Source organism: Fundidesulfovibrio butyratiphilus, assembly GCF_054657235.1.
This window is the reverse complement of record NZ_BAAHXA010000001.1, coordinates 1,342,213-1,396,817: the sequence shown is the minus strand read 5'-3', so window position 1 is coordinate 1,396,817 and position 54,605 is coordinate 1,342,213. Positions and strand designations below refer to the sequence as shown.

The following is a 54,605-nucleotide window of genomic DNA, read 5'->3' as shown; positions in this document are numbered from 1 at the left end:
GGGACCTCGGGCCGCCGGAGGCTCTTCGCGCGTTCACTCGCCTATTCGGCGGCGTATATGACGCGGTGGGGGACGGCCTGGCTGATCTGGTCGAGGAACTCGGCCGCTTCGCGGGCCATGTCCGGGCTGTAGGCCAGACGGACCACCGCGGCGTGGCGGTCCACAACGGTAAGCAGGCCCAGGTGCCCGGCCCCTTCAAGAAAAAACTTCAACAGCGCCAAATGCTTGGGAGCCACGCGCAGGTAGAGCCTGGCGCAGGTCCCGGGAGGCGTGTAGGGCGCGCGCAACCGGCGCGGCTTGGGTTCAGGCATCGCCCTGGCCGAGCACGCGGCAGCCGTCCTCGGTGATGACCACCGTGTGTTCCCAGCGCACGCCGCCCCATTCGGGGTAGTACAGGCCGGGCTCCACGGTCACGACCATGCCCGCTTCCAGCACGGCTTCGGAAAGGGGCGACAGGCTGGGCGCCTCGTGGGTTTCCAGGCCCACGCCGTGGCCCAGGGCGTGGGTGAAAGCCTGGGACACTCCGAAGCCGTCGTAGCATTTTTTGGCCGCGGCGTAGGCTTCGGGGGCCGGCAATCCGGGACGCAGGACGGCCATGGCCTGGCGCTGGGCGGCCTGGGTCTGTTCCAGGGCGGCCCGGAACCGGTCCGTGGGACGCGCGCCCACCCAGAAGGTCCGCGTTTGGTCGGAACAGTAGCCGTTGAGACGCGCGCCCATGTCCACCAGCACGCAACATTCCTCGGTGATGGGCGTATCGCCGGGCACGGCGTGGGGCAGGGCGGCGTTTTGGTTCACGGCCACGATGGAGGAGAAGCAGAGTTCGCTGGCTCCCTGTTCACGAAAGAGCCGTTCGAGATTCCAGGCGGCCTGGGCTTCGGTGAGTCCCGGTTGCAGCACGTCCGGCGCGGCTTCCATGACCTTCTGGTTGAGGGCGAAGGACTTGTCCAGGCGTTCGATTTCGGCCGGCTCCTTGATGCGGCGCAGTCCTTCCACCAGGTCGCTGGTGGGAGTCAGCGTGAGCCCCTGGGCCAGAAGCGCGTGGGCTTCGTAGCAGATTCCCCGGGCCTCGAAGGCCATGGGGCCGGGGTGGATGTCGCCCAGAAACCGGCGGATCTGGGCGAAACGCGGGCCGGAATAGATAAAGATGTCCTTTTCGGGCCAGATCCGTCTGGCCGCGTCGAAGAAACGCGGATCGGTCAGCAGGATGTCGCGTCCCCGTCTGGTGACGAGGAGCATGCCCGAGGACTCGTTGCACTGTCCGTCGTGCAGTTCGAATCCCGAAAGATAATAACGGTTCGCGGCCTGGGTGACCAACAGGGCCGAGTGTCCGGCCTGGGTCATGCGGGCGCGCAGGGCTTCGCGGCGGGCGGCGTAGACGTCCGCGCTGAAAGGGGCGTCGCTCACGGATATACCTTCAGAGGGTGTACGTCGTTTCCTTTTTCCCGGTGAGCATGCGCTGGGCCCACTCCACGCCCTGCATGACGCAGTGGTCCATGTTCGAGACTTCGTACTTCCAGCCGCCGAACCGGCCCCGGCCGTATATGCCGTGGCTTTCCAGCCAGGGCTGCACCACGCCAAGCGCCCGGTCGCGTTCCAGGCTCGGCACGGGATAGGCGTGGTCGATGCGCATCTCCCAGGTGGAGACCACCTTGCGGCGGTCTTCCTCGTTCATGAGCGAACCTTGTACTAGACCGTCCACCACCGTGTCCAGGTGCGCCGGGCCGGGATCGGGCTTGTGTTCGGAAAAGCTCACTTCGGTCATGATGGCCCGCTTGCGCGCTCGGCCGTTTTCCGGGTCCGGGGTGTTGTTGGGCGAGTAGTTGTGGAAATTGGTCACCCGGTAGAACGGGCAGTTGTTTTCGGGAAAGTACATCCAGCACTTGGAATCGCCAGGGTTTTCTTCCAGCCCCACGCCGCCGATCCAGGCCCCGTTGTGGCGCAGCAGATCGGCCGCCCGGCGAATCGTGTCCGGCGGGTTCACGGCCAGGTCGCGCACGAAAAGGTCCAGGGGGCCGGTGTAGAGCAGGGTTTCGTAGGCAAAGCGCTCTCCCGTGGAACAGGTCACGGTCCGGGCCTGCAGGTCCACGGCCACCACCTTGCGTCCGTAGAGCACCCGTTCGCCCAGGCGCGCGGCCATGCGGCGGTAGATTTCGCCCGTGCCGCCGTGGAGCGGAAAGCGAAAGGTGTTGTTGGGACCCCAGGACACGTCGTCGAGTTCGAGCAGGATGTTCTTGAGCACCCGCGCCAGGTCCACCACGCTCACGCGTTCTCCGATCCACTTGTAGTCCATGTGTTCGGCGGGCGTGGCCCAGACCTTGAAATTGTAGGGCAGCATGAACAGCCGGGCGATGCCTTCGCCGAACACCGCGTCGATCCACTGGCGGAAGTTGGCCGGAACGAATCCCTCGGGCCGGGCCAGGTTGCCCGGAAGCAGCCCGCGCACGCACTCCCAGACCAGAGGACGGGGCAAATGGCGCACGTTGTTCTGAAAGGGATAGGGCACCCAGGTTTTGGCCAGGCGCACCCAGGCTTCGCGTTCGTGGGTCAGGCGCTGGTCGCCCAGGAGATCGTCGAGCAGGTTGTCGAAATAGGCGTAGTGGGAAAACACCACGTGCCCGCCCACGTCCCAGGTGAAGCCGGAGGAGTCGCGAAAGCTGGCGGCCAGGCCGCCGGCGTAGTTGTTGGCTTCCAGTGTCAGAAAGTCGTTTTCGCCCAGCTCCGCCAGGCGGCGGGCCGCGCCCAGGCCTGTGGGACCCGCCCCGATGATGAGAAACTTGTGCGGCACGTTCTTCCTCCCTGAAGATTCGCCCACAACGATGCAAGGGGCGGACCAATCGGCCCGGCGCATGGCGGGCGCGAAGGGAGGAGAAGGGACGCGATGCCTTTTCGTCTCGCGCCGCGTCAGAATTTCGGCGTTTGGCGCAGAAATTCCGCAAGCAGCGCCCGGGAAACCGGAGCCAGGTTCGCCCCCAAGGAGTCGGCGAAGGCCGGAGCTTCGGCCAGAGGTACCAGGGCCAGGGCTTCGTATTCGCCGTCTCCGCGTTCACGGTGCAACCGGAGGAGTTCGTCCGGGGAGACGGGCAGGGCCAGGGCCACGCCCAGGTCCAGGACGCCGGTTTCCGGGGTCTCAACCAGGGCGAAGGAACGGGCGCGCAGTCCCCGCTGCTCCAGACCGAGTTCCTCCCGGGCCTCCTGGAAGGCGTGGGCCAGGGAGTCCAGACCGCCGTCGGGCAGACGAAAGTCGCCATGTACCGTGCCGGACGGACAGAGTTCCCACAAGCCGCCGTCGATGGCCAGGTGGTCGCCGCGTCGGCCGAAAACCACCTGTCCGGCGCACACGCTCAGCCCGCTCACGTCCAAGGGATGCAGGTTCAGGACCTGGCGCAGGGTCGGGTCGAGGCGTTGGGCCAGGCGCCAGGAGTACGGGGCCAGAAAACCGTCCGCCCGCTCGGCTTCCAGACGAACCGCGTTGAAATACAGGCCGTCGAACAGGGTCGGACGCCGGAATTGCTCCGTGCGCCACAGCGCCTGGATGCGTTCGCGGACCGCGGGCGGGAGTTCGGGCCGGCTCAGGTCGCTACGCAGGGCGAACCCGGGGCGCACCGGCCGAACGAGCGCGTTCAACGCCTGTCCCCGGCGATGGCGACCAGCACCGCGCCCAGGATCAGGCCCGCGCCGGCGTAGCCCAGGGGCGTGAAGTGCTCGCCGAACAGGGCGAAAGCCAGCGCGGCGGCCACCAGGGGTTCCAGGGTGGCCACCACGGCGGCTCGGCTGGCTTCGATGCGGCGCAAGCCGGCGTAGTAGACCATGTAGGCCCCGTAGGTGGAGAGCGCGGAAAGAGCCGCGCAGGCCGCCCAGGCCTGCCAGGGTCTGGGCCCGGGGGTGAAAAAGGGCAGCATGCAGGCCGCGCCCACGGGCAAGGCGTAAAAAAAAGCCGTGGGCGTGGCGTGATGCGCCAGGAAGGTCTTGCCGAAAATATAGTACAACGCGTACGCCACGCTCGAAGCCAGGCCCCAGGCCACGGCCGCGAAGGTGAGCGGAGCGTCGGAGCCGCCGGAAAGGCTCACGCAGGCCACGCCGGCCATGGTGGCGATGACCGCCCCGGCCTTGATCGGGGTGAAGGACTCGCCCAGGAATTTCCAGGCCAAAAGGGCCACCCAGGCCGGCGCGGTGTAGAGCAGCACCGAGGCCAGGGCCGCGCCGCCGGCCCGCACGGCCAGAACGTAGCTCACGAACAGGCCGCCGATGCCCACCACGCCGAAAAGCCCCAGGACGGGCAGGTCGCGCGCGGCGACGCGCAACTCTCCGGCGAGCGCGGCGTGGGTGGCGTAGAGGGTCCAGGCCATGGACGTTCGCCAGAAGGCGACTTCCAGGGGAGTCATGCCGGCCTGGAAGGCGATCTTGGCCAGCGGTCCGATCATGCCCCAAAGCACGGCGGCCAGGGCGACAAGGGCGTATCCGTAAAACATGGCCGGCCACAATAGCCGGGGTCAGGTCCGAACGGAAGCGAAAACCCGCGCGCGGGGCCGGAAGGTTTGCCGACGGGCCGTTCTGGCGTCGCGTTCTTGAAAATCATGCGCAAAGAGTACGCGCCAAATACCGGGGCGTGTATTCGCGCACGCCATCCTAGAACTCGTGCCGCAAAATGACGCCGGCCCCGGTGCCTCCCGAATTGGACTGGCCATGCGGCTCCACCGGCGAAACCACTCCGGTGACCTTGGTGGACCCCTTGGAAAGGATGTTGGCCCGTACGCCTATGCTCTGGCGCTTGTCGCTTCTGGGTTCGTCCTGGGTGGGGGCCCTGGGGGCGGGCACAGTGTCGGCTGGCGGACGCGTATCCGGCATCACGGGCAGGTTCAACGCGGGGGCCGGCGCAGCGGACGGGACCTGCCCCACCAGGCCCGGCATGGGCGGATCGGGGCTTTCGGTCATGGTTTCCCAGGCGCTCTTGGGGGCCACTTCGGAGGTGATGGAGGCGCTCGGCGGGGCCTTGGGCCTATTCCTATGATGTCTTCCCGGAGTGGGCAGGGCCAGGGTCTGGCCCGGGCGCAGGGGCGCGTCCGGGGTCAGGCCGTTGTGCCTGGCCAGCCGGATCGCATCCAGGTTGCGGGCCTGGGCGATGGAATGCCAAGTGTCTCCGGCGCGCACCACGTACACGCCCCGTGTTTCCGCGGCTGGCGCGTTGCGGGGCTGGGCCGGACAGGGGGACGCCACCACGAGGGCCAGGGCCAGGCAGGTCCCGGCGAACAGGAACGTTGTGCGAACGAGTCGAGGGAAGAAGGACATATCTCCTCCGACGGGTTGGTTTTTTCCTGTATATAGCGCCGGTCGGCAAATATGCAAGGCGTCAGGCCGGGCGCCGATTGGTCAGGGCCACGCCGCACAGCACCAGCGCGCCTCCGGCGAAGAGGGAGGCGTCCAGCGGTTCGCCCAGGAAAAGGCTGCCCATGAGGGCGGCGCTGATCGGCACGAAATTGATGAACACGCCGGCCCGCGAGGCTCCAATGGTCTGTATCCCCTGGTAGAACCAGACAAAGCCAAGTCCCGTTCCCAAAATTCCCAGGTAGGCCACGCTGGTCCAGCCGGACCAGGACAGCGCGGCCGCCTGGCCGGGCAGGCCCTCGGCCAGGGCGAAGGGCAGGAGCAGGGCCGCGCCGATCAGGCAGGAGAAGGTCACCGAGGCCAAGGGGGTGAGCCGGCCCATCACGAATTTGCCCAACACCGAATAGGCCGACCACGAAGCCACGCACCCCACGATCATGAGTTCGCCGGAGCCCACGCGTCCGGCGAGCAGCGCGGAGGGGTCGCCGCGCGAAATCACCAGGGCGGCTCCGCTCAGGCACATGGCGATGCCCAGAATTTTCCAGGGTCCCAGGGGCTCCTTGAAGCACAGTCGCGCCAGCAGGGCGATGCCCACGGGATTGGCGGCCACGATGAGCGCGGCCCGTGAGGCCGGCACGGTCTTGAGTCCTTCGAAGAAGCAGTAGTTGTAGGCGAACACTCCCGTGGCCCCCAAGGCCGACAGCGCGGGGAGCAGGCCCGGCGCGATGCGCGGCGCGCCGCCTTCGCGCAGGATCAGCACGGCGTAAAGAAAGACGCTGGCGGCCACGAAACGCAGGAACGCGGCGGAAAACGGTCCGAGTTCCGGCCCGAGCAGGCGTCCGGCGATGAAGGTTCCGCCCCAGATGACGGCGGTGGCGAAGAGCTTGAGGGAGGTGGCGTTCACGGGCGTTCGTTCGGTTCGTGGAACTGGGAGCGGCGCGCTCCGTTTCAGGCGGCACCCTTGGCCGGTCTGGAAGCCAGCACAGCCTGCACCGTGGCCGCGCCCAGCACGATGGCGCCGCCCGCCATGGCCCCGGCGGAGGGCCTTTCTCCCAGCACGAGATAGACCCAGATGGGATTGAAGACCGGCTCCACGATGGGGATGACGCTGGCTTCCAGGGCGCGCAGTTGGCGCACGGCCTTGGCGTAGAGCTGGTAGGGGATGCCGATCTGGAAAATGCCCAGCACCAGGAGCCACAGCCAGCCCGTGGCGCTTGGGCCGGGGCCTTCCAGGGCGAAAGGCAGGCAGACTGCGGCCGCCAACACGTTGCCCAGAAGCAGGGCTTCGGCCTGGTCGCCGCCGGGCATGCGGCGCAGGAACAGGGGCACGCCGGCGAAGGTGACGCTCGACGCCAGGGCCAGCAGGTTGCCGAGCTGTCCCGTGGCGCTCACTTCGCCCCAGAAGAAGAAGGTCATGCCCACGAAGGCCACGGCCATGATCACCCAATCGCGACGCAGGGTGGGCTCGCCCAGAAAGCGCGGGGCCACGGCCGCCACCCACACCGGGGCCATGTACTGGATGAGCACCGCGTTGGCCGCGGTGGTCAGCCGGGTGGCGCAGACAAAGAGCACCATGGTGGTTCCCATGCACAGGGCCGCGCCGGCCAGGGGCCAGCTCGGGCGGATGCGCGGCAGGCCCAGGGCGAGGAACAGGTAGACGGCCGCAATGGCCGAGCGCGCGCCCGCGATACCCAGCGGAGTCCAGTCGACGCTTTTGATGCACACGCCGCCCATGGACCACAACAGGGCCGTGAACATGAGCAGAAGGGCGGGGGGGACGGTGATGCGGCTTGGGGTCATGGTTTTTGGGGTAGGAGGTGACAAAGCGAACGCCCGGTCCTTGCGCGCGTCGCAAAAACCGGACGGATGTGGGCCGAAGAACCTTTTCGGCCGGAAAAGGGAAAGAAGCAAGACCCCAATCAGGGCTTTTCGTCAAAAAATACGCCGTGTTTCGCCAAAGGACGCCGCCCGTGCGCGTTGCGTCCGTCCGGCCACGGCAGGCAGGGCACCGGCCCTAGGCTATCGGGCGGCCGGCTTGGCTGGAGACGACGAGTCGGGCTGGTCCGGCAGCGGCGTGCTGAGCGGCGTGGGCTCGGGCTCGGACAGGGGGTCGTAGACCTGATCCGGGGGCAGCGCGCCCTCCATGGTCGGGTCCATGCCCTTGACGCCCTTGACGTAGCTGCCATTGCCCGAGGTGACGAAGCCGAATTCCGATCCGTCGACCGTGACCCCGGCGTCGATGTCGAGCATTTTCCCATCTCCGTGGCCGCTGGGAACGGACTTGAAGTCCACATGCGCGCCCAGCAAGGTCTTGCCGGTGGAATCGGTTTTCTTGGCACCGCATGCGGTCAGGGCCAATCCGGCCAGAATCAGGGTGAAAACGAGGGCGAGATGCTTCATGGCCTGGTCCCTCCTGGTTCGAAAAAATACTCCAGTGCGGGCCCCGCGTCAAACGCGGGTCACTCTCCCAGGTAGGCGCGACGGATTTCCGGGTCGGCCAGGAGATCGGCGGCCGGTCCGGAGAGGGCGATGCGGCCCGTTTCCATGACGTAGCCCCGGTGGGCCAGCCCCAGGGCCAGGTTGGCGTTTTGCTCCACGAGCAGCACGGTGACGCCCTGTTCGCGGTTGATGCGGGCGATGATGTCGAAGATCAGTTGCACGATCAGGGGAGCCAGGCCCAGCGAGGGCTCGTCCAGGAGCAGGAGCTTGGGCCGGCCCATGAGCGCCCGGGCGATGGCCAGCATCTGTTGTTCCCCGCCGGAGAGGGTGCCGCCTTTTTGGGCGCGGCGTTCGTACAGCTTGGGGAACACCGCGTAGAGCTGGTCCAGGTCGCGGACGATTTCGGCCCGGTCGGTGCGGAAGAAGGCGCCCATCTCCATGTTTTCGGCCACGGTCAGCAGGGGAAAGATGCGCCGTCCCTCGGGAACCTGGCACAGGCCCATGACGGGGAGCTTTTCCGGGGCCAGGCCGGCGGTGGAGCGGCCCTGGTAGAAGACCTCTCCGGCCATGGGGCGCAGGATGGAGCTTATGGTCATGAGGGTGGTGGACTTGCCCGCCCCGTTGGCCCCGATGATGGTGACGATCTCGCCCTCGTCCACGGCAAGCGACACCTCGCGGATGGCCGGGGCCACGCCGAATCCGGCGCTTACGCCGCGAAGCTCCAGGATCGGGGCGGCCATCAGTGGGATTCCTCGGAGCGTCGGCCCACCCGGGCCGCCGGAATGAGCCCGGCCGGACGGAAAAGCATCATCACCGTCATGGCCGCACCGAACACCAACATGCGGTAGACCTCGAACTGGCGGAACACCTCGGGCAGGGCGATGAGGGCCAGGGCCCCGAGCACGATGCCCGGTATCGAGCCCATGCCGCCCAGGACCACCATGGCCAGCACCATGGCCGACTCGATGAACGTGAACGATCCCGGCGACACGAAGCGCATCTTGGCCGCGAAAAAGGCGCCGGCCAGTCCGCCGAACACCGCGCCCATGGCATAGGCCAGCAGCTTGAGGGCGAAGGTGTTCACGCCCATGATCTGGGCGGCGGTTTCGTCTTCGCGGATGGCTTCCCAGGCGCGTCCGACGCGCGAATCGGCCAGGCGGCGCACTGCCACCACGGTGAACAGGCACAGCACGAGGATGAGAAAATACTGAGCCATGGGGGTGCGGATGAGAAGGCGCTCCAGTTCGAACCCCTTGGAGGGATCCGGCCAGTAGAGGACCGGGGCCTTGATGCCGAGCAGACCGTTGGGACCGCCGGTGAGCGACATCCAGTTGTTGAGGACGATGCGCAGGATTTCGCCGAAGCCCAGGGTGACGATGGCCAGGTAGTCCCCGCGCATGCGCAGGGTGGGATAGCCGATGACGCACCCGGCCAGGGCGGCGAGCCCCGCGCACAGAGGCAGGGCCAGCCAGAAGGAGAGATGAAAATGGATGGAGAGCAAGGCGTAGGTGTAGGCCCCCACGCCATAGAAGGCGATGTAGCCCAGGTCGAGCAGCCCGGCCAACCCCACGACGATGTTCAGGCCCAGGCCCAGGGTCACGTAGACGAGCACGTTGATGGCCACGTCCTGTCCGTAGCGCGAGGTCATGAAGGGAAAGGCGAGCAGGGCGGCCAATCCGGCCAGGATCCAGAATTGATTCGGCACGCGCCCCGCCGTGTGGCGCAGGCTGCGCAGCGGGGCGGAAAGGGGACGTCCCAGCGGGCCGCGCAAGCGCCACAACGTCCAGCACAGGGCCGCTCCCAGCCCGGCCAGTCCCACCAGCTTGGCCGCCGGAACAAAGGTCACGCCCTGGGCGCTGACGCCGGTCATGGGCCACAGGAGCAAAAAGAGCCAGGCTCCGGCCACAACGACGGTCTTGGCTGCGCGTCTAGACCCGGGTGTCATTGATGTTCTCGCCCAGAAGGCCGTTGGGCATGAAGTAGAGCACCGCGATGAGGATGATGAAGGCGAACACGTCCTTGTATTCGCCCGAGATGTAGGCGGCGGCGAAGATTTCGGTCATGCCGATGATGAGTCCGCCCAGCATGGCGCCGGTGATGGACCCGATGCCCCCGAGCACGGCGGCGGCGAAGGCCTTGATGCCCGGTACGAAGCCCATGTCGAACCGGACCGAGCCGTAGTAGAGTCCGACCAGGATGCCGGCCGCGGCGGCCAGGGCCGCGCCGATGGCGAAGGTCATGGAAATGATGCGATCCGGGCTGATCCCCACCAGGGTGGCCATGACCCGGTCCTGCGAGGTGGCCCGCATGGCCGCGCCCATGCGCGAGCGAAACACCAACCGGTTGAGTCCCACCAGAAGAAGCGCGGTGACCGCCAGGGCTCCCACCTGCAGGTAGGTGAAGGAGAACTGGCCCACGGAGAACGCGCCCTTGGCGAACACGCCGGGGTAGGTCTTGTCGTAGACGCCTTGGGTGAGCATGAGCCCGTTCTGCAAAAAGATGGACATGCCCAGCGCCGACAGCAGCACCGACAGCTTGGACGCCCGACGAAGCGGCTTGTAGGCGACCTTTTCCACTCCCATGGCCAGCAGGGCGCAGTAGGCCATGGCCAGGACGAAGGCCGCGCTCAGGCAGAGCCAGGGATGGGTTTCCATATAGCCCTGTCCGGTCATCCAGGCCAGGACCACGATGCCGATGTACCCGCCCGAGGCGAAAATTTCCCCGTGGGCGAAGTTGATGAGCCCAATGATGCCGTAGACCATGGTGTAGCCCAGGGCGATGAGGGCGTAGAAGCCGCCCAGGGTGACGGCGTTTATGAGCTGGTGGAGAAAAAAATCCATGTCGCGGTCGTGTCCGTGGTCCGCCGGGTGGAAGTCTGAAGGTTCGGGCCAAGCCGGGCGCGGGTGGGCGCTTACCGTGCGCCGCCGGCCCACGCGGTCGGCGTTCATTGAGCAGACTCGCGTCGGGTTCGTCAAGGTCCCTCTTGGAACGGCCCGGCGCGCAAAGACGCCCTCCTTAGCACGGCCCGGCCCGGCCGGCAAGGCCGGGGAGCGGTCCGGCCCGGAAGACGTCGCAAGAGGGCGTGCGGTCGTTTTTAGGACCGGAACAGAAAATACACCGCGCCCACCAGACACAGTCCGGCCCAAAGGTGGTCGAGCTTGAGGGGCTCGCCCATGTAGAACACGGAAAAGGGCGCGAAAACCAGAAGGGTGACGACCTCCTGGGTGATTTTGAGCTGGGGCAGGGAGAGGGCCTGGAACCCGATGCGGTTGGCCGGCACCTGGAGCAGGTACTCGAACAGGGCGATGCCCCAGGAGGCGACGGCGGCCAGCCACCAGGGCCTCGATTGCAGGTTCTTCAGGTGCGAGTACCAGGCGAAGGTCATGAACACGTTGGAGGCCACGAGCAGGCCCACGGTGGTGAGGATGGTGCGGTTGAACATGGATGTGTCCGCCTGAAGGCGCAACGGTCCGGGCGGGCCGTGTCGCCTGGCCGGAACGCCTGGGGCGCGTAGCGGCGGGTTGGTGGCGTTTCGCCGCGCGGGGTCTTTTGTCCGGGCGCGGTGGTGGGGCCGCGTCCCGGGCCCGGGGGCGGCGGGGGGCGGTCCGTTTTCGGGGGCCTGCACACGGAAGGGGAGGCGAACCGCGTCCGCCTCCCCTTTGCAATCCGGCCTGGCCGGAGGTCGTAAAGCCGTACCGGCTAGAACATCTTGCCGGTTTCGGGGTTCCAATATTCCTTGAACTTGTCTCCGACCACCTTGAAAATCACGTAGTTGGAGCCCGAGTCGCCGTTTTCGGCGAAACGGATGGTCTTGGAGGCCCCGGTCTGGTTGAGCTTCAGGAGTTGGGCCCGCACCTTGTCGGGATCGGTGCTCTTCGCGGCCTTGATGGCGGTGAGCAGGCTGTAGGCCGAGTCGAAAGCGTACGCCGAGTACGCGCCGGGCTCGCCGTGCATGGCCTTGTACTTTTCCAGGAACTTCTTGTACACCGGCGCGCTCTTGTCGGCGTAGCCGAAGGTGAAGTACACGCCCTGGGCGTCTTCCGGGGCTTCCTTGATGAAATTGGGATGGTACACCGCGTCCTGGGAGAGCACGGGGATCTTGATGCCCTTCTGGCGCATCTGCTTGATCATGCGGATGCCCGCAGAATAGTTCTGCAAGCTCATGTAGAAGACGTCGGGATTGGCCTGCTTCACCTTGTCGAGCAGGGCCGAATAGTCCATGTCGCCTTCGTTCACATGGTCTTCGGCCAGCACCTTCATGCCGGAGGTCTTGGCCTTTTCAGCCACGTACTCGGCCAGATGCTGCGAGTAGGTGGTCTTGTCGTCCACGATGAAGACGCTCTTGGCCTTGAGCACCTGGGTCATGAACTTCACGGCCGCGTCGGACTGGTGCACGTCCAGGCCGCACATGCGGAACATGTACTTGAAGCCGCGCTGCGTGACCAAGGGATTGGTGGAAGCCGGGGTGATCATGATGATCTTTTCGTCGTTGAGCACTTCCGAGGCCGGAATGGTGGCCGAAGAGCAATACTCGCCGATGACGCCCGCCACCTTGAGGTTGGCCAGCTTGTTGGCGCCGGCAACCGCCTGGCGGGGATCGCATGCGCCGTCCTGCACTTCCACGACGATGTCCGAGAAGCCGGGCACGCCGCCTTCGGCCTTGAAGACTTCCACGGCGGTCTTCACGCCCTTGACGATGTCGTTGCCGTCGGCGGCCGACGAGCCGGAAATGGGAGCCAGCACGCCGATCTTCAGGGGTTCGGCGGCAAAGGCCGTCTGGACCAGGCCCAGAGCGAGAATCAGGGCGGCCAACCAGGTTGCGCGTTTCGCCATGACGTCCTCCTTCTTAATGGTGATGGGTGCGAAAAGGGTTAATGGGCCGTGCCGAGGTAGGCCTCGATGACCCGTTGGTCCTTGCGGATGGCTTCGGGAACGCCCTCGGCGATCTTCTCGCCGTGCTCCAGCACCACGATGCGGGTGCAAAGCCCCATGACCACCTTCATGTCGTGCTCCACCATGAGCACGTTCATCCCCAGGCCGAGAATGCGCTCGATGTCGTGCATGAGCGCGGCGGATTCGGTGGGGTTGAGGCCGGCGGCGGGCTCGTCGAGCAGAATGGTGCGGGGCTCGCTGGCCAGGGCGCGGGCGATTTCCAGGCGGCGTTGCAGGCCGTAGGGCAGGTTTTTGGCCTGTTCGTCAGCCAGGTCGGAAAGCCCCATGAAATCGAGCGCTTCCAGGGACTTTTCCCGAATGCGCCGTTCTTCGGCCCGTTGGCTGGCCGGGCGCAGCACCGCTCCGAGCACTCCGGCCCTGGTGCGGGCGTGCTGGGCGATCATGACGTTTTCGAGCGCGGTCATGTTCTGAAAGAGCCGGATGTTCTGAAAGGTCCGAGCCAGGCCGAGCTTGAGAATTTCGTGGGGCGCCACCCCGGAGAGCTTGGTGTTGTCGTAGGAAACCGTTCCCGACGACACGGAATACACGCCGGTGATGACGTTGAACACCGTGGTCTTGCCCGCGCCGTTGGGGCCGATGAGCCCGAGGATTTCCCCCTCGCCCAGTTCGAAACTCACTTCGACCAGGGCCAAAAGCCCGCCGAAGCGCACGGAAACGTCCTCGAAAACCAGATGGGCCATGGGAAAGGGGATGCTCCTTCTTGGGAATGTGGCGAACGGGTTCGCATACCCTTGCGAACGAAAATCCGCAAGGTTGCCGGGCGCGACGTGGCGCGGAGCCTGGTCGGGCGCAGCCTGGCGTCAGGGGCGTTTCACGGCCCGTTCGAAGGCTTCCAGGGTTTTTTCGGCCGTGGCGCGCCAACTGAAACGGCTTTCGTTGTCCCGGCCCTTGCGCGTCAAGTCGGCTCGCAGATTCGGTTCCGCCGCCACCGTGGCCATGGCCTGGGCCAGGGCGTTCGTGTCCGCCGGGTCCACCATGAGGGCCGAATCCCCGGCCACCTCGGGCAGGCTGGCGGCGTTGGAACAGATGACCGGCGCGCCCACGGCCTGGGCTTCGAGCACGGGCAGGCCGAATCCCTCGAAAAACGACGGAAACACGAAAGCCAGGCAGGCGGCGTAGAGCGCGGGCATGTCCTGGCGCTCCACGTAGCCCAGGCGGCGCACCCGATCGCCCAGGCCCAGGTCCCCGACCCATGTGCTCCAGCGGTCGTTCCAGGAAAGGCCGCCGGTGATCACCAGGTCGGCCGGGGTCTGGTCCTTGATCCTGGCGAAGGCTTCCAGCAGGCCGCGCAGGTTCTTTCTGGGCGAAACATTGCCGGTATAGAGAAAAAACGGGCGTTCCAGGGCGTGGCGTTTGCGAAAACGAAACACCGTGTCGCTTTCCACGGGCTGGTGGTACAGGGGATCGGCCGCCAGCGGCGTGACCGTGATCCTGTCCTCGGGCGCGCCGAGAATTTCCAGCAGGTCGCGTTTGGTGTTTTGCGAAATGGCCACCAGCCCCTGGGCGCGTCTGGCGGTGTAGGCCATGGCCCGTTTCATATAGAGGGTGTCGGCCAGGCGGTACATGCGCGGACCCTTGTGAAAGTACCCCAGGTCCATGATGGCGGCCACGGCCTTGCAGGGAACGCGCGGAGGCATGTTGGACGAGGGAAAAAACGCCAGGTCGATTCTCTCCTTGGCCAACGCGCCGGGAAGGCGCAGCCAGTCGAAGATCAGGCGGTTGGAGCACTCCAGGCTGACTTCCTCGACGCCCTTGAAGCTGCCGAAAAAAGCCATGCGCGAATACACGAGCACGTAGGTGTTTTTCCTGTCGCATTCGAGCAGGGCGTCTATCAGGCTTTGCAGGTATTCCTTGACGCCGCCCGAGGCGTATTCCAGACTTCGGCAACTGATGGCTATGCGCATGGGTCATCGACAGGGGTTGGGGTTTCTTGCGGACGCGGGCGGACTTCACAGCATTTTCCGTCCCAAGTAAAGCCCTCCGGCTTCCGTGCTTTACCGGAACCGGTCCCGGACGAGCCCGCGCGCCGGTCGGCATAACGCGCCCTGGCCGAGGGACGGGCGCACGAAGGACAAAAGACACGCCATGCACCCACGCTACGCCCTTTACTGGGCCCCTCCGGCAGGCAGTCGCCTCTGGATCCTCTGCAGCGCCATTCTCGGCCGCGACGCCGAAACAGGACAGCGCGTGACCCAGCCCGATCTGCCCGGGTTTTCCCCCGAACGTCTGGCCGAACTCACCGCCGCGCCCAGACGCTACGGGCCGCACGCCACGCTCAAGGCCCCGTTTCGACTGGCCGAGGGGCGCACCCTGCGCGGACTCGAAGACGCCGTGCAGGCCTTTGCCGCCGAACGCGCGGTTTTCGCCCTGCCCGGGCTGGCCGTGGCCCAGGTGGGCCACTTTCTGGCCCTGCGCACCACCGCGCCCTGCGAGGCGTTGGGTGCCCTGGCCTTCGACTGCGTGGAGCTCTTCGACGATTTTCGGGCCCCGGCCTCGCCCGAGGAGTTGGCCAAACGCCGGGCCAAAAAACTTTCGCGTCGACAAGAGGAACTGCTCGAACGCTACGGCTACCCGTATGTGGCCGAGGAATACCGCTTTCACGTCACGCTCAGCAACTCCATCGCCGACGACAACGAACGCGAAAAACTGCAACACGCCCTGGAAAGTCTGCTCTTCGAACGCGTCAGTCGGGAATTGGAGCACGTCACCCTGTCCGAGATCAGCCTCTTTCTACAACCTGGCGACAACGAACCCTTCTCCCTGTACCGACGGTTTCCGTTTGGCGGCTAGGGGGGAGGGGAGAAGAAGAGGCAGTCGGGGGAGGAAACTTTTTTGAAAAAAAGTTTCCTCCCCCGAACCCCCTCTTTTAAAAAACTGTAGCTTTGGGTGTGGTGTCGCGCAAACGCTACGGTTTGCCGCTACGTTCTTTTGCGTGCGAAAAGTCGGGATGCGTTTAAGCGTCCGATATGGGCTGCGCAATCTTCGCCCTCTCACGGACAAGGACAAAGTTTATTGGTGAGGGGAGGGGCCTGGGGAGGGGAGCCCCTTTGTTTCAAAAAAAGGGCTCCCCTCCCCAGTCTTCTCTTTCCTCTCTTTTCCTTTTCCCCTTAAAACGCCAATCCATACTTCCTGCGGACCCAGGAGCGGCAGGGTTCCCAGCGGGCGTTGGCCAGGCAGGGGGGCTTGCGTCCGGCGGCCAGGGCTTTGAGTTCGGCCAGGGCCGAGCCCAGTCGCAGTTCCATGGTGACGGCCTTGACGGCCAGGGCGTGCAGGGGGCTTTTGCCGTAGCGGGACTGGCACAGGGCCACTTCGCGTCGGAACACTTCGCCCCAGGTGGCGGTCTTGGACGATGGGTGCAGCCGGAAGGCGGCCAGGGTATGCGGGATGGCCAGCATGCGCCGTCCCTGGCTCATGCGTTGAAAAAGGTCGAAGTCCATGCAGTAGGAAAAGGCCGGGTCGATGCCGCCCACGGCGCGGTAGGTTTCGGCCCGCCAAAAGGTGGACTGCTGGGGCACGGCCATGGTGTGTCGCATCTGTCTGGCCGAGGGGCGCCAGGGCATGTCCACCAGCACGGGCGTTCCGTGCGGGTTCACCAGCGCGCAGTCGCCGCTGACCATGGCCACGTCGGGATTGTCGGCAAAGGCGCTGGCCACGCGGACCAGCGCTCGTTGGTCCCAGAAGTAGTCATCGGAGTTGAGCCAGCAGAGGATCTCGCCGGAGGCGCGTTCGAACCCTTCCATGAGCGCTCGGGTCTGGCCTTCGTCCTTGCGGAATCTGGCGTAGGCCAAATGTCCGCCCCATTGCTCCACCACGTGGCGGGTGTCGTCCGTGGACCCCCCGTCGAGCAGGATGTGCTCCACGCGAACGTCTTGCTGGCCGGATACGCTGCGCAGGTTGTCCGCCAGGAACGCGCCCTGGTTGAACGACGTGGTCACGACCGAAATGCTGGGCAACCGCGCCATGCCTACTCCCGTCCCGCCGCTTGGCGCAGCACGCGCCACAGGGTTTCGCCGGCGCGGTCCCAGCGGAACTTGGCCGAGTGGACGAAGCCCTTGGCGATCATGGAGCGGCGCAGGTCCGGGGTGTCCAGAACGCGGGCGATGGCCGCGGCCAGGTCCTTGGGGGAATGGGGATTGAAGGGAAGACCCGCGTCGCCGGCCACTTCGGGCAGGCTGGTGGCGTTGGCGTAGAGCACGGGCGCGCCCGAGGACTGGGCCTCGACCACGGGGAAGCCGAATCCCTCGTAGAGCGAGGGGAACACGTAGGCCAGGGCCAGACGGTAGGCTTGGCAGAGGTCGCTTTCGGAAAGGTAGCCCAGGCAGCGCACCTTGTCTTCGGGAAACCCCTCGGGCAGATGGTTCAGCAGGGCCTGGCGGTCGCCGAACCCGGCCACGGCCAGAAGCGGAATGTCGCGTCCGCCCTGGCGCAGGATTTCCAGGGCCTTGGGCACCACGGCGAGGTTCTTGTGGGGTTGCAGGTTGCCGGCGGTGAGCAGGAACGGTTCGCGCAGGTCGTGGCGGGCGCGGAAATCGTCTTCGAGATGGAGTTCGTCCTCGCGTGGGGGGCGAAAATGGGCCATGTCCACCCCGTAACAGGGCAATACTTCGAGCTTTTCGGCTTTTTTCCCGAAGACGCGCCGCATTTCCCGTTTGGACGATTGCGTACCGGTGAGGGCGCGATCCGCGCGGCGAAGCCCGGCCCCGTGGCGCAGGCGAAACACGGTGCGGATGTGCCAGGCCAGGGTCTCGGGGTGCTCGGCCCAGAGCACGTCGTGGTACATGCCCACGGCCTTGCCCGGAGTGAGCGGAGGAAACATGCCGTCCGGGGAAAAATAGACGTGCTGGCGCCGGGTGAGATAGTGCCAGGCCATGCCGGTCTGTTGCCAGGCGTAGAGCGAGGGACAGTGCGCGGCCACGGTGCGGATCGTGCCGGACTCGACAAGTTCGAGCGCCTTGGGATTGACCAGCGGGCGCCCCGAGAACAACGTGAAGCGGGCTTCCTCGCCCGCGGCCTCCACCACGTGGGGCAGAATGCACTCCAGATACCGGCCGATGCCGGTGCGAAAGGAATAGGCGAGCGGGCTGGCGTCGACGCCCACGCGAAGGACCTTGACCATGGTTGGGGACTCCGGCGCGTTGACATGCGCCAAATATGTGGAATAGGCAAGGGGGTTCATGCGCATCGTCATAGAGGCCGCGCCCCCCGCTGGGCTCATCGCCACCCTGGGCCAGACCCTTCGTCTGGCCGACCCCTTCCGGCTCGTCCGCTCCCTGTGGAGTCGGCGCGAATTGTTGCGGGAATTCACCCGCCTGGAGTTTTCCGGCCGCTACCAGGGCACGCACCTGGGCCTGGCCTGGGGACTCATCACCCCGCTGGTGACGCTGGCGGTCTACACCTTCGTCTTCGCCTACGTGCTCAAGGCGTCGTGGAGCGGCGCGGGCTCGGCCGGCGGCATGCTCGGCTACGCTCTGGCCCTGTTCACCGGCCTGGCCTGCTTCGAGGCGCTTTCCGGCGCGGCGTCGCGCGGGGCGCAGCTCATGAGCGAGAACGTCAACTTCGTCAAGAAGGTGGTGTTTCCCCTGGAAGTGCTGCCCGTGAGCGTGGCCCTGGCCCTGGTGCTGCAATCGGCCCTGAGCCTGTGCCTGGTGGTCGCGGCCAGGCTCTGCATAGGCGAGACGCCGGGAATGGCCGCCCTGCTGGCTCCGCTGGGTTTCGTTCCGCTCGTGCTGCTGGCCGCCGGGCTGGGGCTATGGCTCGCGCCCGTGGGCGTGGCCGCCCGCGACGCGGGCCAGATGGTGGGTGTCTTCATGCAACTGTATTTCTTTCTCACGCCCATCGTCTACCCCCTGTCGGCCGTGCCGGAGCGCTACCGGTTTTTGCTGGCCTTGAATCCCCTTTATCCGGTCATCGACCACTTCCGGCGCACGCTGCTTTTCGACCAGCCGCCGGACTGGACCGGGCTGGGCCTGGTCACCCTCTTCGCCCTGGTCTTTTTTCTTCTTGGCTACGCTTGGTTCATGCAGCTCAAGAAGGTCTTCGCCGATGTGCTCTAGCGGCTCGCGCCACACGGACGCGCAACCCCAGGTCGTGGTGGAGGGCGTCAGCAAGGTCTACCACCTGTACAAGCGCCCCCAGGACCGCTTGCGCCAGATGTTCGCCCTTGGCGGAACCAAGCTCTACAAGGAGCATTGGGCGCTTAAGGACGTGAGCTTCACGGTGATGCCCGGCGAGTCCTTCGGCATCATCGGCCGCAACGGCGCGGGCAAGAGCACGCTTTTGCAGATTCTGGCCGGAGTGCTGCAACCGAGCGCCGGACGGGTGGAGCGCCCCGAGCGGGTGGCCGCCCTGCTGGAACTGGGCAGCGGGTTCAAGCCCGAGTTCACGGGCCGTCAGAACATCTTCGTCAACGCGGCCGTGCTCGGCGTGCCGCGCAAGGTGACCGAGACCCGCCTGGACGACATCATCGCCTTCGCCGACATCGGGGCGCACATCGACCAGCCCGTGCGCACCTACTCCAGCGGCATGTTCATGCGCCTGGCCTTTGCCGTGACCATCAGCCTCAAGCCCGAGGTGCTCATCGTGGACGAGGCCCTGGCCGTGGGCGATGTGTTCTTCCGCCAGAAGTGCTATGCTCGGCTGGAGGCCCTCATGGAAGAGGGCGTGAGCGTGATTTTGGTCTCCCACGCCATGAACGACGTGGCCCAGTTCTGCCGGCGGGCGCTTTTTCTGGAGCGTGGGCAGGTGCGCTTTCTGGGGTCGGCCATGGAGGCGGTGAAGCTCTACATGCTGGCGGCCAGCGGCCAGGCGGGGCGGACCGCCGGCCAAGGCGAGGGCGAGGCGCGTCCCCTGCCCGAGGGGTTCGGCCAGGAGGACTTCTGGCCGGCCGGGGACGCCTTCGTGGACCTTGCCGGCGCGGGCCGGGCCGAATCGGGCTTGGCCACCTGCGCGCGCGTGGCCCTGACCGACGTTACGGGAGCCCCGTGCGCGGCCTTCGAACAGGGCGACACGGCGATATTTTACGTGGAATACCGCGCCGAGGCCGATATCGAGGTCCCGGTGGCCGGGGTGGAGCTCATAAGCGACAAGGGCGTCATCGTTTTCGGCAAGAACACCTTGCAGTTCGACTGTCTGGTGCCCGAGTGGGTCCCGGCCGAATCGACCCTGCGTTTTCGCTACGAGGTGAAGCTCGACCTGGCCGTGGGCGAATACACCTTCGGCCTGGGGCTCACCACCATGGGCGCGGCGGACTACGCCCGGCGCGCGGACATGACCCATCCCGAACTCGACTCGCGCAACACCGTGCTCTCCACCCTGACCGGGGCGGGGCGTCTGGCCGTCACCTTTCGCAGCGTGGGCTCGCGGCCCGTGCAACTCACCCACCACGGCGTGGCCGATCTGCCGGGCTCGGCCAGCCTGAGTTTCCTGCCCGGCGGAATTCCATGACCGATCAGGACAAAACCCGGCAGGCCCTCGAGGCCGTGATCCGGGACCTCAGTTGCGGTTTTCGGGCCGAGGCTCCGTTGCCCGCCTTGGCGGACAGGGCGCTGCTCGTCTGGGCGCGCCTGTGGCGCGTGCGCGATCTGGCCTGGCGGGCGCTTCGCCGCCTGTACCCCAGGCTGGCCGTGGACAGGCGTCCCTTCGAACGCCCGGTGGTGGCCGTGGACCTCTTGCCGCTTCTGCCCGGCGGGGCCAACGGCGGGGCCAAGGTGTTCACCCTGGTGCTTTTGGAAACCATGGCCCGCCTGGCCCCGGACTGGACCTTCGTGCTGGCGGCCAATCCGGCCAGCGTGGAGGAACTCGCGGCCCTGGCCGGCGAAAACGTCGTGGTGGTGGAGGCCAAGAGCGCCTGGCAGGCCGCGCCGCCGAAAAAAATCGCCGGCAAACGCATCGACTGCTGGTTCTGTCCCTTTACCCGGCCCTATTTTCAGCGCCCGGAAATCCCGCTCGTGAGCGTGATCTACGACCTGCAATACCACTACTATCCCCAGTTCTTCAGCGAGGCCGAACGCCAGGGCCGCGACCAGACCTTCCAGTTGGCCGCGCGCCGGGCCGCTCGCCTGGCCTGCATCTCGCACTACGTGCGGGGCACGGTGCTCGAACAGGCCGATCTGCCGCCAGAAAAGGTGCGCACCGTCCACATTACCGTGCCTTCGCGCCTGACCGCCCCGCCTCGACCGCGCGCCCGGGAGATTCTCGACCGCCTGGGACTGACCGAGAACGCGTTTTTTCTCTACCCGGCCAATTTCTGGCCGCACAAGAACCACGCGGCCCTGCTCACCGCGTTCGGCATGCACCTTGCCGCCAATCCGGACTCGCCGGCCAAGCTCGTGCTCACCGGCGCCGACACCGGGCTGGCGGCGTCCCTCCGGGAGGCGTCCGCCACCATGGGGCTGGCCGACAAGGTGCTCTTCACCGGCTACGTCACCGACGAGGAGCTGGCCGCGCTCACCACCGGCTGTCTGGCCCTGGTCTTTCCCTCGCTGTTCGAAGGGTACGGCATGCCTGTGGCCGAGGCCATGAGCCTGGGCAAGCCGGTCTTGTGCTCCAACCTCACCAGCCTGCCCGAGGTGGGTGGCGAGGCGGTTCTGTATTTCGATCCGCGCAAGCCGCAGGAGATCGCGGCGGCCATGGGCCTGGTGGAGTCCCGGCCCGATCTGGCCGCGGACATGGCCGAACGCGGACGCACCCAGGCCAGGAGCCTGGGCGGACCGCGCGACATGGCCAGGGCCTACCTGGGGCTTCTGGAGGAAGCCATGCGCGGTCTGGGACGCCAGAGCCTGGCCGTGACCGGGGTCGAAGCGGACGGCTCGGCCGGACCGCGCGTGTTCGCCGCTTTCGGGGCCGCACCCGGCAGGCAGTGGATCGAGGCCGAGTTCGTCCTGGCCAGGGAGGCCGCGCCCCTCGCCTGCGAAGTCCTGCACGACGGCAAGCTGGCCCTGCGGCGCGACCTGGCTCCCGGCGGCGCCGTGCGCCTTCGCCGTCTGGCCTCGCCCTACGGCGGGTGTCTGGAATGTTCTTTCACCACGGCGGACGGCTCCCCCGCGCGGGGGCTGACCTGCGTCCGCCTGGCCCTGACCGGATTCGGGGCCGACGTGGACCTGCGCCCCCGCGACAAGGAGAACGGCCATGGCGACGCCTAGCCTCAGGCTTTCTGTGATAACGCCCTCGTTCAACCAGGGACGCTTCATCGGTCGCACCGCCGCTTCGGTGCTCGGCCAGGGAGTGGACGTGGAATACGTGGTCATGGACGGCGGCAGTTGCGACGCCACGGCCGAGGCGCTTCGTCTGTTCGAAGGGCGGTTGCTTTTCATTTCCGAACGCGACAAGGGCCAGACCGACGCCCTCAACAAGGGCATCGCCGTGACCAGCGGCGAAATCATCGGCTGGGTCAATTCCGACGACGTGCATTATCCCGGCGCGTACAAGGCCGTGCTGGACCACTTCGCCGCCCACCCGGAGTGCGACGTGGTCTACGGTCAGGCCGACCACATCGACGAAAACGACGCCTGGATCGAGGACTATCCCACCGAGCCCTTCGACCTGGACGCCCTGACCGAACGCTGCTTTTTCTGCCAGCCGGCCGTGTTCTTCCGCCGGCGGGCGGTCGGGCGCTGGGGGTTGCCCGACGTGAACCTGCGTTACAGCATGGACTACGAGTTCTGGCTGCGTCTGGCCCTGGCCGGGGCGCGCTTCGACTTTCTGCCGGTCAAGCTGGCCGGTTCGCGCTTCTACGCCGACACCAAGACCCTGGGCCAGCGGGTGCCGGTCCACGCCGAAATCAATTCCATGCTGCATACCGCCCTGGGCCGCACGCCGGATCGCTGGCTGTGCAACTACGCCCACGCCCTGCTGTCCGACAAGCTGGGCCTTGACCGCCGGAGCCGGCTCTTCGCCCCCTTGGCCGGAGCCGTTTCCCTGGGGGCGAGTCTGCGCTGGAACCGGGGGATTTCCGCCGGGCTTTGGCGCACGGTGCGCTCCTGGCTGGGGGCCTAGCGTGCTCGTGGGCCTCGATGTCAGCCAGACCGGCGCGGGCAAGGCCGGGTGCGGCTACCTGGCCCACGCCCTGGCCCTGGCCCTGGCCGAACAGGCCGCACCGGACGACCATTTCGTCCTCTACCCCCACTTCGGCGACCTCTATTGGGAGCCCAGACCCGCCGCCTGCGTGCGTCCCGCCTCGTCGGCCGGAGCCACGTTCTCCCAGGGGCCGACCTTTCGCCGCTTCGAGGCCTGCAAACGGTTTTGGCGCACTCCGCCCGGAGACTTCGAAAAACGCCTGGGCAACCCGGACGTGGTGCACGCCAACAATTTTTTCTGCCCCAAGGGCCTCACCCGCGCCCGGCTGGTCTACACGCTCTACGACCTCTCCTTTCTCGAAAATCCGGCCTGGACCACCGAAGCCAACCGCGTGGGCTGCCTGGATGGCGTGTTCGGGGCCAGTCTGCGGGCGGACTTCATCCTTTCCATCTCCCAAGCCAGCCTGGACCACTTTCTCGCCGTCTTTCCCCATTATCCGGTCGAACGAACGGCCGTCATGCCCCTGGCCAGCCGCTTTTCGAACCAGAGTCCCCAGGAGCGCCCCGCCGCCCTCAAGGACCTGGAGCCGGGCGGATACTGGCTTTCCGTCGGCACCATCGAGCCGCGCAAGAACCAGGACAAACTCTTCGAGGCCCTGGCCAGGCTGCCGGGGGAACGCCCCCTGGTGCTGGCCGGCGGGCGGGGTTGGCTCATGGACGACGTGGCCGGCCGCCTGGACGACCTGGGGCTTTCCGGCCGGGTGCGCCTCACCGGCTACGTCAGCGACGCCGAACTGGCCTGGCTCTACGCCAACGCCTTCGCCTTCGTGTATCCTTCGCTTTTCGAGGGATTCGGCCTGCCCGTGCTCGAAGCCATGAGCCTGGGTGCGGCCGTGGTCACTTCGCAGGCCTCCAGTCTGCCCGAAGTGGCCGGCGACGCGGCCTTGCTGGTGGACCCCGCCGATCCCGCCGCCATCGCCGCCGCCATGGCGCGCCTCGAAGACGACGCCACCCTGCGTGCTTCCCTGGCCGGACGCGGTCAACTTCGCTCCGCAAGGTTCCGTTGGAGCGCTACCGCCACGGCCGCCTTGCACGCCTACCGCGCGGCCCTGGACATGGGGCCGTATGGACAGTGCAAGTGAACGGAGGAGGGAAGATGGAGGAAGGAAGAGGGGCCTGGGGAGGGGAGCCCCTTTTTTGAAACAAAGGGGCTCCCCTCCCCAGGCCCCTCCCCTTACTAATAAACTTTGTCCTTGTCCGTGAGAGGGCGAGGATTTCGCAGCCCATACCGGACGCTCAAACCCATCCCGACTTTTCGCACGCAAAAGAACGTAGCGGCAAACCGTAGCGTAAGTGCGACATCGCACCCAAAACTGAAGTTTTTTGAAAGAGGGGGGGCGGGGAAGGAAACTTTTTTGAAAAAAAGCTTCCTCCCCCGACGGCCTCTTCTTGTTCGTTTTTTCCCCGCTGCCTCAACGCAGCTTCAGGGCCGTACGGATTTGGGTTTTCACTTGGGCGAAGTCGCGCAGGAAGTCGGGATCGTGGAAGAGGGCGTTGGCGATGACGGCGGCGGCGATTTTTCCGCCTTCGATGTCGGTGGGATAGTGTACGCCGCCCACCATGCGTTGCCTGGCGAAGCGGGTTCCCCGGGCGAAGAGTTCCGGGGCTTTTTCCGGAATCATGTTGGCGAGCACGATGGCGACGAGGTGGCCGAACGCGCTGTGTCCGCTGGGATAGGAGGAGCTGGTGGGCTTGGGCAGGCTCGGGTGCAGGGCCGGATCGACGAGGAAGGGGCGGGGTCTCTTCCAATGTTGCTTGGCCTGGCCGACGAAAAAGCTTTCGGTGGCGTGAACGCGTTCGAAAAAGAGGGCGATCCCGGCCAGGGTGTTGTCGTTGAATTCCTGCCCCAGAACGTCGGCGAAGCGGAACACGCTGCGTTCGCGGTCGGCCAGGGCGGCGGCTTCCTGTTCGGGGGTGCGAACTTTCTGCAGGGCGAGCAGCACGTCGAGATCGGCCTGGGCGGCGGGCGAGCCTGCGGCCGGGGGCGGGGCCAGTACGGTCACGAGGTTTACGCTGCTTTCGGCAAGGTAGTGGTTGGGGCCTTTGGTCCAGGCCGTCGAGGCAAGCAGCAGGACTGTCAGCAGGACGAAAAGCGAGCGGCGAGCGGCGAAGCGTAGGGTCATATGGGGAAACCGTCCCTGGTTGAGGTTGAAGCGAACGCGCAGGGCAACGCTTCAGGGTAGCAAGCCGGGTTGCCGGGGGCAAGGTCGGGCGCGTTCGGTCGGCGGCGCCGGGGCGTCTGGCGTCGGGTCGGGCGCGTCGTCGGCCGGGAGGGTTTGACAGCGGCCTTGCGAGGGCGCATAGTCCCGCGCGATTTTCGTTATGTCCAAGATCACAATAGCCAATCTTTCCAAGTCGCTTGGCGGACGAGACCTTCTGGCGGGCTTCAGCCTGGAGGTCCCCGGCGGCACGCGCCTTGCTGTGGTCGGTCCCAACGGCTGCGGTAAGAGCACGTTTTTGCGTCTTCTGGCCGGAGAATCCGAACCCGATTCGGGACGGGTGATTTTTTCCAGCGGAGCGCGTCTGGGCTACGTGGCCCAGGAGCTTTCCAGCCGGGACCTGGACGAACCCCTGCTTCCCTGGATCATGGAGGCGCTGCCTTCCTGGGGCGATTTCTGGCGCGAGTGGGAAGAGGCCACCCGGCAGGCGGACCAGCGTCGCCTTTCGGAGCTCTCGTCCCGTCAGGCGGAGTTGGAGCACAGCCTGGGCTACAATCCCGAACACCGGGCCAAGGCCATTCTTACCGGCCTGGGATTCAGGGAGAAACACTGGGACCAGCCGGTGCAAAGCCTTTCCGGCGGCTGGCGCGAGCGGGCCAAGCTCTCGCGGGTGCTGGTGGCCGGGGCCGACGTGCTGCTTTTGGACGAGCCCACCAACCACCTGGACATCGAGGCCGTGGAGTGGCTGGAGCAGTACCTGTTGTCCTTCGAGGGCGTTCTGGTGTTCGTGGCCCACGACCGGGTGTTTCTGGACCGGGTGGGCACCCAGGTGCTCTTTTTGGGCGGCTCCAAACCCGTGGTGCGTTCGGGCGGCTTTTCCGACTTTCTGGCTTGGCGGGAGCAGAATCAGGCGCAGACCGAACAGCGGATACAGCAACTGGGCCAAGCCATCGACCGGCAAATGGCCTTTGTGAGCCGCTTTCGCTACAAGGCCACCAAGGCGCGCCAGGCCCAGAGCAAACTCAAGGCCGCGGGAAAGCTGCAACGCGAGCTTGAGGGCGTGGCCCAGAATTTGACGAAAAAAGGCAAGACCCTCGACTTTCGTCTGCCCGAACCCGCCCGCGCGGACAAGAACATCCTGAGCGCCGTGGATCTGGAATACCGCTTTGACGGCGGACGCCTGATCTGGCCGCCGCTCACCTTCAACCTCTACCGGGGACAGAAGGTGGCCCTGGCCGGACCCAACGGCGCGGGCAAGACCACGTTGCTCAAGTGTCTGGTGGGCGAACTGACCCCCAAGGCCGGATCGGTCAAGATGGGGTCGCTTGTGCGGATGGGCTATTACAGCCAGCATCAGACCGAAATCTTGCGCGAAAACGAGACGGTCATGGGCGAGATTCGTCGCCTGTCCGACCCCAAGGCCTCCACCGAGGAGTTGTGCTCGGTGCTGGGGCTGTTCCTTTTGGGCGAGTCCTATTTCGAACGGTTCGTGCGCGACCTTTCCGGCGGGGAGAAGAGCCGTCTGGTGCTGGCCAGCCTGTTTCTGGCCAGGGCCAATTTTCTGGTGCTCGACGAACCCACCAACCATCTCGACCTGGAGACGCGCGAGGCCCTGGTCAACGCCCTGCTCGATTACGAGGGCACGCTGTTGTTCGTGGCGCACGACCGCTACCTGCTCTCCGAGGCGGCGGACACGGTCTGGACCGTGGGGCCGGAGGGCCTCAAGGAGTTCCTGGGCGGATACGAGGCCTACGAGGAGCATCTCAAGGCGGTCGCCCAGCTTCAGGCCGACGGCGTGGAGAGCGGACCCAAGGCGCGGGTGGAGAGCCGGGAGAGCCGCCAGGCGGAAAAGCGGCGCCAGGCCGAGGAGCGCAACGCGGTCTCGCGTCTGGTCAAGCCCAAGAAGGAGCGTTTGGCCGCCCTGGAGGCGGAGTTGGAGACCGCGCTCACCCGCCAGTCCGAAGTGGAGGTCCTGATGGCCGACCCGGACACCTACGCGGACACGGCCCGTTTTTCCGAGCTTTCGAAGGAATATTCTTCCCTGACCGACGCCGGGGACCGGCTGGTGGCCCAGATGAGCGAACTCGAAGACGAAATAACCGCTTTGGAAGCGCGCAAGGAGGCCGTGTGAGCGCTCCGGCCGACGCAGACCCGGAGTCCCGGCCCGTGAACGACCGGGAGAACGGCCCGGAGGCCGCCGCCGTGGAAGTCGCGGCCGCCATCTTGTGGCGCAAGGGCCGGTTTCTGGCCGTCAGACGCCCCGAGGGCAAGTCCCAGGCGGGACTGTGGGAGTTCCCCGGCGGCAAACTGGAGCCGGGAGAGTCCGGCGAGGCGGCCCTGGTGCGCGAGCTCGTCGAGGAACTGGGTATCGCGGCCGGTCCGGCCGAGTTCTGGAAAACCGTTGTCCATACGTATCCCCACGTCACGGTCCGCTTGAATTTCTTCCACATTCATGCTTTCAAAGGGGCTCCCCAACCGCTGGAGGGTCAGGCCCTGGCCTGGGTCACCCCGGCCGAGGCGGCGGACCTGCCCTTTCTGGAGGCCGACCGGCCCCTGGTGGCCGAACTGGCGGCCCAGGCGGCGCGTAACGACCAGACCCCGCCCACGGAGCTTCCCTTGCGCATCAGCGACCTTCTCGCCTCGGGCCGGCCCTTCGTCTCCCTGGAATTTTTTCCCCCCAAGGAAACAGACGCCTGGCCGGCCTTTTTCCAGGAGGTCTCGCGCCTGGAAGCCCTGAAGCCCTTGTTCGTCTCCGTGACCTACGGCGCGGGCGGCGGCTCCCAGGCCAACACGCTGGAGCTGGTGGCCAGGCTCAAACGCGACCACGGCTTGAATCCCATGGCCCACCTGACCTGCGTGGGAGCCAGCGAGGCCAAGCTGCGCGCCTTTCTGGACGGACTGGTGGCCGAAGGCGTGAACAACGTCCTGGCCTTGCGCGGCGACCCGCCCCAGGGCCAAGCCGACTTCCATCCCGAGGATGCGGCCTTTCAGCACGCTTCGGACCTCACGGCCTTCATTCGGGCCAACTACCCGGAGCTTTGCGTGGGCGTGGCCGGATATCCGGAAAAACATCCCCAGGCCCCCAGTCTGGACGTTGACCTGGACTACCTCAAACACAAGTGCGACCTGGGCGGATCGTTCGTCATCACCCAGCTCTTTTACGACAACGACGCCTATTTTTCGTACGTGGAAAAGGCCCGGGCCAAGGGGATCGACGTCCCCATCGTGCCGGGGATCCTGCCCATACTGAATCTGGGATCGGTCAAGCGCATCGCTTCGCTGTGCGGGGCCGTGTTGCCGGCTCCGCTTCTGGCCGAACTCGAAGCGGCCGACGCCTCGGGCCGGCCCGGCGCGGTGCGCCAGGCGGGCGTGGCCTACGCCAAGGCCCAGGCTCTGGACCTTCTGAGTCGGGGCGCTCCGGGCGTGCACCTCTATACCCTCAACAAGGCCCAGGCCTGCCTGGAGATAGCCGGGGACCTGCCTTTGTAGTCATCCCGGGCCGAGGGCAAAACGCCGCGGCCCATCATTCAAGGAGTCTCAGATGAGCACTGGAAAGTTGGTCGTAGCCGTCGTTGGCGCAACGGGCGCCGTGGGACGTGAGATGCTCAAAACCCTTGAAGCCCGCGACTTTCCGGCCACCCAGGTGCGGGCTTTCGCTTCGTCGCGCTCGGCCGGCTCGACCGTACCCTTCAAAGGCGGCGAACTCGTCGTCGAGGAGCTCCAGGAGCAGTCCTTCCCCGGCATCGACCTGGCCCTGTTCTCGGCCGGCGGCACCACGTCGAAACACTTCGCGCCCTTCGCGGTCAAGGCCGGTTGCGTGGTGGTGGACAACTCCAGCGCCTGGCGCATGGACCCCAAGTGCCCCCTGGTGGTTCCCGAGGTCAATCCGCACGACGTGGACTGGCACAATGGCATCATCGCCAATCCCAACTGTTCCACCATTCAGATGGTGGTGGCCTTGAAACCCCTGCACGACGCGGCCACGATCAAGCGGGTGGTGGTCTCCACCTACCAGGCGGTCTCCGGCACGGGACAGAAGGCCATCGAGGAACTGGAACGCCAGGTGCGCCAGCTCTTCAACGGGCAGGAAGCCGAGTGCAAGGTCTATCCCTATCAGATCGCCTTCAACTGCCTTCCCCAGATCGACGTGTTCTCGGAAGGGGACTACACCTTCGAAGAGATCAAGATGATCAAGGAAACGGCCAAGATCATGGGTGACGAGTCCATCAAGGTCACCGCCACCACGGTGCGCGTGCCGGTGTTCTACGGGCACAGCGAGTCGGTGAACCTGGAGTTCGAAAAGCCCATCACCCCGGCCGAAGCCAGGGCCATTCTTTCCCAGGCCCCAGGCGTGCAGGTCTACGACAATCCTTCGGAAAAGATGTACCCCATGGCCATCGTGGCCGCGGGCGAGGACGAAGTGTTCGTGGGTCGCATCCGGGCGGACAACACCGTGGAAAACGGGCTCAACCTGTGGGTGGTGGCCGACAACATCCGCAAGGGCGCGGCGCTTAACGCCGTGCAGATCGCCGAGCTGCTGCTGGCCAAGGGCAAGCTGCACGTGTAGGTGGATTCAAAAGGAACGCGCCGAACCCGGCGCGACCATGAAAAAGGGGCCTTCGCGGCCCCTTTTTTGCGTCTATTGCACCGTCTGCCAGTCGTCCAGTTTCCAGATCGACTTGGGGTCGGCGTCGTCCCGGACGAAACGCCAGACCTCGTGGATGGTCTTGGATTCGCTGGTTTTGGGACTGTCGCTCACCGTGGCTTCGTAGCGCACGTCGGCCACGCTGTTGCCGTTTTCGTGGCGCAGTTCCGTCAGGTTGGCGTTCACGAGCAGGGCGTCGAAGGTTTCGGGGTCGGGATTCCCGGACGCCCAGGCCTGAAACCGCGCCTGCATGGTGGGCGTGGTGAACTGGGCCAGGTCGCCCAGGTCGCGCTGGGCCCAGGATTTGCGCAGACGCACGTACATGGCCTTGGCCCCGCGCAGGAAGTCCGCCTCGTCAAAGGCCTGGTCCATTGCGCCTTCAGGCAGGGGGGGCGAGTCGTTCGATGTTTCGTTTTGGCGCGCCGGGTGTTCCAAATCGCCGCCGCGGCCCTGAACGTCCGTGCCGCCGAAATGTTCCCACATGGCCTGGGCCTGGGCGCGGCGGCGATCCATGCCGTCGCCCTGGTCTTCCGGGCCGCGCGGGGACACGTCGTAGGTGTGGGGGCCTTCCTGGTCGTCCTTGTTGCGGTTCATGAGGTTGCCGATCAGGCGCACGGCGAAATACGCGGCAAGCCCCAGCAGGATTGCCTCGAACACGCCGAGCGAGGCCAGGCGCGCGGGCAACTCGAAGGCCAGGGCCGAACGGGCCGTGGCCAGCACGAGTGTCGCGGCCAGGGCCAGCAAAGGGATGTTCATGGTTAGCCTATGACCCCCAGGTTCTTGAGCAGATGCAAAAGAACCTGCTTGTCCAGAGGTTTGGGAACGTAGGACGTGGCCCCGCCCTTGTAGTAGGCCTCCACGACGTTTTTGGGATCGTCCAGCGCGGTCGTCATGATGACCTTGGCCTCCTGGGCCTGGGGAATGTTGCGTTCCCGCTCGATGGCCCGGATGCGCTTGAGCGCTGTCTGTCCGTCCATTTCAGGCATCATGATGTCCATGCAGATGAGGTCGTAGGGCGCGCCTTCGTCCAGGGCGTGGGTGAAGGCGGAAATGGCCTCCAGCCCGTTCACGGCGATGTCCACATCACCGTGGGGAGCGAGAAACTTCTGCAAAAGTTTGCGGCTGGCGAAATCATCCTCCACGACAAGCGCTTTCATACAGTCCCCCGAGTCGTTCATGAATAGCGGGAAATCTAGCAAAGGGCGCGGTCCCGCACAAGGTTTTTGTCCTTGAAAAGAGCACGTCGCTTTGGCATGGATGCCGATTATGGCGACCAACATGCTGAAAGTTGACGATCTTTCCGGTCATGTAAACTGGTTTGCGCGCTTCGTGGACGGGTACCTGACCGGCCACTCCGAAGACGACGAAAACCTTTTGCTCAAGCGCGAACATTCCTTCAGGGTGCTGGAGGAGGCCCGGGCCATGATCGGCGAACTGCCCCGTCGTCTAGCCGACCAGGGGCTGCTCGCCGCTTTGTATCACGACGTGGGCCGTTTCGACCAGTACGTTCGGTACAAGACCTTCAAGGATCCCCTGTCGGAAAACCACGGGGCGCTCGGGGTCAAGGTGCTGCGCCGCACCCGCGTGCTGCGGGAGCTGGATCGCGCGGATCAGGTGCTGGTGGCCGCCGCCGTGGTCATGCACAACCGCTGCCGCATCCCCGCGCGTGTCGGGCCGGACTACCGCGTGGTGACCAACTTGGTGCGCGACGCCGACAAGCTCGACATCGTGCGCGTCATGCTCGATTACATTCGTCCCGGGGGCAAGCGTTCCGACGTGATCACCCTGCACCTGGCCAACGAGCCGGGCCGCTACACCCCCGAGCTCGTCCGACAGGTCGAGGCCGGCCGGCTGGGGGATTACCGGTCCATGCGTTACATCAACGACTTCTGCCTGCTGCTTTTGAGCTGGACCTACGACCTGAACTTTCGACCGGCGCGCCGGACCTTTCTCGACCGGGGATACCTGGACGAACTGTTCTCCCTGCTGCCCGTCAACGCGGAGTTGACGCGCCTCAAGGACCGTATCTATAGCGTTCTTCAGAAGTGACGGCGTTTCGTCACAATACGACAGCCAAAAGGTGCGTTTTGCCAGCCTACGATCTTCCCCCCGTACGTCTGGACGTCGTGGTTTTGGTCTCCAATTCCGAGGACCACATCCGCCGCGACCGGCAGAGCCTCAAGGCCTTGCGGCCCGGCCAGGTGCTGCAATTTTCCACCGGCTCCGAAGCCATCGACTTCCTGGGCGACAACCATGCCGATCTGGTGCTGGTGGACGCCGCCCTGGGCGACATGGACGGGGTGAAGTTCCTGCGGCTTTTGCGCCTGAACATGAACCTCAAAGAGTTGCCCGTGGTCATGGTCACGGCGGAAAGCAAGAAAAACCGGGTGCTTGAAGCCATCGCCGCCGGTGTGGACGGCTATGTGCTCCGGCCCTATTCGGCCGAGACGTTTCACAACCACGTCACCCGGGCCGTCAAGCTGGAACGCATGGCCGAGATCGAGCAGTCCCAGTTGGTGGAAGCCCGCCAATCCCTGGCCGCCGGACGCTACGACGAGGCCATCGAAACCTTCGAAAGCCTTCTCACCGAGGACAATCAGGCCCAGAAGTACTACGACCTGGGTTGCAAGTACCTCATGCGCCAGAAGTACGGTCAGGCCATCATCGCCTTCAAGAAGGCCGTCAAGCTCAACGACCTCTTCGCCGAGGCCTACAAGGGGCTGGCGGAGGCATACAAGGGCAAGGGCGACCTGGACGGCTACAAGCACTATCTGCAAAAAGCCGCCGAAACCTTCGCCCATTTCAATCGCCTGGAAGAGACCAAGGAACTGTTCATCGAGATTCTCAAGTTCGACGCGGAAAGTCCCAACCCCTTCAACACGTTGGGCGTGCGTCTGCGACGATCCGGAGATCTGCCCGGAGCGCTGCACGCCTACGAGCAGGCTCTGGAACTCACGCCCAACGACGAGAACATCCATTTCAACATGGCCAAGGCCTACTTCTTCACCGGAAGAATCAAGCCCGCGCAGGAGTGCGTGCTCAAGGCCATGTGGCTCTGTCCCACCTTCGAGGAAGGACGAAAGCTCCATCTCAAACTCTTCGGACGCGACTACCAGCGCCCCAAGGAGCCACCCAACGGCATGGAGGCCCTGAGCGGACGCAGCTCCCATTCCCGAAGCGAACGCGATATGGTGGAATAGCTTTCATCCCCTTCGAATAAAAGGCAATACTTTCAAACGGTAAAATTGTTTCAGAAGCCTGTTGAGGTGGTTTGTCACTGTTATTATATGTTTATTGGTATTCATGATAACGAAGTTTGTCCTCCTCAGGCTCTTTCATGTTGACATCATAATTCAAGAGAATTACGTATACGTGCATATGTTGTGACGTGTTTCACGAAGCCTTTGCTAAGGGAAACGTGTTCGAATCCTTCTTTCGGTGAAATAGTTTCTGCTTTTTTGTCTTTCGGTGCGTATTTGCGGGAGCATCTCACGATGCTATATGGTTGTATTTGTTTTTTGCTCGTGGATTTTTGTTGCCGCAAGGGGTGTGAGAAGTGGCTAATCGGCTAAGCGATTGGGCTGTTGCGAAATTGTTGGACTCCAAACGAAGGAAAAAACGTGGTATAAAAAGGTCTCGTAATCGTATTAACCCAATGGAACTTCTGGTTAATACGCGTTCCCTCGACAATAAAAATGTTTGGGTGCTGATTGCTACCTCGGTTGTTTTTCCGTTAATATTGACTGTGGGAATGTATGTTACGACGTTCCTGTCGGAATACGACAAGCAAAACGCCGTTCTGATTGAACAGTTCTCTCAGAGTTACTCAACCTATCTTTCTCTTGCCGATGAGTATTATTATACGGTTTGCCGATGTGGTCATGTAAAAGGGTACGTTGCGGATGTACCAAGTAATTGTGAGGATGAGAACCGATTTAATAGGCGTATATCAATAAAAAGAAGGATGCTTGAGGCTCGTCAGCCCGATGGACTTCTTACTCTTATTCAGTCGTTGTTCGAAGAACTCTCTGTTAAGAATAAAGCGAAAGAGTTGAAAGACGCTACAGATAGTTTGACAAGGTGTCTGACTTGTGAAGCTAAGCCAAAAGATTTTGAAGCGGAAATGGATAAAGCGAACAAACTGTATATAGAGTTGCTGCAGGCTATGTCCAAGCGCAGGGGGCTCCTTTCGAGAATCATGCGTATTAAAAGGGAAGGGGAGTAATGAGCTTTAGAACGATTCTGATACTAGTTGTGGTGCTTCTTCCGTTGTCATGCACGCGTTATGGCGCTCCCATCAAAAAAGAGGGACAGGACATAGAGCAGAAGCAGACGGTAAGAGTGCCCGATGCGGTGAAAAAGTCGGGCGATGTGCCTGGTTCTGAATAGGTTGTGCAAGGTGGGGATTGCCACAGACTGGTGCGGCTGGGTAATTATGTTAATGCGAATTTTATCCTGCGCAATTATCATATGCTCGTGTCTTGCCTGTGGATGCTCTGGAGCATTGTCTACAGAAGCCTTGGTCCCCGTGCCATGGTTTGATCTCGCGGTACAATCTGTTGATTGCTATAATAAAAGGTATAAAATCGATCTGCAGTCAATGCAGCATGATATGCAGGAAGAGATTGCCTCGGAAAATAGGGTTGCAAACAATCCTTTGATTAAAATTAATATAAATGGAAAGCAGGTCAAAGCAAAGCCGAAAACGGCATATATGACACGGTCAAAACAAATAGGTCCAAATGATTATCTCCTAACGTGTGGAAGGTTCGCTAAGCTCGATCGACAGAAAGGGGAGGAATACTGCTGGGCAGCCTGCGTTAGTGTATTCATTTGTTGACCCAATTGCGCCAGCGCTTTCCCCGCGTTTGGGTATAGCAGTTTCCGAGTTTTACATCGTGGATCCAGAAAACGCCCAGCAAACAATGGTAAAGACTGAAGATATTGTGGAAAGAATATATTTTCTCATGTCATATTCAACAAGTTAATGTTCTCTGATACCGCTACTTTGCCTTGACAGATCCTTCCCTCTCTCGGCAAAATACCCATGGATCGCTAGGGGTGGTCATCTGAGAGCCGGTTGAGGCCGGCAACCCTTTGCACCTGACCTGGGTAATGCCAGCGTAGGGAAGCGATACGGCCAGCGAAAGGGCATCTTCCTTTTTCGGCGCGTCGTATCGCCGCTCTTCCTCTTGGAAGGGTGGCGTTCGTTTTTTCCACCGCAGCCATTTTCCTTTTCCCCTTGCCTCCCGCTTCGCGCATCGGCCGGAGCGAACCGTTTCTTGCGGAGGCTCGACATGTCCCTTGACGAACGCATCATTTCCGAAGCCATTCTCACCCGGTATTTCGAGAAGTTCAAATCCAGCCTGGATCTGGACGCCGCCATTGTGGGCGGCGGGCCTTCCGGTCTGGTCGCGGCCTGGAAGCTGGCCCGGCAGGGGTTCAACGTGGCCCTGTTCGAGCGCAAGCTTTCGCTCGGCGGCGGTATGTGGGGCGGCGGCATGACCTTCAACGCCATCGTGGTGCAGGAGGAAGCCCGGCCCGTGCTGGACGAATTGGGCGTGCCCACCCAGATTTTTCGGGACGGCTACTACACGGCCGACGCCGTCACCTCCACGGTCACCCTGGCCGCCCAGGCCTGTCAGGCCGGGGTCAAGGTCTTCAACTGCTTCACCGTGGAGGACGTGGTGCTGCGCGAAGAGGGCGGCGTCAAACGCCTGACCGGGTTGGTGGTCAATTCCACGCCGGTTGAAATGTCCGGCCTGCACGTGGACCCCTTGGTGATCCATTGCACCTGCGCCATAGAAGCCACCGGACACGATGTGGAGGTGCTCAAGACCCTGATGCGCAAAAACGATGTGCGCCTGAGCACCCCGAGTGGAAAGATAGAAGGCGAACAGTCCATGTGGGCTCACGTCGCCGAGGAGAACACGCCCAAGAACACTCGCGAAGTCTTTCCCGGACTCTGGGTGGCCGGCATGGCCGCCAACGCCACCTTCGGCTCCTACCGCATGGGACCGGTCTTCGGCGGCATGCTGCTTTCCGGCGTGGAGGTGGCCCGTCAGGTCGCCGAACGCCTGGGCGGAGGAAAATAGGCCCAGGGAACAGGTAAGGAAAACCGTTCAGGGAAAGAATCGGACGCGCGCCGGTTCTTTCCCTGCCGCCCCTCTCGCGGGGCGTTTTCCCGGTCCACTTCGCGGCGGTTTTGCCGTATGCTCGCGCTCGCCAAGTCGGTTTTTCCGGGGCGCGCCGTCTGGCTCCTCCCGGTCAGGATCGAAGCCGACCCGGCTGGTGGGTCACACGGGGCTTCCCCCAATTTTTTCGCCAGCCCGAAGAGGAGAGCCATGATATGAACATTACCTGGAGCAAAGTCGACGATCAACGCTACGTCCTGGTGTTGGGCAAGGCCCTGCTGGTGGCGGTGGTCTACGAGCAGCTCACGCCCGTGGGCTGGAAGGTGCAGGTCGGCAGACGCGCCCTGAAGGACAAGTTCGCCAAGCTGGAGGACGCGCAGAAGATCGCCCTGGCCTTTGCGGACAAGGTGGCGGCTTCCATCCTCTCCGACCTGGAGGAATTGCGCGCCGCCGGCGCCCTGCCGCCCAAGTCCTGAGCCGCGTCCCGGAACGCAAGCCGGGGAGTGGAGGGCTCTACTGGGCCGCCTGGGCGCACAGGCCGTGCAATCCGGCGAAGCTGTCGTCCAGGCTGGCGGATTCGGACACCTGTTGTTGCAGGTAGGCCCGGATGGGCCCCACCATGCGGATGGAGCGGTCTATGTCCGGGTTGGCCCCGGCCTGATACGCTCCGATGTTCACCATGTCTTCCACGCGTTTGTAGGTGGCCAGCAGGCGGATCACCTCGCGCCCGGCGGCCACGGCGTCCGGGGGGGTCACGTCGGAGCGCAGACGGCTGACGCTGCGCAACACGTCGATGGCGGGAAAGTGGCCCTGGTCGGCCAGGTCGCGGGTGAGCACGATGTGGCCGTCGAGAATGGACCGGGTGGAGTCCGCGATGGGTTCGTTGAAGTCGTCGCCGTCCACGAGAACGGTGTAGATGCCGGTGATGGAGCCGAACTGGTTGCGCCCGGCCCGCTCCAGGAGCTTGGGCAGGTGGGCGAACACCGAGGGCGTGTAGCCCCTGGTGGTGGGCGGTTCTCCGGCGGCCAGACCGACTTCGCGTCCGGCCATGGCGAAGCGGGTTACCGAGTCCATCATGAGGATCACGTCCGCGCCCAGGTCGCGAAAGAATTCGGCCATGGCCGTGGCCGCGTAGGCCGCCCGCATGCGCACCAGCGGGCTCTGGTCCGAGGTGGCCACCACCAGCACCGATCGGGCGAGTCCTTCCGGTCCCAGATCTTTTTCGATAAATTCCAGCACCTCGCGGCCGCGTTCGCCGATCAGCCCGATGACGTTTACGTCGGCCAGGGTGTTGCGCGCGATCATGCCCATGAGGGTGGACTTGCCCACGCCCGAGCCGGCCATGATGCCCACGCGCTGGCCCTTGCCCAGGGTGAGCAGGCCGTTGATGGCCCGCACGCCCACGTCCATGGCGTCGGTGATGCGCGGGCGGGATAGCGGGGAGGGCGGTTCTCCGTAGAGTGCCTGGAACGTCTCGGGTTCGATGGGGCCCTGGTTGTCGATGGGCTGGCCGAAGGCGTCGATGGCCCGGCCCAGAAAAGTGCGGCCCACGGGCAGCAGCGGAGGCGTGGACGTGTTCTGGATGAGCGATCCGGGACGCACTCCGCGCAACTCGCCATAGGGCATGAACAGGCAGGAGTCGTCGCGAAATCCCACCACCTCGGCGGGGACGCCCTCTTCTTCGCGTCCGTCGGGCATGAGCCGGCACACGGCTCCCAACGGGGCGCGGATGCCCCGGCCTTCGGCGATGAGCCCCACCACCTTGCTCACCTTGCCGTAGGTGCTCACGGGCTCCATGTCGTGCAGAAGTTCGATGCAGGCTTGGGCGTCCATGGGTTAGCCTTCGGGAGAGGTGAATTCCGTGTGGGACAGAAGCTCGGCGATCTGGGCGTAGCGGGGGCCCACGGCGTTGTCCACGAGTCCGGCCTCGCTTTCCAGGCGCACGCCGCCTCCGACCAGGGCCGGATCGGAACGCACCCGCCAGGGACCCAGCCCCGGATGGGCCTCCTTGGCCCGGGCCAGCAGCTCATGCACGCCGGCTTCGTCTTCAGGGGCCACCACGACAGTGAAGCCGTTCCGGGTGTCGAGAAGCTCCACGGCCTGGTCCAGCAGGTTGCCCAGGATGTCCTGGCGGCGCTCGGAAAGTTCGGTGTGCAGGGTTTTTTCCACGGCCAGACGCAAAAGGGCGGCGAACTCCTGACGGTGCATGGTCCACAGGGCGTGGCGTTCGCCCTCCAGCCCGGCCAGCAGGTGGGAAAGTTGTTGGCCCAGGGACAGGATTTGGGCGTCGCACTGGGACTTGGCCTGGTCCAGGCCCTGCACGAATCCCTCCTGGCGGGCCTGCTCGCGCAGGACTTCGGCTTCCGCCATGGCCTGGGACAAAATTTCCCGGGCCTTGGCCTGGGCCTTGGCCCGGACCCGGTTCCAGAAGGCCAGCTCGGCCTGCTCGTCGAGTTCCTGCTTCTTGGTCCCCTCCATTTCGAGGACCGTCATTTCCGAAGGCCCCTTGGCGCCCGTGCCCAGGATCACCCGGGCGTTGCCGGGCAGAAAGCCCCCCGGGTTGTCCCCGGCCTCAGATGAAGACATCGCCGCCTCCGCGTCCTATGGCGATCTTGCCCTCGGCTTCGAGCCTGCGCACGGTCTTGACCACGTTCTGCTGGGCGCCTTCCACGTCGGCCAGGCGCACGGGGCCCATGATTTCCAGGTCTTCCTGGATCATGGTGGCGGCGCGCTCGGACAGGTTGCGGAAAAACTTGCTCTTGAGTTCGTCGCTTGCGCCCTTGAGGGCCTGGGTGAGCTCCTCGTTGGAGACCTCCTTGAGCAACTCGCGGATGGAGCGGTCGTCCAGGGCCTTGATGTCTTCGAACACGAACATGAGGTTGCGGATGTCTTCGGCCATCTGGGCGGATTCTTCTTCGATTTCCGAGAGCACCTCTTCCTCGGTGGCGCGGTCCACGGAGTTGAGGATTTCCGCCACCGCCGGGATGCCGCCCACCTTCTTGCCTTCCTTTCCGCCCATGGCGATGAGCTGGTTTTGCAACACCTTGTCCACTTCCATGAGCATTTCTTCGGCCACGGCCTCCAGCTTGGCCAGGCGCATGAGCACCTCGGCCCGCACGCCCGTGGGCAGGTTCTGCAAGAGTTCCGCCGCCTGGTCCGAGTGCAGGTGGCCGAGAATGAGCGCCAGGGTCTGCGGGTGTTCGTTGCGCAGAATCTGGGCCAGGATGCGCGGCGAGACGTTTTCCAGTTCCTGGAAGGGAATGGGGCCGGAGGATATCTCCAGGGAGTCGAGGATGTACTTGGCCGTGTCCGAATCGAGGGACTTGGCCAGCATGCGCTTGACCGTCTCGGCCCCGCCCACCAGCATTTCCTGACCGAACTGCATGGACTCGTTGAATTCCTTGAGCACTTCCTCGATATTTTCCTTCTCCACGGTGTCGATTTCCAGCATGGCCTTGGAGATTCGGGCGATTTCGCCCCGGTCCATGCGTTTGAACACTTCGGAGCAGAACTTGTCCCCGAGGGCGAGGCACAAGACGGCGGTCTTTTGCGGTCCGGTCAGGTCCATGGACTAGGAGGCCTCCTGCTTCAGCCAGCCGCGCAGAACCGTTATGGCCTGTTCGGTGTTGGCCTCGAAGAGCTGTTGCGCCAGGGTCTTGGCGTTTTCCAGGCGCTTGGAGATTTCCAACAGTTCGGTTTCCTCTTCTTCCGGCTCGGCCAGGGCGATGCGACGTTCGGCCTCCGGCAGACGGGAGAGGGCTTCCACCTCTTCGCGGCTGACCCGGGGCCGGATGAGCGCCATCACCACCGGCCGCACCACCAGGAGCAGGAAGAGGAACACCAGCACACCGTTCAGGAAGGGCTTGCCCAGGCGCTGGGCGTATTCCAGCATGGTCTGGGACAGGCTCGGCTCGGCCAGCAGCTTACGTTCGCCAAACGACATGCAGCTCACTTCCAGCGTGTCGCCGCGCTTTTCGTCGATTCCCACCGCGCCGGACACGGCCTGCTTGATGCGCGCGAGTTCTTCGGCGCTGCGGGGAATATACTTCGTTTCCTTGCTGTTGGGGTCCTGAACGTAGTCCACGATAACCGCAACGCTTAAGCGCTGCAACTCCCCGGTGGGGGAGACGATGTTCTGCTCTTCGCTGTTGATCTCGTAGTTGGTGGAGCGCGATTCCTGGCTGGAGTCGTTCTTGGCCTGGGTGCCGGAGAAGCCGTCGGCCCGGAAGTTCGTCTCGGGCACCGCGCCGTCCACGCTGGACTTGTTGGTGGTGGAGGACTCCGTGCGCTGCTCGGAGCGGACCACGGTGACGTTGGGATCGAAGCTCTGGCGGCGCGTGGTGCGCTGGGCGAAGTCCAGCTTGGCCGTGACCTTGGCGATGGCCTTGCCTCCGCCCACGATGGGGGTCAGCAGGTCTTCGATCTTGGTCTCCAGGGCGTTCTGGTAGGTGTTCTTGAACTCGAACTGGGTGGTGGTCATGCCGTCCACCGAAGTGCCGTCCTTGGGCTGGACGAGAATGCGCCCCGTGGTGTCCGTGATGGTGACGCGGCTGGGGTCCAGGCCCTCGACGCTCATGGCCACGAAATTGACGATGCCCTGCAACTGCTTGGGTTCGAGCTTGGCTCCGTTCTTGAGCGTGAGCACCACCGAGGCGCTGGGCTTGCGCTGCTCCTCGATGAACAGGCTCTTCTGGGGCAGCACCAGGTGAACCCTGGCGCGTTCCACCGGGGGAAATTCGGAAATGGTGCGGGCCAACTCGCCCTGCAAGGCCCGCTGGTAGTTGATGCGCTGCACGAAATCGGTCTGGCCCACCTTGGCTTCGTCGAACACCTCGAAGCCCAGGCCCGCGCCGCGCAGCTTGCCTTCACCCGCGATGCGCAGGCGGGTTTCGCTCACCTTGTCCACGGGCACGAGCACCGTGGCTCCGCCGTCTTCCAGGCGGAAGGGAATCTTGTTGGCCCGCAGGGTTTCCACCACGCGGTTGGCGTCGTCCTGGGAGAGCTTGGAGAAAAGGACCTTGTATTCCGGCTGGTTGAGCCACACGATCATGAGAATGAACGCGGCCAGAACGCTCGCGGCCATGCCGGCGAAAAGCGTGCGCTGGGCCAGGGTGCGTCCCGACCAGAATCGGGTGGCCTGGTCCCAAAGGGTCTTGACGAGTTGAGGCATGGCGAAGCTCCTGGGTCTTTTCTCGTGATCGGGCGGGGGGCGGGCGAGCCCCGTTTCACCGGGTGGATGCGTCGGCTGGCGCCTAGAACGGCATCTTCACCAGTTCCTTGTACATGTCGAGCACCTTGCCGCGAACGGCGGTGGTCATGTTCATGGCCAGTCCGGCCTTTTGCAACTGGATCATCAGTTCGTGCACGTTCTGATTCTCGCCCGAGGCGAAGGCCTCGACCATGTTGTCCTTCTTGGCCTGCTGGGCGTTGACTTCGGAAAGCGAGTTCTTGAGCGCGTTCATGAAGCCGCCGTCCTGGGTCTTTCCGGTCCCCAGGCTCTTGGAGACCATGGAGTCCACGGCCTGACCCTGGGCGAGTCCGCCCTGCATCATGGCGGTGCGATAGGCGTTCATGGCGATGGGGTTGATGGCCATGGCGGTTCTCCTTAGCGTCCGATTTCAAGGGCCTTGTTGTACATGGCCTTGACGGTGTTGATGGTGGAGGTGTTGGCCTCGTACGAGCGGCTGGCCGAGATCATGTTGGTCATTTCTTCCACGACGTTGATGTCGGGGTACTGCACGTAGCCGTTCTGATCCGCGTCGGGGTGCCCGGGCTCGTAGACCTGCTTGGGGGGGCGGGTGTCGTTGACGATGCCGGTCACCCGCACGCCGGCCATCTCGTCGTCCATGGCGCTGCGCATGGCCTTGGTGAAGGCGTTGTCGAGCTTGGTGGTCTTCATGGCCACGGACTTGCGCTGGTAGGGGCCTTGTCCGTCCATGGTCTTGCTGGTCTTGGCGTTGGCCAGGTTCATGGAAACGACGTTCATATAGGTGCGCTGGGCCGAAAGGCCCGAAGCGCCTATGTCGAGGGCGGTCATGAAATCCATGGTTACTTGCCTCCTTCGGTGATGACCTTTTGAATGCCTTCAAAACCCGACTTCACCACCGTGGTCAGGGCGTTGTACATGAGGGAGTTCTTGGCCATGGTGGCCATTTCCTTGTCCAGGTCCACGGAATCCTGGCCGTATATGGTGCGGGGCTTGAATTCCCTGAGCACGTCCCCGGAAAACTTTTCGACATTGAAGGGCGTGGGCACGTGCCGGCGATTGGTGCGGGTGAGTTCGTCCCGGATGCCGGTTCCGAGAGCGGTCTGGAGCTCGGATTCGAATTCCAGGGAGCGCGCCTTGTAGTTGGGCACATTGATGTTGGCCAGGTTGGACATGACAAGGTTTTGACGCTCCAGGCGCATATCCATGACTTTGGCGATAAGCGCTGTGTTGGGTCCGAAAATGTTCGACATGGCCTGGCTCCTTGCTTGGCGGCTGTTTTTTCCCGCCCGAATGCTTGGCGGCATCCGCTTGCGCGAAGGAAGAAAGCAATAACCATTCCATGAGTGTAACTCGCTGGAATGAAAAATTATCTTGTGATGCGGAAGCGACAAGGTTTCGGCGGGAGAGACTTCGGAATGGGCCCGCCCAACCGGCTAAAATTGCCTGTTTCGGGGCTTGGCACAGGCTTTGCTAAGCGAAAATCGCCTGCGTCGCCGGTCCCCGGGAGGGACACAACGGCCCGCGGCGGTGAAACGGGGAGAGGGAGGACCAGGAGGGGCCTCCCCGCGCAATGCAGCGAAACGGACGTCAAGCCAAGGCAGATCAGGCCCGGCGCCCACGCACGAAAGGGGACACCCAATGAGCGGCAACCTGGACTACGAAATCAACAAGGAACTCGGCGAATGCTACCTGTACATGGGCGACTTGGACAGGTCGGAAGAGTACTATCGCAAGGCCATGGGTTCGGGCGACAGGCATCCCGAACCGTATCTCGGCCTGGCCACCATATCGGTGCACCGGGGGGAGCTCGATTTGGCGCTGGATTTCTACAGGGGCGCGGCCGCCATCGACAGCGATGACCGTTCCCTTTCCGGCATGGCGCTCATCGAAATGGAAAAGGGCGACCATGACAACGCCTTTGTCCACTTTCGCCAAGCCCTGGTGAAGAACCCGGAAAACCTGGTGGCGCTCTACAGCCTCATTCGGTTGGCCCACGCCCTGGGGAGGGTGGAGCAGGTGCTTGGCCATCTGGAAGATTACTTGGCCATTGATCCGCTCAAGCACGAGATTCGCTATTCCCTGGCCGGGTGTCTGGTCACTCTGGGACGCGTGGCCGAGGCCAAGGTCCATCTCGAACGCATTCTCGAACACGATCCGGCCAACACCTGCGCCGTGGAGCTCAAGGAGCATCTGGCGGCCAAGGCGGCCTGACGAACATATTTTTCCAAATCTCCCCTCCCCCATTGGTTTCCGGTCCGGCACGCTCCCGGCGACCGGACCGGAAACCAAATTCAATTTACGGGGAGGACGGATACCGGGGTTGCCAAGCGTGGGCATTTTTGGCACTGGCTGGCTCAAAAACGAGGCTCGCCAATGCAACTGTTGCCTATTCGCAGGGCTGTCCTGTCCGTGACCGACAAGAGCGGTTTGCCCGATTTCGCCAAATTTCTGAACGAAAACGGGGTAGAACTCATTTCCACAGGGGGCACCAAAGCCCAACTTACCGCGGCCGGATTGCCCGTCACCGCCGTCGATTCCCTGACGGGATTTCCCGAAATGCTGGGTGGACGGGTCAAAACGCTGCACCCCCACATTCATGGACCCATCCTGGCCGACAAGGACGATCCCGAACACCTCGCCACCCTGACCCGGTTCGGACTCGCCCCCATCGACCTTGTCTGCGTCAACCTCTACGACTTCGCCAAAGCCCAGGCCGCCAACGCCGACCTTAAAACCGCCGTCGAACAGATCGACATCGGCGGACCCACCATGCTGCGCGCCTCGGCCAAGAACTTCCACTCCGTGCTGGTCGTTCCCGCCACCCAATACTACCCCGAGGTGGTCGCCGCCCTCAAGGCGAACGCCATGCAGGCCCCCCTCGACCTGCGCCAAACCATGGCCGCCCGCACTTTCGCCCTCACCTCGGCCTACGACGCCATGATCGCCGCGTACTTGGGAAAGGCGTGAGGGAAGTCGAGTAGGAAGGGAAGAGAAGAAAAGGCAAAGACTGGAGGGGAAACCCCCATGTGAACAAAGGGGGTTTCCCCTCCAGACCTCCCCTTCCCCCAAAAACGTTAGGCTTGGGGGGGAGGGAGCGTGGAGGGGGTCTCCGGGCGGATTGTTCGGGGGCCGGGTTCAACCGTTTTGAAATTGTTGCTTTGAGCGTGTGCTGGCGAAAGAAGGAGCGCTTGTTGGGCTCTTTTTTTGTTTGTCTGGCTTTGGGTCGAAGGAGGCGGCGCCGCTTGGCAAGCCATGAAAAAGTTTTTGAGGGAGGAGGGGCCTCCCCAGGCTTCTCTCTTCTCTTCCCTTCTTTACTCTTCGCTTTTCTCCTCACCCCAGATACGCTTTTCTCACCCGCTCATCGCCTGCCATGACCTTGGCGTCGCCCGAGGCGACGACGGTTCCGGCTTCGAGCACGTAGGCGCGGTGGGCGGCGCGCATGGCGAGGTGGGCGTTTTGTTCCACGAGCAGTACGGTGGCGCCTTCGCGGTTGACGCTTTCGATGATGTGAAATATTTCGCGCACCACGATGGGGGCCAGGCCGAGGCTGGGTTCGTCGAGCAACAGGAGCTTGGGCCGGCTCATGAGGGCGCGCGCGATGGCGAGCATTTGCTGTTCGCCGCCGGAGAGGGTGCCGGCCATTTGTCCGGCGCGCTCGCGCAGCCTAGGGAAGAGGGCGAACATGCGTTCGATGTCCTGGCGGATGGCGTGGCGGTCGTTTCGCGCGTAGGCCCCGAGTTCCAGGTTGTCGCGCACGTTTTGCCGGGCCAGCACTTGGCGTCCTTCGGGACAGTGGGCCAGGCCGCGTCGCACGAGTTTGTCCGGGGTCAGGCCGGCCGTATCCTGGTCGAGAAAGCGGATGGTTCCCGAGACCGGGGCCATGAGTCCCGAGATGGCCCGCAGCAGAGTGGTCTTGCCTGCGCCGTTGGGTCCGATCAGGGTGACGATTTCGCCCTGGTCCACCCGCAGGCTGACCTCGCGCACGGCCACGACCGCGCCGTAGGCCAGGGTGACGTTTTCGAGCTCAAGCATGCTCGGCTCCCAGATAGGCTTCCACCACGTCCGGGTCGTTTCGCACCTCTTCCGCCGATCCCAGGGCCAGCAGTTGGCCGAAGTTGAGCACCCCCACGCGCTGGCACAGCCCCATGACCAGGGGCACGTTGTGTTCGATGAGCAGCACCGTCAGGTCGAAACGGTCCCGAATGTCGGCGATGAAGGCGGCCAGATCGGTTTTTTCGGTGGGATTCATGCCGGCGGCGGGTTCGTCCAGCAGCAGGAGCTTGGGCGAAAGGGCCAGGGCGCGGGCGATTTCCAGCATGCGCCTGGCGCCGTAGGGCAGGCTGGCGGCCGTGTCGTGGGCCCGGTCGGCCAGACCGCAGAGTTTGAGCAGTTTCCAGGCGCGCTTGAGGGCGTAGGCCTCCTTGCGGGCCGAGCCGCCAAGGCCGGAAAGAGCCTGCCACAGGCTCACGCCGGCCGCGGCGTGCAGGGGGACGCGCACGTTGTCGAGCACGCTCATCTGGCCGAAGAGGCGGATGTTTTGAAAGGTTCGGGCCATGCCCATGAGGGCGATGCGTTCCGGGGAGCGTCCGGTGACGTTGCGGCCGAGAAAGCGCACCGTGCCCTTGGTGGGGCGGGTGATGCCGGTGAGCATGTTGAAGAGTGTGGTCTTGCCCGCGCCGTTGGGGCCGATCAGGCCGAAAATTTCGCCCTGCCGGATGGAAAATTCCACCTGGACCACGGCCGCGAGCCCGCCGAAAAGCTTGGTCAGGCCGTGGACTTCGAGCACCGGAGCGTCGACGTTCACGACCGCCCTCGTTTTTCAAAGAGTCCGGCCAGGCCGCGAGGCAGGTAGACGCAGGCGAGCACGAGCACCAGGCCGTTCAGGATCATGCGCGAATCCTTGAGGGGGCGGAGCACCTCGGGCAGGCTGACCAGAAGGGCCGCGCCCAGGAGCGGTCCCCATTTGGACCGGCCTCCGCCGATGAGCACGTACGCCAAGGCCCCGACGGAGGCGTCGAAGGTGCCCTGACGGGAGTTCCAGGTGTTGAGGAAGGGAGCGCTCATGGCCCCTGTGATTCCGGCCAGCATGCAGCCGAGCACGAAGGCCTGCACCTTGCGGGTGGTGGCGGGCACGCCCATGGCCCGGGCGGCGAGTTCGTCCTCCCGGATGGCGAAGAGGGTGCGCCCGAACCCGGAGCGTTCGATGCGCCAGACCAGGAGCATGGCGGCCACCAGCAGCGGGCCGAAGAACCAGAAGTAGGCCAGGCGACTTTCAAAAATCTGGGGCAAGCCGAAGATGCCCACGGCCCCGCCGGCAAGGTCGCAGTTGAGCGCCACCACTCCCACCACCTGCACGAAGGCGATGGTGGCCAGGGCCAGATAGATGCCGCGCAGCCGGAGCGCCGGAAATCCCAGGGCCACGCCCAAAACCGCGGACAGGGCCAGGGCGACGAGCCACTCCAGGGGGTGGAACAGAAATCCCAATCCGTCGCGCAAAGCGGCGAAGGCCGGGTTGGTGGACATGATGGCCGTGACGTAGCCGCCCAGGGCGTAGAAGCCCAGGCTCGCCAGGGAGAGTTGCCCGGCCATGAGGGGAAAGTACAGGGAAAGCCCGAGCAGGGCCTGCTGCAAAATGGTGACGAAGAGAAAGCCGTAACGTTCGATCAGGACTTCCATGGCGGCCTACACTTTCTGCTCCGCGGTGGAGCCGAGCAGTCCCTGGGGACGCACGAGCAGGATGACGAAAAGCAGCACGTAGGCCACGGCCTCCTTGTAAGAACTCATTTCGGGGGGGAGAAAGGCTTCGGCCAGTCCGATGACCAGGCCGCCGACCACCGCGCCGGGGATGCTGCCGAGCCCGCCCAGAACGATGACCGCCAGGGCCTTGAGCCCGTAGTTGACGCCGAAATAGGGGCCGGCCAGTCCGAAGCTGACCCCGATCAGGGTGCCGGCCAGTCCGCCGAACAGGCCGGAAAGAAAGAAGGTCCCCACGATGAAGCGGTCCACCGGCACGCCGAGCAGGCTGGCGGTGTCGGGGTTTTCGGCCGTGGCCCGCAGGGCCTTGCCCTGGCGCGTGAAGCGCATGAACCAGACCAGCCCGGCCAGCATGATCATGCTCACCGCGAAGAGCAGGATCTGCACGGTGCGCACGGCCACGAGCTTGCCCCCGATCTTGAAGAGCACGGCGGCGGGCAGGGAGCCGAACACGTCGGGGGGGAAGGCGTAGATCTCGGCTCCGAAGAGGTACTGCACGGCGTTGACGATGATGAGCGCCACGCCCAGACTGCTCACCAGGGCCAACAGGGCGTCGGCCCCGCGCTCGCGCAGGGGGCGGAAGGCCAGCCGTTCCACGGCTATGCCCGCGGCTCCGGAAAGCAGGGCTCCCACCAGGAGGGCCAGAGGAAAGGGCAGGGTGAAGGGCAGCTTCATGCCGGACAGCAGCCCGTTCAAGCCGAACTGTCCCACGGCCAGGGCGTAGGTCAGATAGGCTCCCAGGGTGAAGACGGCGCCGTGGGCGAAGTTGATGATGCCCAGAATGGAGAACACCAGGGTGTAGCCCAGGGCGAACACGGCGTAGACGCTGCCGATGGACAGGCCGTTGAGCAGATTTTGCGTGAACCAAGCCAGGGACATGGAGTGGAAAACGCCCGAAGGAGGAAAGCGGGTCTCCTCCGGGCGCGGGTTGGATTACTTCGAAAGGACGAAGGCCCCGGTCTTGCCGTCGGGGTTCATCGAGATGGTGGAGACGAAGAACTGCTTCTGGTCGATTTCCCCGCTGGGGTCGATGGCGATTTCGCCCAGGGGCGTCATGTACGATCCGGTGCGGATGGCCTGGTTGAGGGCGGTGCGGGCTTCGGCCAGGTCCATGGCGGTGATCTTTTTGCCGGTTGTCTTTTCAGCCTTGGCCAGGGCTTCGACCACCACCTGCACGCATGCGAAGGCCTGGGCCGAGAACTGCGCCGGAGGCTTCTTGTAGGCCTTGGTGAACAGCTCGACAAAGGCCTTGTTGACGGGATTGTCGGCCTGGGGGCTGTAGGCCTGGGCCACCAGGACCCCGGCGCACAGGGGGCCGCACACCGGGAACATGTTGGGCGAGTTGAGGCCGTTTCCGCCCACGATCTGTCCCTGGTAGCCGAGCTGGCGCAACTGCTTGACCAGGTTGCCGGAATCCGCGGCCAGTCCCGAGATGACCACCAGTTCGGCCCCGGAACCGAGCACTGCGGTCACTTGGGTGGTGAAGTCGGTGTCCGTGGTCTGGAATTTTTGCACGGTCACGGTTTCCAGGCCGAGCTTCTTGATGGCCTCCTGGAAAACCGAGGTCTCGGAGGTGGAGAAGGCGTCGTTTTGGGCATACAGCACGGCCACTTTCTTGATGGCCGAATTGATGGCCAGGGCCTTTTTGAGCGAATTGGGCGCCACGGCGGTCATGGGCGCGGACACCCGGCACACGTACTGGCCGATCTGGGGGATGCCCTTGGCGGTGTTGGAAGGCGCGATCACCGGAGTCTTGGCCCGGTCGGCTATGGGATCGGCGGCAAAGGCCTGCTGGGTGAGGGTGGGGCCGACGATGGCCACGACATGGGACGTGAGCAGGGACTGGAAGGCGTTGACCGCGCCGGCCTCGTCGCCACCCGTATCCTGGAACACGAGCGTGATGGGAGTGCCGTTGACGCCGCCCTTGGCGTTGAAATAGGCTTCGGCCACTTTGGCCCCGTTGACCTGCTCCTCGCCGAAGAGGGCGATATTGCTGGTCTGGGCGACGGCGATGCCCACGGGAATGGGATTGGCCACGGGATCGGCCAGGGCCTGAACCGTCGTGGCCAGCAACATCATGATGGTCGTCATGAACGCTTTGAACATGCGCGCCTCCGCTGATCGGGAATCGTGTGGAACTTTGGCAAATAGCCGAAATTACCCTTTTGTCAAGAAGTCGTCAGCGCGGCGCCCGGCGTCGGGGGGGCGGGAAGCGGGCCGGCGAAGTACATCTCCTCCACCTGGCCGGCGCTCATGGGGCGGGCGATGAGAAACCCCTGGGCCATCTGGCAGCCCATGTCCTTCAGGGTGTCGCGCTGGCCGGTCATCTCCACGCCCTCGGCCACCACGCACAGTCCCAGGCCTTGGGCCAGGGCCAGGATGGCCCGCACGATCTCGCGGGTTTCCATGCGGCTTTCCAAATGGCGCACGAACTGGATGTCGAGCTTGAGGTCGTCCACGGGCAGGCGGTTCAAATAGGCCATGGAGGAGTACCCCGTGCCGAAGTCGTCTATGGAAAGACGCACGCCCTTTTCGCGCAGTTGTTCCAGCTTGCGCACCATCTCCGAACCGCCGAGCATGAGGGACGTCTCGGTGATTTCGAGCTTGAGCTGATCGGCCGGCATGCCGGTGTCGGCCAGAATGCCCATGACCTGGGCGGTGAAGTCCTGTTTGGGCACGTGTTTGGCCGAGAGATTCACCGAAAGGCTCAGGTCACGGGCTTGGGGAAAACGCTTGCGCCAGTTCATGAAGGTGCGGCAGGCCTGACGCAGAATGAAGCGGTCCAGGGGCACGATTTTTCCGCTCTCTTCGGCCAGGGGGATGAACTCCACGGGAGAAATGCGTCCCAGTTCGGGGTGGTCCCACCGCACCAGGGTTTCGAATCCCGTGAGCCGGCCGTCTTCCAGGCGCACCACGGGCTGGTATACCAGATGGAACTCCTGGCGCTCCAGGGCCTTGTCCATGTCCTGTTCCAACCGGACGCGGCGTTCGGTCTGGCGCAGGAGCCGGTCGGTGAAGACCATGAAACGGTTGCGCCCGCGTTCCTTGGCCCGGCTCATGGCCATCTCGCTCTTGCGCAGCAGGTCCTCCGGGGTGTCGTCCTTTCCCAGGGCCAGGGCCAGGCCGATGCTGGCCCCCAAGGCCAGTTCGCGGTCCATGACCCGGATGGGTTCGCCCAACTGGGACCGGACGCGCTTGAGCACCTTTACCGGAATGCGGGCGTTGTCGAATTCTTCGAGCAACACCACGAATTCGTCGCCGCCCAACCGGGCCGCGGTGTCCAGGGAGCGCACGCAGCCCTGGATGCGCGCGGCGGCCTCGCGCAGCACTTCGTCGCCTCCGGGATGCCCCAGGCTGTCGTTGACGGTCTTGAAACGGTCCAGGTCGATGAAGAGCAGGGCCACCTGGTAGCTCGGTTTGCGCGACCGCCGTTGCAGGGCGCGGGTCAGGCGGTCGAGAAACAGGGTGCGGTTGGGCAGTCCGGTCAGGTTGTCGAACAGGGCCAGGTTTTCGAGCTGGGACTCCAGGCGCTCGCGCTCGGTGACGTCCTCGAAAAACACGGCGAGTTCGTCCGTCCCGGTGGAAAAGGCTTTCAGGCTGAATATGCCGGTGAAGTCGGTTTCGTGGTATTCGAGATGCCCGTTGGAATAGGGGTCGCCGGAGGAAAACACCCGCGCAAAGGCGCGCGCCACATCCGGGTGGCCCTTGCCGGGGAAAACCTCGTCCAGGGTTTTGTCCATGAGCGTGGCCAAGTCGCGTCGCAACAGGCGCTGCGCCGCCGGGTTGAACTCGGACAATGTCAGCGCGCTTTTGCCCTTGCGGGTGAAGAGCAAAAGGCCCATCGGCGCGCAACGCGCCACGCCCTGGAACCGGTTGGCCGTCCGATGGGCGATCTGTTGGGCGGCCCTGGCGTCGGTGATGTCGCGTCCGACTCCGACCGCGCCCTGGCGCGAGCCGTCCGGCAGGCGGGCCGGGGTGAAAACCCAGTGCACCAGGCGCTGGCCGAACAGTCCCGCCAGGCGAAGCTCGGCCTGCATGCTGGGCGCGCCGGTCCGTGTGTCCTCCAGGGCCTTGGCCGCGATCTCGCGGTCGGCCGGCGCCACCTTGTCCACGAAGTCCAGGCCGAGCAGGTCGTTTTCTTCCTCGCCGAAGAGCGAACGCAACGCCGGACTGACAAAGACCATGCGCCCCTGTCCGTCGAGGCGCATGAGAAAATCGGCCTGGTTTTCCACCAGCAGGCGGTATTGCTCCTGACTGCGCTGCAGGGCGGCTTCGCGCGCGGACATGTCCGCCAGCCAGGACAGCCGGCGTCCAAATCCCAGGGCCAGCAGGGCCACGCCGGCGGTGAGGGTCCACTGGCAGGCGAGGCGCACGCCCGGTTCGGGGAAGATTCCCTCGACCGCCCATCCGAGCATCATCAGGAAAAAGCCCAGATGCCGCAGTTGCCAACCCGGTCCGCCAAGCAAAATCAAACCGCGGTCCGCTCGCAGCAGGAAGACCAACAAAACGGCCAGGATGGTCGCTCTCGACAATTCGAGCATCAATTCGGGCACGGGCTTCCTCTGGGGGTTGGAGCGAAGCGACGGGTGCAAACGATGCATCCTCTCCTATCCAGACATGGCCATGAGGGCAAGCGCCCTGAACAACTGTACAAAAGGTTCTTCTCGTAGTAGAAAGGAAAAACTTGATAATAATCGTCTCGTTCGTATAGGAGAATCTTGATGGCCTGGTGGATCTGGCTCACCGCGGCCGCCGGACTCATGGTCGCCGAAGTGCTCACCATGAGCTTTTTTCTGGCCTGTTTCGGCCTGGGAGCCCTGGTCGCGTGCGTGGCCTCGGCCCTGGCCGCCGGGGCTACGGTCCAACTCACCGCGTTTTGCTTGGGGTCGTTGGTGGCTCTGGTCTTTTTGCGGCCGCTGCTCATGCGCAAACGGAAAGGCGCTCCAATGAATATCGACGCCTACGTGGGCCGGGAGGCCGTGGCCCTCACGCCGCTGCGCTTCGGCCAGGCCGGAGGCTCCGTGCGTGTGGGGGGCGAAATCTGGTCGGCGCGCCTATCCCGGCCGGGCGAACTGCCCGAAGGGGGCATGGCCCGCGTGGAGGCGCGCGAAGGCCTGGTCCTTCTGGTCGCCGCGCTTCCGGCCGGGACGGAACACACTCCAACACGGGAGGATGGCGAACATGATTAGTCCGGGACTGGTGGCGGTGGCCGCCGTCACGTTTTTCGTCTGCGCCCTGGTGGTCAAGGGCGTCATCATCGTCAAACAGAGCGAAACCATGGTGGTGGAGCGCCTGGGCCGCTTCCATCGGGTGCTCGATTCCGGGGTGCACGTCATCTGGCCGGTGATCGATCAGGTGCGCCAGATCGAGTGGAAAAGTCCCTACGAGGACGCCCAGGGCCGCAAGGTGGTGCTGCGCAAGCTCATCAGCCGCATCGATTTGCGCGAGGTGGTGTACGATTTTCCCAAACAGAAGGTCATCACCAAGGACAACGTCATTACCGAGATCAACGCCCTGTTGTACTATCAGATCGTGGACCCCAAGCGGGTGGTCTACGAAATCGCCAACCTGACCGACGCCATCGAAAAGCTCACCCAGACCTCATTGCGAAACGTCATCGGCGAGATGGAGCTCGACGAGGTGCTCACGGCGCGCGACAAGATCAACAAGACCCTTCAGGTCATTCTCGACGAGGCTACCGAAAAGTGGGGCGTGAAGGTCAACCGCACGGAGCTGCAGGACATCACCCCCCCGGACGACGTGAAGGCCGCGCTGGAAAAACAGATGCGGGCCGAACGCGACCGTCGAGCCCAGATTCTGGAAGCCGAGGGCGGCAAGCAGGCGCAGATTCTGGAGTCCGAAGGAGCGCGCGCCGCCTTCGTGAACAAGGCGGAGGGCCAGAAGACCGCCGACATCAGGGTGGCGGAGGGCCAGGCCCAGGCGCGCGTCCTGGCCGCCAAGGCCGAGGCCGAGGCCGTGCGCAGGGTGGCCGAGGCCTTTGGTCCGGACACGACCTCCGCGGTGCAGTACCTGGTGGCCGTCAAATACCTGGACACTCTGCGCGAGATGGCCTCGGGCGACAAGGCCAAGATCGTGTACCTGCCCTACGAGGCCACCGGCGTGCTCGGCGCGGTGGGCGCGGTGAAGGATCTGGTGGGAAAGGTGTCGAAAGCATAGTTCCGGGGCGGAGCCGGTCGGCAAGACGGCCGGAAAGCGGATTTTCGCACAAAAACGAGAAAAGGCCCCCGCGAGCGTGCTCGCGGGGGCCTTCGTCATGTCGTCATGTCGTCATGTCGTCGGGTCGGGAGGGATCTCGTGGTGGTCGTCGTCCTTGGGCTCCTTGCCCGTGAGGAACATCCACCAGCCCAGGGACAACAGGAGGATGACGCCCATGAGCACGTAGGTGATGGACTCCTCGTGGAGCATCAGGTCGTGAAAGACGTAGTATTGCATGGCGCGCCCCGTTGTTAGTGGTTGTCGTAGGACGGATGGTCCGAAAAAATGGCCATGTGCTTGGCGCTGAAGCGAAAGCACACCACGATGCAAGTGACGACGAATACCGAGACGATGATTTCCTGCAACGAGGGAAAGTAGCGTTGCGACGCCGGAAGGTTCACGTTGAAGGCGAACCAGGACACGTTGAAGCGGTTGAACACCACGCCCAGCACGGTGAGCGCGGCCGTGAACTTGATGAGCGAGGTGTTCTTGTTGCGGTAGCCGACGGCGTACAGTACGCAGGGCAGCACGACGAATCCGGCCATTTCCACAAGCCAGATGGGACCGTACACGGCGTCGGCGATGTGGCCGGCGGAGTTTGTGGAGATGATGCCGATGATCTTTATCCAGAAGTAGCCGAAGAGCACGATGGAACAGGCCTTTGCGAACATGAAGAGCACGCCGTCGTGGTCGCGCAGGTACTCCTCGCTCATGCGGTCGTGCATGAAGCGGTGGGAGATGGTGCCTTCGAAGATCACCATGGACATGCCCACCACCACGGCCGACACGAAGAACTGCAACGGCAGGTAGGACGAGTACCACAGGGGGTGCAGCTTGCCCGGGGCGATGAGATACAGGGCGCCCAGGGACGACTGGTGCATGGTGGAAAGCACCACGCCCATGACCGTGAGGGGAATGGAGGCCTTGTGGATGGCGTGGGAGATCTTGCGCATGCCCAGCCAGTCGGTGGCGTTGGGCAGCCATTCCACCAGCAGCACCGAGACGTAGAGCATGACGCACAGGCCCACCTCGAACAGCACCGAGGTGGTTCCCGGCGACCAGAAGACGGGGTAGGGCAACCGCCACGGCTGGCCCACGTCGAACAGCAGGGCGAATACCACGAAGGCGTAGCCGAGAAACGCGGTGAGAATGGCCGGCTTCACCGCCGTGCGCAGTCCCTTGATGTTGAAGATGAGCGCGCCGCAGGTGGTGGTGAAGCCGCCGGCGGCCAGGGCCACGCCGCAGAGCAGATCGAAACTGATCCAGATGCCCCAGGGGTTGTTGTTGTCCAGGTTGGTGGTCCGGGCCAAACCGCCTATGAAAAACCGGTTCACGGCCACGGCCGCGCCCAGGACGAGCAGCAACACCATAAGGGGGTGCTCTTTGGTGAAGGCGAAGAAAGTTCTGGGGTTGAGCAGGCCCTTGACGATGGAGCGGGCGCCTTCCGGCGTGGCGATATACGGCTCGTTCGCGTGATGTTGATTCATGAGTGGCCTCCTATCCCTTTTGGGCCTTGGAGCGTTCGCTTTCCAGGGCCTTGGCCACCGCCGCCCGGACGGCTTCGTCCTGGGCCTTCTTGGCCTCGCGTTCGCGCCACTTCGTAATGTTGTAGATGCCGCCCAGGATCACCGGCCACAGGCAGGCCACCATGGGCACCAGGGAGAGCGCTCCGGCCGTGAGCTGCGGGGCCGGCGTGCGGCC

55 protein-coding genes and 1 riboswitch (1 of these 56 running past the window's edge) are annotated in these 54,605 nt (G+C 64.3%); of the genes, 18 read left to right on the top strand and 37 right to left on the bottom strand.

From position 1 onward, the window contains the following. Nucleotides 1-41: 41 nt before the first annotated feature. The 16 genes from ACYQ01_RS06610 to ACYQ01_RS06535 form a co-directional block, all read right to left on the bottom strand. Complete coding sequence (locus tag ACYQ01_RS06610; protein WP_459933037.1) at nt 42-311, bottom strand: DUF4911 domain-containing protein; 270 nt, start codon at nt 309-311, stop codon at nt 42-44. Further along, a complete protein-coding gene (locus ACYQ01_RS06605; RefSeq protein WP_459933036.1) occupies nt 304-1,404 on the bottom strand; it encodes a M24 family metallopeptidase in 1,101 nt (366 codons plus the stop codon). Before ACYQ01_RS06605 ends, ACYQ01_RS06610 begins: the two co-directional genes overlap by 8 nt. 10 nt (nt 1,405-1,414) lie before the next feature. After that, the gene (locus ACYQ01_RS06600) at nt 1,415-2,785 is read right to left on the bottom strand and encodes a protoporphyrinogen/coproporphyrinogen oxidase (protein WP_459933035.1); all 1,371 of its coding nucleotides are present in this window, start codon (nt 2,783-2,785) and stop codon (nt 1,415-1,417) included. Nucleotides 2,786-2,901: 116 nt separating this feature from the next. Beyond that, the gene (locus ACYQ01_RS06595) at nt 2,902-3,624 is read right to left on the bottom strand and encodes an NUDIX hydrolase (protein WP_459933034.1); all 723 of its coding nucleotides are present in this window, start codon (nt 3,622-3,624) and stop codon (nt 2,902-2,904) included. Then, a complete protein-coding gene (locus tag ACYQ01_RS06590) occupies nt 3,621-4,469 on the bottom strand; it encodes a DMT family transporter (protein ID WP_459933033.1) in 849 nt (282 codons plus the stop codon). Before ACYQ01_RS06590 ends, ACYQ01_RS06595 begins: the two co-directional genes overlap by 4 nt. A gap of 157 nt (nt 4,470-4,626) precedes the next feature. Next, on the bottom strand, nt 4,627-5,286 hold the full coding sequence (locus ACYQ01_RS06585) for a LysM peptidoglycan-binding domain-containing protein (RefSeq protein ID WP_459933032.1): 660 nt from the start codon (nt 5,284-5,286) through the stop codon (nt 4,627-4,629). Nucleotides 5,287-5,347: 61 nt separating this feature from the next. Continuing rightward, on the bottom strand, nt 5,348-6,226 hold the full coding sequence (locus ACYQ01_RS06580) for a DMT family transporter (protein WP_459933031.1): 879 nt from the start codon (nt 6,224-6,226) through the stop codon (nt 5,348-5,350). 44 nt (nt 6,227-6,270) lie between these two features. Beyond that, nucleotides 6,271-7,122 (bottom strand): DMT family transporter, encoded by an 852-nt coding sequence (locus ACYQ01_RS06575; protein ID WP_459933030.1) that lies wholly within the window; start codon nt 7,120-7,122, stop codon nt 6,271-6,273. A gap of 219 nt (nt 7,123-7,341) precedes the next feature. Further along, entirely contained in the window at nt 7,342-7,722 is a 381-nt protein-coding gene (locus tag ACYQ01_RS06570) for a hypothetical protein (protein ID WP_459933029.1), read from the bottom strand. A 59-nt stretch (nt 7,723-7,781) separates the two neighbouring features. Further along, a complete protein-coding gene (locus ACYQ01_RS06565) occupies nt 7,782-8,501 on the bottom strand; it encodes an ABC transporter ATP-binding protein (protein WP_459933028.1) in 720 nt (239 codons plus the stop codon). Then, nucleotides 8,501-9,706, bottom strand: a complete 1,206-nt coding sequence (locus ACYQ01_RS06560; protein ID WP_459933027.1) for an ABC transporter permease subunit — start codon at nt 9,704-9,706, stop codon at nt 8,501-8,503. Before ACYQ01_RS06560 ends, ACYQ01_RS06565 begins: the two co-directional genes overlap by 1 nt. Beyond that, nucleotides 9,690-10,601, bottom strand: a complete 912-nt coding sequence (locus ACYQ01_RS06555; RefSeq protein WP_459933898.1) for a branched-chain amino acid ABC transporter permease — start codon at nt 10,599-10,601, stop codon at nt 9,690-9,692. Before ACYQ01_RS06555 ends, ACYQ01_RS06560 begins: the two co-directional genes overlap by 17 nt. Nucleotides 10,602-10,855: 254 nt before the next feature. Beyond that, nucleotides 10,856-11,203: a DMT family protein gene (locus tag ACYQ01_RS06550; protein WP_459933026.1), complete on the bottom strand. Its 348-nt coding sequence runs from the start codon at nt 11,201-11,203 to the stop codon at nt 10,856-10,858. 257 nt (nt 11,204-11,460) lie between these two features. Further along, nucleotides 11,461-12,594 carry a branched-chain amino acid ABC transporter substrate-binding protein gene (locus ACYQ01_RS06545; RefSeq protein ID WP_459933025.1) on the bottom strand — a complete coding sequence of 378 codons (1,134 nt, stop codon included), beginning with the start codon at nt 12,592-12,594 and terminating at the stop codon, nt 11,461-11,463. Nucleotides 12,595-12,632: 38 nt separating this feature from the next. After that, on the bottom strand, nt 12,633-13,394 hold the full coding sequence (locus tag ACYQ01_RS06540) for an ABC transporter ATP-binding protein (protein WP_459933024.1): 762 nt from the start codon (nt 13,392-13,394) through the stop codon (nt 12,633-12,635). A 120-nt stretch (nt 13,395-13,514) separates the two neighbouring features. Beyond that, nucleotides 13,515-14,618 carry a glycosyltransferase family 4 protein gene (locus ACYQ01_RS06535; RefSeq protein WP_459933023.1) on the bottom strand — a complete coding sequence of 368 codons (1,104 nt, stop codon included), beginning with the start codon at nt 14,616-14,618 and terminating at the stop codon, nt 13,515-13,517. 181 nt (nt 14,619-14,799) lie between these two features. Here ACYQ01_RS06535 and ACYQ01_RS06530 point away from each other — a divergent pair, with 181 nt between their 5' ends. Beyond that, nucleotides 14,800-15,504 carry a DUF1045 domain-containing protein gene (locus tag ACYQ01_RS06530; protein ID WP_459933022.1) on the top strand — a complete coding sequence of 235 codons (705 nt, stop codon included), beginning with the start codon at nt 14,800-14,802 and terminating at the stop codon, nt 15,502-15,504. Nucleotides 15,505-15,821: 317 nt separating this feature from the next. Here the strand turns inward: ACYQ01_RS06530 and ACYQ01_RS06525 are convergent, their stop codons facing one another. Beyond that, on the bottom strand, nt 15,822-16,676 hold the full coding sequence (locus ACYQ01_RS06525; RefSeq protein ID WP_459933021.1) for a glycosyltransferase family 2 protein: 855 nt from the start codon (nt 16,674-16,676) through the stop codon (nt 15,822-15,824). 2 nt (nt 16,677-16,678) lie between these two features. Next, nucleotides 16,679-17,830 (bottom strand): glycosyltransferase family 4 protein, encoded by a 1,152-nt coding sequence (locus ACYQ01_RS06520; protein WP_459933020.1) that lies wholly within the window; start codon nt 17,828-17,830, stop codon nt 16,679-16,681. 58 nt (nt 17,831-17,888) lie between these two features. Between ACYQ01_RS06520 and ACYQ01_RS06515 the strand changes: the two genes are divergently transcribed. From ACYQ01_RS06515 to ACYQ01_RS06495, 5 genes are read left to right on the top strand one after another with little or no spacing between them, the layout of a single operon-like run. Continuing rightward, nucleotides 17,889-18,767 (top strand): ABC transporter permease, encoded by an 879-nt coding sequence (locus ACYQ01_RS06515; RefSeq protein ID WP_459933019.1) that lies wholly within the window; start codon nt 17,889-17,891, stop codon nt 18,765-18,767. Then, a complete protein-coding gene (locus ACYQ01_RS06510) occupies nt 18,757-20,157 on the top strand; it encodes an ABC transporter ATP-binding protein (RefSeq protein WP_459933018.1) in 1,401 nt (466 codons plus the stop codon). Before ACYQ01_RS06515 ends, ACYQ01_RS06510 begins: the two co-directional genes overlap by 11 nt. Continuing rightward, nucleotides 20,154-21,854: a glycosyltransferase family 4 protein gene (locus ACYQ01_RS06505; protein WP_459933017.1), complete on the top strand. Its 1,701-nt coding sequence runs from the start codon at nt 20,154-20,156 to the stop codon at nt 21,852-21,854. The genes ACYQ01_RS06510 and ACYQ01_RS06505 overlap by 4 nt, the downstream gene beginning before the upstream one ends. Beyond that, the gene (locus ACYQ01_RS06500; protein WP_459933016.1) at nt 21,841-22,707 is read left to right on the top strand and encodes a glycosyltransferase family 2 protein; all 867 of its coding nucleotides are present in this window, start codon (nt 21,841-21,843) and stop codon (nt 22,705-22,707) included. Before ACYQ01_RS06505 ends, ACYQ01_RS06500 begins: the two co-directional genes overlap by 14 nt. A gap of 1 nt (nt 22,708) precedes the next feature. Beyond that, nucleotides 22,709-23,869 (top strand): glycosyltransferase family 4 protein, encoded by a 1,161-nt coding sequence (locus tag ACYQ01_RS06495; RefSeq protein ID WP_459933015.1) that lies wholly within the window; start codon nt 22,709-22,711, stop codon nt 23,867-23,869. 330 nt (nt 23,870-24,199) lie between these two features. Here the strand turns inward: ACYQ01_RS06495 and ACYQ01_RS06490 are convergent, their stop codons facing one another. Continuing rightward, nucleotides 24,200-24,910, bottom strand: a complete 711-nt coding sequence (locus tag ACYQ01_RS06490) for an acid phosphatase (protein WP_459933014.1) — start codon at nt 24,908-24,910, stop codon at nt 24,200-24,202. 199 nt (nt 24,911-25,109) lie between these two features. Between ACYQ01_RS06490 and ACYQ01_RS06485 the strand changes: the two genes are divergently transcribed. The 3 genes from ACYQ01_RS06485 to ACYQ01_RS06475 are packed head-to-tail and all read left to right on the top strand — an operon-like array spanning nt 25,110 to nt 29,513. Beyond that, the gene (locus tag ACYQ01_RS06485) at nt 25,110-27,077 is read left to right on the top strand and encodes an ABC-F family ATP-binding cassette domain-containing protein (protein ID WP_459933013.1); all 1,968 of its coding nucleotides are present in this window, start codon (nt 25,110-25,112) and stop codon (nt 27,075-27,077) included. Then, nucleotides 27,074-28,435: a methylenetetrahydrofolate reductase [NAD(P)H] gene (gene metF / locus ACYQ01_RS06480; protein WP_459933012.1), complete on the top strand. Its 1,362-nt coding sequence runs from the start codon at nt 27,074-27,076 to the stop codon at nt 28,433-28,435. Before ACYQ01_RS06485 ends, metF begins: the two co-directional genes overlap by 4 nt. A 52-nt stretch (nt 28,436-28,487) precedes the next feature. Beyond that, a complete protein-coding gene (locus ACYQ01_RS06475; RefSeq protein ID WP_459933011.1) occupies nt 28,488-29,513 on the top strand; it encodes an aspartate-semialdehyde dehydrogenase in 1,026 nt (341 codons plus the stop codon). A 72-nt stretch (nt 29,514-29,585) separates the two neighbouring features. Here ACYQ01_RS06475 and ACYQ01_RS06470 read toward each other — a convergent pair whose 3' ends face one another. Together ACYQ01_RS06470 and ACYQ01_RS06465 are read right to left on the bottom strand one after the other, a co-directional pair. After that, entirely contained in the window at nt 29,586-30,347 is a 762-nt protein-coding gene (locus ACYQ01_RS06470) for a TIM44-like domain-containing protein (protein WP_459933010.1), read from the bottom strand. 2 nt (nt 30,348-30,349) lie between these two features. Then, the gene (locus tag ACYQ01_RS06465; protein ID WP_459933009.1) at nt 30,350-30,748 is read right to left on the bottom strand and encodes a response regulator; all 399 of its coding nucleotides are present in this window, start codon (nt 30,746-30,748) and stop codon (nt 30,350-30,352) included. A 121-nt stretch (nt 30,749-30,869) separates the two neighbouring features. On the opposite strand from ACYQ01_RS06465, the gene ACYQ01_RS06460 reads away from it, so the two are divergent. From ACYQ01_RS06460 to ACYQ01_RS06440, 5 genes are all read left to right on the top strand, one after another. Next, entirely contained in the window at nt 30,870-31,640 is a 771-nt protein-coding gene (locus tag ACYQ01_RS06460; protein ID WP_459933008.1) for an HD domain-containing protein, read from the top strand. 38 nt (nt 31,641-31,678) lie between these two features. Continuing rightward, the gene (locus tag ACYQ01_RS06455; protein ID WP_459933007.1) at nt 31,679-32,791 is read left to right on the top strand and encodes a tetratricopeptide repeat protein; all 1,113 of its coding nucleotides are present in this window, start codon (nt 31,679-31,681) and stop codon (nt 32,789-32,791) included. Between the two features lie 455 nt (nt 32,792-33,246). Continuing rightward, entirely contained in the window at nt 33,247-33,816 is a 570-nt protein-coding gene (locus ACYQ01_RS06450) for a hypothetical protein (RefSeq protein ID WP_459933006.1), read from the top strand. 822 nt (nt 33,817-34,638) lie between these two features. After that, nucleotides 34,639-34,738, top strand: a riboswitch (TPP riboswitch). 150 nt (nt 34,739-34,888) lie between these two features. Further along, nucleotides 34,889-35,686: a sulfide-dependent adenosine diphosphate thiazole synthase gene (locus ACYQ01_RS06445; RefSeq protein ID WP_459933005.1), complete on the top strand. Its 798-nt coding sequence runs from the start codon at nt 34,889-34,891 to the stop codon at nt 35,684-35,686. A 254-nt stretch (nt 35,687-35,940) separates the two neighbouring features. Then, on the top strand, nt 35,941-36,201 hold the full coding sequence (locus ACYQ01_RS06440; RefSeq protein WP_459933004.1) for a hypothetical protein: 261 nt from the start codon (nt 35,941-35,943) through the stop codon (nt 36,199-36,201). 37 nt (nt 36,202-36,238) lie between these two features. Here the strand turns inward: ACYQ01_RS06440 and ACYQ01_RS06435 are convergent, their stop codons facing one another. The 7 genes from ACYQ01_RS06435 to flgB form a co-directional block, all read right to left on the bottom strand. Continuing rightward, a complete protein-coding gene (locus ACYQ01_RS06435) occupies nt 36,239-37,558 on the bottom strand; it encodes a FliI/YscN family ATPase (RefSeq protein WP_459933003.1) in 1,320 nt (439 codons plus the stop codon). 3 nt (nt 37,559-37,561) lie between these two features. After that, on the bottom strand, nt 37,562-38,311 hold the full coding sequence (locus ACYQ01_RS06430) for a FliH/SctL family protein (protein WP_459933002.1): 750 nt from the start codon (nt 38,309-38,311) through the stop codon (nt 37,562-37,564). Next, nucleotides 38,298-39,293, bottom strand: a complete 996-nt coding sequence (gene fliG / locus ACYQ01_RS06425; RefSeq protein ID WP_459933001.1) for a flagellar motor switch protein FliG — start codon at nt 39,291-39,293, stop codon at nt 38,298-38,300. The genes ACYQ01_RS06430 and fliG overlap by 14 nt, the downstream gene beginning before the upstream one ends. Before the next feature lie 3 nt (nt 39,294-39,296). Next, nucleotides 39,297-40,895, bottom strand: coding sequence for a flagellar basal-body MS-ring/collar protein FliF (gene fliF / locus ACYQ01_RS06420; protein WP_459933000.1), 1,599 nt, complete (start codon nt 40,893-40,895; stop codon nt 39,297-39,299). A gap of 82 nt (nt 40,896-40,977) precedes the next feature. Next, a complete protein-coding gene (gene fliE / locus ACYQ01_RS06415; protein ID WP_459932999.1) occupies nt 40,978-41,319 on the bottom strand; it encodes a flagellar hook-basal body complex protein FliE in 342 nt (113 codons plus the stop codon). An 11-nt stretch (nt 41,320-41,330) separates the two neighbouring features. Continuing rightward, nucleotides 41,331-41,771, bottom strand: coding sequence for a flagellar basal body rod protein FlgC (gene flgC, locus ACYQ01_RS06410; RefSeq protein WP_459932998.1), 441 nt, complete (start codon nt 41,769-41,771; stop codon nt 41,331-41,333). A 2-nt stretch (nt 41,772-41,773) separates the two neighbouring features. Next, complete coding sequence (flgB, locus tag ACYQ01_RS06405; protein ID WP_459932997.1) at nt 41,774-42,184, bottom strand: flagellar basal body rod protein FlgB; 411 nt, start codon at nt 42,182-42,184, stop codon at nt 41,774-41,776. Nucleotides 42,185-42,572: 388 nt separating this feature from the next. Between flgB and ACYQ01_RS06400 the strand changes: the two genes are divergently transcribed. Both ACYQ01_RS06400 and ACYQ01_RS06395 read left to right on the top strand, forming a co-directional pair. Then, nucleotides 42,573-43,145: a tetratricopeptide repeat protein gene (locus ACYQ01_RS06400; RefSeq protein WP_459932996.1), complete on the top strand. Its 573-nt coding sequence runs from the start codon at nt 42,573-42,575 to the stop codon at nt 43,143-43,145. Between the two features lie 162 nt (nt 43,146-43,307). Beyond that, complete coding sequence (locus ACYQ01_RS06395) at nt 43,308-43,901, top strand: IMP cyclohydrolase (RefSeq protein ID WP_459932995.1); 594 nt, start codon at nt 43,308-43,310, stop codon at nt 43,899-43,901. Between the two features lie 363 nt (nt 43,902-44,264). On the opposite strand, the gene ACYQ01_RS06390 is transcribed toward ACYQ01_RS06395, so the two are convergent. The 6 genes from ACYQ01_RS06390 to ACYQ01_RS06365 form a co-directional block, all read right to left on the bottom strand. After that, nucleotides 44,265-44,966, bottom strand: a complete 702-nt coding sequence (locus ACYQ01_RS06390; protein ID WP_459932994.1) for an ABC transporter ATP-binding protein — start codon at nt 44,964-44,966, stop codon at nt 44,265-44,267. Continuing rightward, nucleotides 44,959-45,738 carry an ABC transporter ATP-binding protein gene (locus ACYQ01_RS06385; protein WP_459932993.1) on the bottom strand — a complete coding sequence of 260 codons (780 nt, stop codon included), beginning with the start codon at nt 45,736-45,738 and terminating at the stop codon, nt 44,959-44,961. Before ACYQ01_RS06385 ends, ACYQ01_RS06390 begins: the two co-directional genes overlap by 8 nt. After that, entirely contained in the window at nt 45,735-46,610 is an 876-nt protein-coding gene (locus ACYQ01_RS06380; protein WP_459932992.1) for a branched-chain amino acid ABC transporter permease, read from the bottom strand. The genes ACYQ01_RS06385 and ACYQ01_RS06380 overlap by 4 nt, the downstream gene beginning before the upstream one ends. Nucleotides 46,611-46,616: 6 nt before the next feature. Further along, nucleotides 46,617-47,567 (bottom strand): branched-chain amino acid ABC transporter permease, encoded by a 951-nt coding sequence (locus tag ACYQ01_RS06375; protein ID WP_459932991.1) that lies wholly within the window; start codon nt 47,565-47,567, stop codon nt 46,617-46,619. A 54-nt stretch (nt 47,568-47,621) separates the two neighbouring features. Then, nucleotides 47,622-48,794, bottom strand: coding sequence for an ABC transporter substrate-binding protein (locus ACYQ01_RS06370; RefSeq protein ID WP_459932990.1), 1,173 nt, complete (start codon nt 48,792-48,794; stop codon nt 47,622-47,624). 62 nt (nt 48,795-48,856) lie between these two features. Beyond that, nucleotides 48,857-51,289, bottom strand: coding sequence for a putative bifunctional diguanylate cyclase/phosphodiesterase (locus ACYQ01_RS06365; RefSeq protein ID WP_459932989.1), 2,433 nt, complete (start codon nt 51,287-51,289; stop codon nt 48,857-48,859). 120 nt (nt 51,290-51,409) lie between these two features. On the opposite strand from ACYQ01_RS06365, the gene ACYQ01_RS06360 reads away from it, so the two are divergent. Continuing rightward, nucleotides 51,410-51,877: an NfeD family protein gene (locus ACYQ01_RS06360; protein WP_459932988.1), complete on the top strand. Its 468-nt coding sequence runs from the start codon at nt 51,410-51,412 to the stop codon at nt 51,875-51,877. Beyond that, a complete protein-coding gene (locus ACYQ01_RS06355; RefSeq protein ID WP_459932987.1) occupies nt 51,870-52,865 on the top strand; it encodes an SPFH domain-containing protein in 996 nt (331 codons plus the stop codon). The genes ACYQ01_RS06360 and ACYQ01_RS06355 overlap by 8 nt, the downstream gene beginning before the upstream one ends. A 111-nt stretch (nt 52,866-52,976) precedes the next feature. Here the strand turns inward: ACYQ01_RS06355 and hmcD are convergent, their stop codons facing one another. The 3 genes in view from hmcD to hmcB are tightly spaced (at most 14 nt apart) and all read right to left on the bottom strand, a layout consistent with a single transcriptional unit that may run on beyond the window. Further along, nucleotides 52,977-53,141 (bottom strand): sulfate respiration complex protein HmcD, encoded by a 165-nt coding sequence (gene hmcD, locus ACYQ01_RS06350; protein ID WP_459932986.1) that lies wholly within the window; start codon nt 53,139-53,141, stop codon nt 52,977-52,979. 14 nt (nt 53,142-53,155) lie between these two features. Then, a complete protein-coding gene (gene hmcC / locus ACYQ01_RS06345; RefSeq protein WP_459932985.1) occupies nt 53,156-54,391 on the bottom strand; it encodes a sulfate respiration complex protein HmcC in 1,236 nt (411 codons plus the stop codon). 10 nt (nt 54,392-54,401) lie between these two features. After that, a protein-coding gene (gene hmcB, locus ACYQ01_RS06340) for a sulfate respiration complex iron-sulfur protein HmcB (RefSeq protein ID WP_459932984.1) crosses the window boundary here: on the bottom strand, nt 54,402-54,605 show its 3' end. 753 nt of this gene lie beyond the right edge of the window; 204 of the gene's 957 nt are visible here — the last part of the coding sequence; the start codon falls outside the window, past its right edge; the stop codon is at nt 54,402-54,404.

Bases quoted from the DNA above. Each gene is read 5' to 3' on its own strand.
- ACYQ01_RS06505 (WP_459933017.1), top strand. From the start codon at position 20,154: ATGACCGATCAGGACAAAACCCGGCAGGCCCTCGAGGCCGTGATCCGG.
- flgB (WP_459932997.1), bottom strand. From the start codon at position 42,184: ATGTCGAACATTTTCGGACCCAACACAGCGCTTATCGCCAAAGTCATG.
- ACYQ01_RS06475 (WP_459933011.1), top strand. From the start codon at position 28,488: ATGAGCACTGGAAAGTTGGTCGTAGCCGTCGTTGGCGCAACGGGCGCC.
- ACYQ01_RS06490 (WP_459933014.1), bottom strand. From the start codon at position 24,910: ATGACCCTACGCTTCGCCGCTCGCCGCTCGCTTTTCGTCCTGCTGACA.
- ACYQ01_RS06520 (WP_459933020.1), bottom strand. From the start codon at position 17,830: ATGGTCAAGGTCCTTCGCGTGGGCGTCGACGCCAGCCCGCTCGCCTAT.
- ACYQ01_RS06485 (WP_459933013.1), top strand. From the start codon at position 25,110: ATGTCCAAGATCACAATAGCCAATCTTTCCAAGTCGCTTGGCGGACGA.
- ACYQ01_RS06390 (WP_459932994.1), bottom strand. From the start codon at position 44,966: ATGCTTGAGCTCGAAAACGTCACCCTGGCCTACGGCGCGGTCGTGGCC.
- ACYQ01_RS06550 (WP_459933026.1), bottom strand. From the start codon at position 11,203: ATGTTCAACCGCACCATCCTCACCACCGTGGGCCTGCTCGTGGCCTCC.
- fliE (WP_459932999.1), bottom strand. From the start codon at position 41,319: ATGGCCATCAACCCCATCGCCATGAACGCCTATCGCACCGCCATGATG.
- ACYQ01_RS06365 (WP_459932989.1), bottom strand. From the start codon at position 51,289: ATGCATCGTTTGCACCCGTCGCTTCGCTCCAACCCCCAGAGGAAGCCC.
- ACYQ01_RS06545 (WP_459933025.1), bottom strand. From the start codon at position 12,594: ATGGCGAAACGCGCAACCTGGTTGGCCGCCCTGATTCTCGCTCTGGGC.
- ACYQ01_RS06435 (WP_459933003.1), bottom strand. From the start codon at position 37,558: ATGGACGCCCAAGCCTGCATCGAACTTCTGCACGACATGGAGCCCGTG.
- ACYQ01_RS06445 (WP_459933005.1), top strand. From the start codon at position 34,889: ATGTCCCTTGACGAACGCATCATTTCCGAAGCCATTCTCACCCGGTAT.
- ACYQ01_RS06460 (WP_459933008.1), top strand. From the start codon at position 30,870: ATGCTGAAAGTTGACGATCTTTCCGGTCATGTAAACTGGTTTGCGCGC.
- ACYQ01_RS06585 (WP_459933032.1), bottom strand. From the start codon at position 5,286: ATGTCCTTCTTCCCTCGACTCGTTCGCACAACGTTCCTGTTCGCCGGG.
- ACYQ01_RS06430 (WP_459933002.1), bottom strand. From the start codon at position 38,311: ATGTCTTCATCTGAGGCCGGGGACAACCCGGGGGGCTTTCTGCCCGGC.
- ACYQ01_RS06440 (WP_459933004.1), top strand. From the start codon at position 35,941: ATGAACATTACCTGGAGCAAAGTCGACGATCAACGCTACGTCCTGGTG.
- ACYQ01_RS06560 (WP_459933027.1), bottom strand. From the start codon at position 9,706: ATGACACCCGGGTCTAGACGCGCAGCCAAGACCGTCGTTGTGGCCGGA.
- ACYQ01_RS06525 (WP_459933021.1), bottom strand. From the start codon at position 16,676: ATGGCGCGGTTGCCCAGCATTTCGGTCGTGACCACGTCGTTCAACCAG.
- ACYQ01_RS06590 (WP_459933033.1), bottom strand. From the start codon at position 4,469: ATGTTTTACGGATACGCCCTTGTCGCCCTGGCCGCCGTGCTTTGGGGC.
- ACYQ01_RS06575 (WP_459933030.1), bottom strand. From the start codon at position 7,122: ATGACCCCAAGCCGCATCACCGTCCCCCCCGCCCTTCTGCTCATGTTC.
- ACYQ01_RS06555 (WP_459933898.1), bottom strand. From the start codon at position 10,601: ATGGATTTTTTTCTCCACCAGCTCATAAACGCCGTCACCCTGGGCGGC.
- ACYQ01_RS06540 (WP_459933024.1), bottom strand. From the start codon at position 13,394: ATGGCCCATCTGGTTTTCGAGGACGTTTCCGTGCGCTTCGGCGGGCTT.
- ACYQ01_RS06535 (WP_459933023.1), bottom strand. From the start codon at position 14,618: ATGCGCATAGCCATCAGTTGCCGAAGTCTGGAATACGCCTCGGGCGGC.
- ACYQ01_RS06470 (WP_459933010.1), bottom strand. From the start codon at position 30,347: ATGAACATCCCTTTGCTGGCCCTGGCCGCGACACTCGTGCTGGCCACG.
- ACYQ01_RS06510 (WP_459933018.1), top strand. From the start codon at position 18,757: ATGTGCTCTAGCGGCTCGCGCCACACGGACGCGCAACCCCAGGTCGTG.
- ACYQ01_RS06530 (WP_459933022.1), top strand. From the start codon at position 14,800: ATGCACCCACGCTACGCCCTTTACTGGGCCCCTCCGGCAGGCAGTCGC.
- ACYQ01_RS06570 (WP_459933029.1), bottom strand. From the start codon at position 7,722: ATGAAGCATCTCGCCCTCGTTTTCACCCTGATTCTGGCCGGATTGGCC.
- ACYQ01_RS06400 (WP_459932996.1), top strand. From the start codon at position 42,573: ATGAGCGGCAACCTGGACTACGAAATCAACAAGGAACTCGGCGAATGC.
- ACYQ01_RS06370 (WP_459932990.1), bottom strand. From the start codon at position 48,794: ATGTTCAAAGCGTTCATGACGACCATCATGATGTTGCTGGCCACGACG.
- ACYQ01_RS06500 (WP_459933016.1), top strand. From the start codon at position 21,841: ATGGCGACGCCTAGCCTCAGGCTTTCTGTGATAACGCCCTCGTTCAAC.
- ACYQ01_RS06375 (WP_459932991.1), bottom strand. From the start codon at position 47,567: ATGTCCCTGGCTTGGTTCACGCAAAATCTGCTCAACGGCCTGTCCATC.
- ACYQ01_RS06360 (WP_459932988.1), top strand. From the start codon at position 51,410: ATGGCCTGGTGGATCTGGCTCACCGCGGCCGCCGGACTCATGGTCGCC.
- hmcD (WP_459932986.1), bottom strand. From the start codon at position 53,141: ATGCAATACTACGTCTTTCACGACCTGATGCTCCACGAGGAGTCCATC.
- flgC (WP_459932998.1), bottom strand. From the start codon at position 41,771: ATGGATTTCATGACCGCCCTCGACATAGGCGCTTCGGGCCTTTCGGCC.
- ACYQ01_RS06355 (WP_459932987.1), top strand. From the start codon at position 51,870: ATGATTAGTCCGGGACTGGTGGCGGTGGCCGCCGTCACGTTTTTCGTC.
- ACYQ01_RS06450 (WP_459933006.1), top strand. From the start codon at position 33,247: ATGGAACTTCTGGTTAATACGCGTTCCCTCGACAATAAAAATGTTTGG.
- ACYQ01_RS06610 (WP_459933037.1), bottom strand. From the start codon at position 311: ATGCCTGAACCCAAGCCGCGCCGGTTGCGCGCGCCCTACACGCCTCCC.
- fliF (WP_459933000.1), bottom strand. From the start codon at position 40,895: ATGCCTCAACTCGTCAAGACCCTTTGGGACCAGGCCACCCGATTCTGG.
- ACYQ01_RS06465 (WP_459933009.1), bottom strand. From the start codon at position 30,748: ATGAAAGCGCTTGTCGTGGAGGATGATTTCGCCAGCCGCAAACTTTTG.
- ACYQ01_RS06395 (WP_459932995.1), top strand. From the start codon at position 43,308: ATGCAACTGTTGCCTATTCGCAGGGCTGTCCTGTCCGTGACCGACAAG.
- ACYQ01_RS06380 (WP_459932992.1), bottom strand. From the start codon at position 46,610: ATGGAAGTCCTGATCGAACGTTACGGCTTTCTCTTCGTCACCATTTTG.
- hmcC (WP_459932985.1), bottom strand. From the start codon at position 54,391: ATGAATCAACATCACGCGAACGAGCCGTATATCGCCACGCCGGAAGGC.
- ACYQ01_RS06515 (WP_459933019.1), top strand. From the start codon at position 17,889: ATGCGCATCGTCATAGAGGCCGCGCCCCCCGCTGGGCTCATCGCCACC.
- fliG (WP_459933001.1), bottom strand. From the start codon at position 39,293: ATGGACCTGACCGGACCGCAAAAGACCGCCGTCTTGTGCCTCGCCCTC.
- ACYQ01_RS06565 (WP_459933028.1), bottom strand. From the start codon at position 8,501: ATGGCCGCCCCGATCCTGGAGCTTCGCGGCGTAAGCGCCGGATTCGGC.